The following is a 57,671-nucleotide window of genomic DNA, read 5'->3' on the forward strand; positions in this document are numbered from 1 at the left end:
CGAACTCGTACATCGCAGGCGGCGGCGACTTCTACCGTTCGATGGCGGCAGCCAAAGAAGACGGACGTTTCTATGAACTGAACCTGGTTGACTACGAAGTATTCCGCGAATACCTCGATAGCGTAGGCACGGTGAAGCAAGCGACAGAAGGACGGATCACCGACGCTCCGGGAACGGCTTCCGAAACTCCGTCGGGCGAGACTCCGGCATCCGTATTCTCCGACATCGCAAGCGACGCGAACGCGGCTTCGATCGAAGCCCTGCACTCCGCTGGCTTCGTTAACGGTTATGCAGACGGTACATTCCGTCCGGCAGCAAGCGTAACGCGTGCCGAATTCGCAGCGATCCTGGCTCGTACCGTTGGCGCTGAAGGCGATGCTTCGAAACATACGTACACAGATAACGTTCCTGCATGGGCAGCCGCTTATGTAGCCGGTCTGGAAGCAAAAGGACTGCTGGGTAGCCTCGAAGGCCCAACTTTCGGTGCAAAACAAGCGGTAACGAATGCGGAAGCCGCAGAACTGATCGCACTGGCTGCCAATGTGGAGCCGTCGGCGATTGAAGTCGGCGCTGCTGATGCAAAAGTCACGCGGGGTCAACTGGTAGGCCTGATCGCCAAGTACCTCGTAAAAAGCTAAAGCTTGTAAACGGCTAGCCAAAAAGCGGATCGTCTCCATTCAGGAGTGCGGTCCGCTTTTTTTATTGAACAAAGACATCTTTTTAAAGTGCTGGCTAAGTGACTTGGGATAAAGTGGAGTTTTCGCTCTGTTTTGCATCAAAAGCGGATTTTTTGTAAGGTAGTAGTACCTTATCAACGTTGAAAGTAAGGTTATGTCCGGCTGAATCGTACCTAAAGCGTGTGCGTTTCAGCCGGACGTAAACCTCTGATTAAGAGTTGACAAGGTAGTAGAAGGAATGATGGTTTTTAAGGAGGAGAAATGAATCATGCACAAGTCAACAACTCGCAACTCTTGTAAAAAAATTCTGATTTTGGCTGCGGCCTCTCTGCTTGCGGCACCGTCGTTTACTTTGCCTGCGGCACACGCGGAGCAAACGTCTGTCTCTGCAAGCAGCAGCGCTGCCGAGGCGTCGACCGCTACGCCTGAAGCAACGGACGGAGTATCGGCTGCTTCCGAACCCGCAGTGGAATCGGTAGCCGAACCAGCAACTGACACGGCTCCGGCTACGGGAGGTACGGATGCGGCCGCAGCGGGTCAGACCGCGACACCAGCGACTTCGACAACGAAGCCTGCTACCCCGTCTACGACGAAGCCTGCAACGGGTACGCCAACAACCCCGACAGCGCCGGAGCCTTTTTACGACATCGCCAAAGATCCGAACCGTGACGCGATTATGACCCTTTATAATGAAGGAGTCGTCAAAGCGGCAAAAGATCGCAAATTCCGTCCCAAAGCCGAGATCGGCCGTTCCGACTTCTCGGTCATTCTGGGACGCGCCATGAAAGCAAACGGCAGCATCTTCGACGTTTATTTCACGGACCCGATTCCGGACTGGGCGATTCGTTACGTAGGCGGATTGAGCGCTGCGGGCGTGTATGAAGGGTATCTGGAAAAAGGCGATAAATTCGGTCCCAAGCTTCCGGTGACTCGCGCAGAAGCGGCCGCTATGGTTGCGCGCGCCGCTCATCTGGAATCGCAGCCGCTGCCGGAAGGACTCGGCGGAGTCGGCAATATTCCGGTCTGGGCTTTGGATGACGTCGGAGCGGCTTACGCGGCAGGGCTGATCGAAGTGACCAGCGCAGGTACATTGAATCCGAACAAAAAGGTTACCCGTAGCGAGATGGCTGCGATGATCGCTCCGTTGCTTGAGGCAGACGCGTTTATGACACCGATCAAGATCGAAGAGGATATCACGTTGCCTTAACGCTTTTTCGTCAAATAGCCTATAGCCAAAAAGCCTGTCGTTCCTTTTTTGGTAAGGAGTGAACAGGCTGATGAGAAAGTCTTCTCGATTCCCTCGCCCACATGACTTTCTCGACAGTCTGAGAAACCCGGTTGCAACAGCCGGGTTTCTTTTTTTTATGCGGATTAAAGGTTAACCCAGTACGCCAGCCAACCGTTCTTCCAATGCCGCAAGCGTGGTCGAACCACCGCCGAGCTGGTATAGCGAATCGCCTTTGCGAAGCAGCAGAGTCGGATAGCCTTGTATGCCAAGCCGCGATACGCGAATAAATTCGTTGCGCACAGACGTTACCGTTTCCGGCGCGTTCATAAAGGTTACAGCGGCTTCCGCGTCCAAACCGGACTGCTCGGCAATTTCGCGGTAAGTGTCCGGATCGCTCAAGCTTTTTCCATCCTGATAAAAAGCACGCTGCATAGCCGAAGCCAACTCTGCCGAACGCTCCGGTGCCTGACTGCGCAAAGCGGCAAATCCGGCGGCGGCCGCTTCCGAATCCATCACGAGGTCGCCTTGTTCCAATAATTGATCGTACGCCGCTCCGAATTCCGCGCCCGTCATTTCCTCGATCCGTACATTGGCCGATGCGATATGCGGGAAATTGCCGATTGGCTGCGCATGGTCGCCCGTGAACAAACCGCCGGACCAGACGGACAGCGGCAGCTCGGAATGATTGGCATGCAGCTTACCTAGCGTAGAGGAGAAGCCGTAACACCAGCCGCAATAGGCGTCCCATATATAAATGAGTTCGTTGTTTTCTTGTGTCATGAATAACGCTCCTTTGGAGTTTGGGATAGGGAATGAATCGTTCGGGATCAATTGTAACTTATATGATTACAATTATCAAGCCGTATAGAGTAGCTTTCTCCGAAAAGGTTTTATATAATGAATTTGTCGAAATAAAGCGGTTACATAAATAAGGTTTTCGTGCCATACATCCAAAGGGGGCTATCCAATATGACCTACAAAGACGCAGCTCGACCGACGCAAGAACGCGTAAACGATCTGCTAAAAGAGATGACACTGGAAGAAAAAGTCGCTCAGCTGACCTCGGCGCGCACCGGCAGCATGATCTCCGACGTGCAAAATTTCGTGTTTTCGGCAGAGCTTACGAGCGAAAAAGTACCGCACGGCTGCGGGTACATCAGCCGGATCGGCGGCGCGACGGATTTGCTCCCGGCGGAAATGGCGCGCGCGATGAACACGATCCAACGGCATTTCGTGGAAAAAACGCGGCTCGGCATCCCGGTGCTGTTCATGACCGAAGCGACGTCCGGCGTGCTGAGTCGGAACCATACCCTTTTCCCGCAAAATATCGGCGCGGGTGCCATGTTCGACGAGGAACCGGTACGCCGGATGGCCGACGCCATGCGCCGCGAGATGCTCGCGACCGGAGAACGCTGGGCACTCGGCCCGGTCGTCGACGTGATCCGCGATCACCGCTACGGCCGTTACGAAGAATCGTTCGGCGAAGACGCGTATCTGGTCAGCCAGTACGGCACGGCCTACGTTCAAGGGCTGCAATCCGACGATCTGACGCAAGGCATTATCGCGACGCTCAAGCATTTCGTGGCGCAGGGCATCAGCGACGGCGGGCGCAACTGCGGACCGGTACATGTGACGGATCGCGAGCTGCTCGACGAATACGCCGTGCCGTTCGAAGCGGCGATCCGGGACGCGGGCGCGCTGTCGGTCATGGCGGCGTATCACGAGATCGACCAGGTGCCGGTGCACGCGTCTGCGTATGTTTTGCGGGATCTGCTGCAAGAGCGCCTCGGTTTCAAAGGGCTGACCGTCTCCGACGGCAACGGCATCCAGTTGATCCAGTCGTTCCAGGAATATTGCGAGACACAGGAAGAGGCCGTGAAGCTGGCGCTGGAAGCGGGCATCGAATGCGAGCTGGACTTCATGTTCGAGAAATATTTGCAGGGCTTGGTGGAAAAAGGCGATGTCGCGCTTGAACTCGTCGATTCCGCTGTGCGCAAAGTGCTGGATCTCAAATTCCGCCTCGGCCTGTTCGACAACCCGTACGTAGACGAAGCCGCTACCGAGTCTTCGGTCTGCACGCCGGATATGGTGGAGCTGTCGAAAGAAATGGCGCTGCGCACGATGACCTTGCTCAAGAACGAAGATGACCTCCTGCCGCTTGATCCTTCCGTGAAAAAAGTCGCCGTGATCGGCCCGCTGGCCCATGTGAAAGAATTCGGCTACAGCGATTATTCCTACCCGGCGCATATCGAAGATATGTACTACCATTCCGAAGGGCTGACCGAGGAAGAAGTATTGGCGCGGACGCTCTTTTTCAAAAAGAAAGATACCCGCTACGAGGATTTGTACCATCAGGATATGCCAACCGTCTATGAGGCTTTGAAAAGCGCGCTGCCGAATGCCGAAGTGGTGTATGAAGCTGGTATCAAAGACACGACCGACTACAACGGCGAAGCCGACTTTTACCGGATCGAAGAAGCGGTATCGGCGGCGAAAGATGCCGACGTCATCATCGCGGTGTGCGGCGACACGAGCGGCATGGGACGGGAGAACGACAGCGGCGAATCGACGGACCGCGTGGAGATCTGTTTGTCGCACGAGCAGAAAAAGCTGCTGCGCGCGTTAAAAGAAACCGGCCGCCCCGTCGTGCTTGTATTGTGCAACGCCCGTCCGCTGGAGCTGCTTGAGGAAAGCCGGTCGATGAACGCGATCCTCGAAGCATGGAAGCCGGGGATGCGCGGAGCCGACGCGATCGCGGAAACGTTGACGGGCGCGTACAATCCGGGCGGCAAACTGTCCGTCACGCTGCCGAAAGCGCTCGGCCAACTCCCGGTACATTACTCGCAGCTTGCGACCGGACACAAGCAATTTTGGCGCGGCAAATATCTGGAGATGGATCTGGCGCCGCTGTATCCGTTCGGCTACGGGTTGAGCTACACGACGTTCGAAGCGGAAAACGTTAGCTTTGAGCAGACGGAGAGCGGAATCCGGGTGAAGGCGGACGTGGTGAACATGGGCGAACGCGCAGGCGATCAGGTCGTGCAGGTCTATGTCCGGAAAAAGTACGCCAGCGTGCTGCAACCGGAGCGCGAGCTGAAAGGGTACAAACGCATAAGCATTCCGTCCGGCGGCCGGGTAACGCTGGCGTTCGAGATCTCGTTCGACTCGATCGGCTACCACGACCGCGATCTGAAGCTGGTGCTGGAAAACGTCCAGCTTGACGTCATGCTCGGCTTCTCGTCGCAGGATATCCAAGCGGAGAAGTCGTTCCGATTGGCGTTCGAGGGCGGGAAACGGGAAATCGGGCGGCGGGTGTTCGGAAATAAGGTTTGGGTGAAATAGCGAAACTCGGCGCAGGCGAAAAAGCCGCTTATCTTTGACGATAAGCGGCTTCGTGCGGTTTAAATAGATGCGGATATGCACTTATTTTTGCTCGAATCCGTCTTTTTAGAGAAATAAGTGCGAATATGCAATTAAAGGCTCTATATTTCTTCCTATTGCTCTTGATTTGGGCGAATAATTGCATCTGGGCACTTATTTTCTAAAATGCTTCGTTCAAGCGAGAAATAGTTGCACAATAGCACTTATTTTGAAAAAAGGAGTATCGATCATTCTCATTGCTTATTATCTGTGATTAGTATCTTGTCTCGAATTTGTGACTAGTATCTTGTCTCGAATTAATGTAGGGTTACGCTTTCCTGAAACATACTAGAACCATGCACGTTTCAGGAAAGCGCAAACCCCGGATTAAAGCAAGACAAGCTACTAGTTACCTGTGATTCGGTGCTTGTCTATCGTCTCTATCATCTGTCCGTCGTCATCCTACGAACAACGACTCCGCCCCGTCGATATGCACGACCGCGCCGCTCACGTGATCCGCTTCGTCCGACAGCAAGAACAGCACCAGATTCGCGACTTGCTCCGGCGTGCCGCTGCCTTCGGGCAAGGGGACGGTGCCTTCCGGGAATTCGACGGGTTTCGTGTTCATATTCTCCACTTCGGGTTCCTGCTCGCCGGTATCCGAGATATTCGTTTCGATCGTGCCCGGCGCGACGATATTGACCCGGATATTGGACGGCGCCAGCTCGAACGCGGCCATTTGGCCGAGTGCGGCGATCGACGCTTTGGACGTGCTATATGCCGAGAAGCCTTTTTGCGAAAAAACGCGCGTGCCGCTGAGGGAACTGGTGAGCACGATGCTGCCTTTGCCGTTTTTTTTCAGGTAAGGGATTGCGTATTTGACACTGGTGAACGTGCCTTTGACGTTGTTCGTCAGCGTTTTGTCCCAATCGTCGTCCGCGATGGATTCGATCGGGCCGACGACGCCGAGGATGCCCGCGTTGGCGAACAGCGTATCGATCTTGCCGTATTCGGACGCTACTTGCTCCAGCGCGTCGCGGTACTGCGCAGGCTCGGAAATATCGACCGTTAACGCCAACGCTTGCCCGCCTGCCGCTTGGATCTCGCTTCGCACTTGGTCTACCGTGTCTCCGTACAGGTCGATCAGGGCGACTTTCGATCCTTCTTCGGCCAGCCGAAGCGCGGCGGCGCGCCCGATACCGGAACCTGCTCCGGTGACGACCGAGACTTTACCGTTCATTCTGAGGGAACTGGGCATGATGGAGTGCTCCTTTTCAGGGAATGGTTGACAATCCTTCTCGGCTACTTTTACCCTGCACGCAAAGCTTCAATCAGCCGACACCGCCGCTGCACGGAAATATTCAACCGTTGCCGCGCGCCCGGTTGCGGAGCACCGCGTAAGCCGCGGCAGTCAAAGCGATATTGACCGTCCCGACGATCCAATACGGCAATTGCAGCGCGGAGACCCGGCTCAGTCCCAGCGACTCCTGGCCGAGCGAGACGATCAGGCCGCCGAGCAGCGCGCCGACCGTGCCTATCCCGAGCGACAAAAAGCGGAACACGCCGCCGACCCGCCCGAGCAGACGATCCGGCACGGTACGCTGAAGAATCGAGGAGCGCACGACATTGTAGGTCACGATAAAAAAGGCGGCGGAGAAATAGCAAATCCCTACGATGTAAGGACTTTGCGTCAAGCCGGCGATGCCGTAAAAAATACCCAGCGCGAGCAGCGACAACAGCATGATCGTGGACGCTTCCGCGCGTTTGCGCCAGCGCGCCACGGCCTGGCTGCCGATTACGCTGCCCACGGTCGCGATCGCGAGCAGAACGCCGAAGCCGATCGAGTCCAAGCCCAAAACGTCCTGCACGAAAAACACCTGCGTCGTTACCATGCCCGAAAAAGTCAGCGTCACGAGCACCGACATGACGGCGAGCAGCCGCAGCAGGGAGTCGCCGCGAATATGCGCGAAGCCGATCGACATTTCGCGGAACCAGCTTGCGCGGGCGGGCGCTGCGGGCTCCGGCGTCGACGCGTCCGTGTTCGGCGCTGCGGCGTCCGGCGCCGTTCCCGTTTCGGCTTCCGGCCGGAAAGCGCCGCGCAGCGTCAACAGAATCAACAGCGCGATCACGGCCGTCGCCGAATCGAGCGCGAACGGAATGACCAGGCCGACGGTCACGATCAGGCCGCCGAACGAAGCGCCGAGAATATCGCTCGTAATCAACTGGCCCGCCGTGAACTGGCCGTTCGCTTTTTCCAGCCGGTCGGGGTGCACGATGCGCGGGATCAACGTTTGCACGGTGCTGTCGAACGCGACGCGGCTGACGCCGATCACGAACATGAACAGCATCAGCAAGGGGATGCTAACGGCTTCCAGCGCGACGCAAGCCGTCAGCGCGATCAAAGCGACGGCGCGCAGCAAGCTGGACAGCACGACGATGCTTTTGCGCGAATGCCGGTCGATCAGCACGCCGATCGGCAAGCTGAACAACAGCCAGGGCAGACGCATGGCGGTCGTGACGAGCGAAGCCTGAAACGCGTCGCGGGTAATGTCGGAGAGCAACCACGGCACAGCCGTAAGCGTCAAGCCGTCGCCGAGAAACGTCAGCGTCACGGCGGTGAACAGCTTTTTGTAATTAGCATTGTTTCCCAAACGGGTGTGGTCAGGAAGCGTTTCTTTCGTCAAAGCGTTTCGACTCATATGCGAATCTTCTCCTTTATGTAAAAGACTTGGTTGTATGTTAGGGCGTGTCTTCAAACCTACCAACGTGCATCTTTTGCCGAGGTTTGAAGACATGCCCTAACGCAGTCCCTTCAAAATTTCGGTTTTCCGAACATCAGATCGTTAGATCGAAGTCGTGAAGGGTAAATAAGTTTTAACATATCCTTTATATGGACGCACAGCTTTGTAAAAAGGTTAACGTTTGTCAGGTCGGCGTAAACCATTTTTCGCTATAATGGAAAAGTCGATTTGTTTCGCTCGGATGTCGGTTCGTCGGTTTGTTTATTTGCCACTACTGTCGTAGGGTTCGGAGGAATGATTATGTCGCTTGTCTTTTCCTTTTTAAAGAAGTACCGTACCGCATCCTTGCTCGCTCTTTTGATGATGGTGATCGAGCTGACGGTGGAACTGGCGCAGCCGTACTTGATCTCGAAAATCATCGACGACGGGATTGCGAATTCGGATCTAAACGTCGTATGGATGTGGGGAGGCTTGCTGCTTGTCGGTACCCTGTTCGCATTCGGTGCCGGTATCGCAAGTTCGTTCTTCGCTTCTTATGCCAGCCAGGGCTTTGCCAGCGATTTGCGCGAGACGCTGTACGATAAAGTGCAATCGTTTTCGTATTCGGTGTTCAGCAAATTCGCCACATCTTCGTTGATTACGCGCATGACCGGCGATATCACGATGCTGCAAGACACCATTTTCATGAGCTTGCGCTTTATGACCCGCGTCCCGCTCGTGGTGATCGGAAGCGTCGTGATGGCGATGGTCGTCAATATCAAGCTCGGCGTGCTGCTGGCGTTGACTGTGCCGCTGTTGCTTGTGTTCGTACTGTGGATCATGCGCCGCGCGGGCGCGATGTTCAAAAACGTGCAAAGACGTCTGGACAAAGTCAACGGCGTGATTCAGGAAAACCTGACGGGTATCCGCCTGATTCGCGTATTCGTCCGCATGAAGCACGAAAATGGCCGCTTCGCCGCTTCCAGCGGCAAATTGATGAAAAACACGGTCGCGGCGCTCCGGCTGACGGAGACGACCATGCCGTTCATCATGCTTGTCATGAACGCTTCGATCATCGCCGTATTGTGGTTCGGCCGCGCGGATATCGCGTCCGGCAGCGCCACCGTCGGCGAAGTGGTCGCGGTCGCCAATTATGCGCTGCGCACGATCGGCGCGTTGTCCGCCTTTTCCTGGATCGCCGTGACCTTCTCCCGCGCCGGAGCTTCCGCGCAGCGGGTGAAGGAAGTGCTCGATACGGAGAACGGGGAATTCGCGCAAACGAACGTTTACGGACATCAAAGCGGCGTTTCCGCCGCCGCGTTCGCCGAGTCGCAGGATTCCGGTGCGGAGCCGGTCGAAGGCACGGTGCGGTTCGAGAACGTGTCGTTCAAATATCCAACCAGCGATATCAAAGTTCTGGAAGAGATTTCGTTCGAGATCGGCGCGGGCAAGCGGGTGGCGATCATGGGTGCGACAGGATCGGGCAAATCTTCGCTCGTCCAGTTGATTCCGCATCTCTATGACTGGGACAAAGGCGAAATCACGATCGATGGACGCAGCATCGACCAGTGGGACACCGAGCATCTGCGCCGCAGTATCGGTTACGTGCCGCAGGAAGTGCTGCTGTTTACCGGATCGATTCGCGAAAATATCGCTTGGGGACGCGAGGATGCCACGTTCGAAGAGATCGAGGAAGCCGCGAAGATCGCCCAGATTCACGAAACGGTGGAAAAGCTGCCGAACGGTTACGATACACAGCTAGGCCAGCGCGGCGTCAATCTGTCGGGCGGTCAAAAGCAGCGTTTGTCGATTGCCCGCGCATTGGTCCGTCGCCCGGCGATCCTGATTCTCGACGACAGCACGAGCGCGCTCGATCTAGCGACGGAAAGCCGTCTGCTGGGCGCGCTGGAAGATATCTCGTGCACCACGTTCCTGATTACGCAAAAGATCAGCTCCACCCAGGCGGCCGATCTGATCCTGCTGCTGGACGAAGGCCGACTGATCGCGGGCGGCACGCACCAGGAATTGATGCGGACGTCGGAGCTGTACCGCCATATTTACGAATCCCAATTCGAACAGGGGGAAGCGCTGCATGCCTAATGGATGGACCGAAGCTTTCCGCCAGCCGAGGCCCCCGGTCATCGCTGATCCGTCGAAAGCCAGCGGAGAATATAAGAAGAAAAAACGGGCCAAAAACGTCTCGGGTACGCTGGGACGAATCTGGAAGTATCTGGCGCAGCGCAAGCTGAAGCTCGGACTCGTGTTGTTCATGGTGTTAATCAGTTCTGCGCTGTCGCTGCTCGGCCCTTATATGATCGGGGTCGCGGTCGACGATTACTTAAGCGGCGGCGGGGCGTTCTGGGGACTGGGCTGGGTGTGGTTTCTGGTCGTGCTCGGCGTCGTGTATCTGCTCGGGCCGATCACGATGTTTTTGCAAAGTATATGGATGATCGAAATCGCGCAAGAAACCGTCTACCGGATGAGAGTCGATCTGTTTTCCCATCTGCACAAGCTTCCGATCCCGTTTTTCGGCAAACGCCAGCAAGGCGAGCTGATGAGCCGGGTGACGAACGATATCGAGAATGTCAGCGCTACGCTTAACAGCTCGGCGATTCAGATTTTTTCCAGCGTATTGATCCTGTTCGGGACGCTCGGCGTCATGCTCAGTCTCAGCCCGCTGCTGACACTGCTCACGTTTATCGTGGTGCCGCTGATGGCGGTCGGGATGCGCTGGATCACCCGCCGTACCGGCCCGCTGTTCAAAGAACGCCAAAGCAATCTGGGCGATCTGAACGGTTATATCGAAGAAACGCTGTCGGGACAACGCATCATCAAAGCTTTTTCCCAAGAAGATCGGGTTAAAAAGGAATTCGGTGTTCGCAACGAACGTATCCGCTTGTCCGGCTTCTGGGCGCAGACCATTTCCGGCATGATCCCGAAACTGATGAACAGCCTGAACAACCTCAGCTTCGCGCTCGTGGCGGGGATCGGCGGCATTTTGGCAATCAACGGCCAAGTGACGATCGGCGTCATTATCGTGTTCGTCGAATACGCGCGCCAATTCACCCGTCCGCTCAATGATCTGGCGAACCAGTGGAATACGCTGCTGTCGGCGATCGCCGGCGCGGAGCGGGTATTCGAGATCATGGACGAAGAAGTGGAAAACAAAGACGAAGGCAAAGCGGCGAAGCTGGACAAGATCGAAGGCTCAGTCAAATTCGACAGCGTTTCGTTCGGCTACGACGAAGGGCGCAATACGCTGTCGGACATCTCGTTTGAAGCCAAACCGGGCGAAACGATCGCGCTCGTCGGTCCGACAGGAGCAGGCAAAACGACGCTGATCCAACTGCTGTCCCGTTTCTACGATGCCAGCGGCGGCAAGATCACGATCGACGGCCGCGAGATCGGCAGCATCCAACGCGAAAACCTGCGGTCGCATATGGCGTTCGTGCTGCAAGAAACGTTTCTGTTCGAAGGCACGATCCGCGAGAATATCCGTTACGGCCGGCTGGACGCCACCGACGAAGAGATCGAGGAAGCCGCGAAGCTTGCGAACGCGCACTCGTTTATCGCCCGTTTGCAAGACGGGTACGACAAAATGTTGAATAACGGCGGCAGCGGCATCAGCCAGGGGCAAAAGCAATTGCTCGCGATCGCGCGCGCCATGCTGGCCGACCCCGCGATTCTCGTGCTCGACGAAGCGACCAGCAGCATCGACACGGTGACGGAGATCAAGATTCAGCAAGGTCTTCAACGCCTGATGAAAGGCCGCACCAGTTTCGTGATCGCCCACCGTCTCAACACGATCCGGCAAGCCGATCAGATTCTGGTTTTGAAAGACGGCGGCTTGCTGGAACACGGTTCGCATGACGAACTGCTGAAGCAAGGCGGCTTTTACAGCGGGCTGTACCACGGGCAAGGGATCGAAGGCGAAGCGGGAGATTAAGCGGAGTCGCGGTAATCGTTCGTTTCGAAAAACAAAAAATCGCAACCATGCAGGCTTCGCTTTCAGGCGGGGCTTTTTTTATCGGGAAAAATCAGACTTGCTTATCAAAACTTTTTTGCGCCGTTTCCTAGATTCTATAATCCTGCATCGGCTTCCTCATGCTTATAATGGAACGAATAGCGTACAAGAGGAGATGAAGCGGCATGACGGCAGGAGAGATCGGAAGAGTCGGCGAAGCGCCGGAGACGGGGATCGAGGCAACGGAAGGATCGACAGAACGCGCCGCGAACGGATGGGATTGGGCGCAGGCCGAACAAAAAATATTGGAATTGACCGAACGGCTGGTCAATATCGACAGCGGGACTTTCGATAAAGCAGGCGCGGATAGGGTCGGCGGCGTACTGGCGGACGAATACCGGAAGCTGGGCTTTAAGGTGGATGTGCAGCCGCGCGAAGAACGGGGCGACAATCTGCTGATCACGCACCCGTACGGCAAAGAAGCGGATATTTTGATCGTCGCGCATATGGATACCGTTTTTCCGAAAGGCACGGTAGCGGCAAGGCCTTTTTCGCGGGACAAACAGCGGGCGTACGGTCCGGGCGTTATGGATATGAAAGGGAGTCAGGCGATTACGCTATATGCGCTAAAATATTTGATCTCGACGGGCAGCGAAGAATATCGGCGGGTACGCCTTGTGTTGAACACGGACGAAGAAGTCGGCTCGGTGCATTCCCGGGAACTGATCGAGCAACAGGCGCGTCTTAGCCGTTATGCGCTGATCGTGGAACCGAGCGACGATCAAGGCACGCTGGTCACGGGACGGCGCGGCGGCGGCAAATACGATCTGCATATCCGCGGCGTCGCGGCCCATTCGGGCGCGGAACCGGAAAAAGGGCGCAGCGCCATCGCCGATCTGGCGCACAAGATCGTCAAGCTGCATGCGCTGACGGACGCGTCTTCCGGCGTGCACGTGAACGTGGGCATTATCGAAGGCGGGACGTCGGGCAATACGATCGCGCCGGGCGCTTTCGCCAAGATTGATCTGCGGATGGAAACGGCGGATCAGGCGCAGCATTACGACCGCCTGATCCGGGAGATCGCGGCGACGCCGGACGTCGAAGGCACGAGCGCGGAACTGGTCGGCGGCATCACGCGTCCGCCGACGATTCCGAGCGAAGGTTCGGACCGGCTGCTTTCGATCGTGATCGAAGAAGCGGCCAAACTCGGCGAGACGATCGGCAGCAAACACGTCGGTTCCGGTTCGGACGGCAACCTCACGTCCGCGCTCGGCATCCCGACGATCGACGGTCTGGGTCCGCGCGGCGGCAACGCGCACAGCGCGGACGAATATTTGGTGATCGGCACGCTGGTGCCGAGAACGAAGCTGTTGGCGGCATTGATCAAGCGGCTGGGCAAAGAATAACATTCAACAAGCGAGCGACCAACAGCGAACGATCCAAAGCGAAAGACCCAAAGCGGCGACCGAAGAGCGGTTGCTACTTTTCGGCTGTTTGACCGGAAAACGATGCGTCCCGCGCCGGTTTGTCGCTCGTCTCCGTCAGATCGACTATAATGGAGACATTCGCAACAGACGGAGGAGGACAATCGACTTGCTCGTATGGATCATGTTGGCGTTGATGCTGATTTCCGCGGCAATCATCGCGTTTCGTTTCGTTCGCTTCGGAGCGGAATACCATCTGACCGAAAACGCGGCTATGGCGATCATCGTCAGCGTCGCGGCTTCGATCGTTGCCGAGCCGGAAACGTGGTTGAGTTGGGTGCGTTACGTCTACATCGCGTTAAGCGCGGCGTATATCGTGTACGGAGCGTACGGGAAATACAAAGGCGGTACGGACGGATACGGACAGTAAAAGTGGAATAGATCCGGGAAAAGAAAAACAGGGAACGCTCGTTTACGCGAGCGTTCCCTGTTTTTAAATGAAGTCTGAATTTTTTAAGTCTGCAATGTTCGGCTACGAATTTCTGCTTCTGCATCTTCCGAGATGCGTTCGGCAATCCAGGAATTGATACTTTTTCCGGCAATGCGAGCGGCAGTAGCTACGGAGCGATGCTGTTCAGGGGCTAATCGCAATAATAGCTTTCCGGAGAAAGGTTTGTTCGGCTCTTCGCCTTCTTCCTCGCAAAACTCCAAATAATCGTCCACGGAATCACGAAAAGCTTTTTCCAGTTCATCCGCGGAAGAAGCTTGAAAGGTTACGGTATCCCGAATATTAACGATTTCGCCGTGCAAGATTCGAGCCTCATTATCAAATTCCGCATGACCCAAATATCCTTTATACTCCATCATGGCGCAAAACCTGCCTCTCTCAAAAACATTCTTACCGACTTTACGGCACCTTTATCGGTCTCCTTTTCCGGATGAGGCCGATGAAAAACCGCTTTTGAATCATTTAGCTTCACGCGGACGCACGAACCTCTTCCTTCGGAAATTTGTCCGCCTAGAGCTTTGAATAACGCTTCAATGTCATTCCACTCAATATTGGATTGCACAGGATCTTTGAAAATGGCTTGTAGAGTCTTAAAATGTTTGTTGCTTAGCTCCAGTAGTATCACTTCTTGATATCATTATAAAGCATAGATTCCAATTACCTCTATACGCTCGTCTTTTTCTACGTATCCTACCGGCAATTGCCCATTCTGCGAATTGTCGGCATATCCGCATTTCTTCCAAAGGATCGGTTGCGGCTGTCGGCTCGTCAAGACTAATGAATTTTTGGGTTCGGCATATTCGAGGATGAGTTTTTTACATGGTTATCGGTCATAGTAAAGTTCATTCGACGTAAGTAAAAGCAGGATTGGGAGCTTGAATCGAGAGGCAACGTACAGGGGGTTAAATAATCTATACACGCATATGTACGGAATTCAAATTTCACAAAGGATGCTCCTTCGGACAGAATGCAAGCTGGCTGATCCGAAGGAGTGTAACATGAGAATATCGGAACTTAAGTAAATCCTTTTATAACCTTTTAATTTTCAACGTCCGTATTCGCTACGCAAGATCGCATACGCCGCCAGGTCCACATAGCGGCCTTTCTCGAACTCGTGCTGGCGCAGCAGTCCTTCGCGGACGAAGCCGAGCTTGTCCATCAGGCGGATCGAAGCGGCGTTGTCCGGGTCGACGCGAGCTTCGATCTTGTTGGCGGCCAGCGGGCCGAAGCCGAAGTGCAGCACGGCGCGAATCGCTTCCGGCATCAAGCCTTTGCCCCAATGTTCGCGCGCCAGATCGTAGCCGATCTCCATCCGGTTATGCTCGCGTTCGAGACCGAGAAAACCGCATGTGCCGACGAAAGCGCCGGTGTCGCGTTCTTCAATCATCCAGCGAATCCCTGTTTGTTCGCGGAAAATGCGGGCGTGCCAGCCCATTTCGTCGTCCGCTTCTTCGACGGATTCGAACGGGTCGAGCGGCAGATAACGCATGACTTCTTCGTCGGCATACAGCGCGAACAGCCCGTCCCGGTCTTCGGCTTTGGCTTCGCGCAAAATCAGGCGAGGCGTGTCCAGCCGCGGAAATACGGAAAAATCGAACAGTTCGTTCGCGGAAAGTCCGGAGTCCGGGGAATGAATGTCCTCCGCGTTTGTCGTTGTAGCCGCGTTGTCCGCAAGCAAATTAGGATCGGTCGATTTCATCTTTTCAATTCCTCCAATGTTTCTTCCCACCGGGCCACAACGGCCTGCGGATCGTTCAATTCAATCGAAATTCCGCTCGTGATCGTCGCGTATTTGGCGGTATCGGCACGGGTTTCGAGCACTTGCGCGACAAATCGGGCGCGGGGATGCTTGGCGTGTTCAAGCTCGGGCAACGCTTCGGCTTGCAGCCGCACGGTGTAGGAGACGCCGCCGTATACGACGCCGAGCAGCGCTTTGCCGTCGCGGAGCAGATTGCCGCTTGTATTCGTGCCGAGCCACAGCGCGATGCGCAGCTTGTCGCGGGATTCCGCGATCACTTCGCCCGCGCTGACCATCGCCTGATGCGGATAGCCGGCTTCGTCGACGGTGTGCAGCGTCATGGCGATCTGCGTTTTGTCGCGCAGGTGCGTACCGTCGAGCAGCGCATACAACTCGTCGTCCAGCACGGAATATAGATGATCTGTCATAGGAATCACGTCCTTCTGTCAAAAATCGAAAACGGGGAATAGCCGAGCATGTAATTTCCGGATTCGGGCAAAAAGTCAAACACAAGCCATAAGCGATAAAAGATAAGCCACAAAGGATAAACGCAAACCATAAGCAAAAAGTAATGAACGTACATAATAAGCAGTACGCCATTGCGTCGAGAGCTGCATGCTTGGTTTGCGGAGTACGTGATTGTGTCTGGAGTCTTACCGAGTACCGAGTGCCGAGTGCCGAGTATCGAGTATCGAGTACCGAGTACCGAGTACCGAGTGCCGAGTACCGAGTGCCGAGTATCGAGCGACGAGTCGCGCGGTTCGATGCGTGTCTGCATTTAGTTGCGTATAAGCACTTAATTTGCTCGGATTTCCGCTTTTCGATCCAATAAGTGCGGATATGCACTTAATTCGCTCTCAATACGCCAAATAATCCGTTTTCCGTCGGAATAATTGCATTTGAGCACTTAATTCGAAAAATGAAGCGAAATGATACGAAATAATTGCATATTTGCACTTATTTATTTGTCTTGAAGCGTTCACGTATAGTTGCGGATTTAACGCTATCTCTAACGCTATCTCTCCGGCATACTTTTATGCTTCCAAGCAGCCCAATCAGATGTCTTTTTCGGAGAACTCGCTTCTTATCACGCTTCATTGACTTCACCGCGACATTCCGCTTCGCACCCCGCCTCGGCCCGCTCTGTCTGAGGCTTCGATCCCGCTCTGCTTAACGCTCCGATCTGCTTCGCTTCACGCCGGATCGACCTGCACCGTCACCTGTTTGCCGCTGACTTGAATCCCCGTTTTTTTCGTGCCGCTTGCTTTCAGATCCCGCAGCAGTTCCTCCAGCAATTCCTTGCCTTTGGCGCCTTCTTTGCCGGACACCTTGACCACGAATTGAACGGAGTCGCCGCCATCGAGAATGCGCTGCGCCTGGTTCTTTTTCGTGTCGTAGTCATGCTCTTCGATATTCGCAGTCAGCCGGATTTCTTTGATCTTCGCCGGGCGTGCCGCTTTTTTCTCCTGCTGCTTCGCTTCTTTGGCTTTGCCGGAAGAAATCAGCGTGCAGGGAGGCGGGCTCGAGTAGAGTGAGGTGCAAACGAGGTCCACGCCCAGTTCTTTTGCCAGTTTCAGCGCCTCGCTTGTCGGCATGACGCCGAGCACTTCGCCGTTCACGCCGGTCACATCGACTTCGGCGGCTTTGATTTTTTCGTTTTTAATCATGAAGATACGCTCCTTTTTCGTAAAAAGATTGCTTAAGCCTGACGCCCCATCCGGCCGCCCTGCGTCGATTCGCGCGCGATCGGCTTCGTGTACACATGCGTCACCTGATACGGCTGCCGCGGATTGCGGATTCGCGACAACAGCATGTCTCCGGCTTTGACGCCCATATCGCTGCTGTAAATATGCACCGTCGTCAGATGCGGCTCCACGATGCGCGATTCGGACGAGTCGTCGAAGCCGCAGACGCGGATATCGCCGGGAATCGACAGCCCGATATTTTTGAGCGCCCGCATCAGGCGGACGGCGATAAAGTCGTTGGCGCACACGAACGCTTGCGGCAAGCGTTCGATACTGCCCAGTCTGCGCTCCATCCAATCGGTCTCGAAAATAAAAAAGCGGTCTTCGTCGAGAACGGATTGTTCGCGCGAAAGGCTCAGACCGGCGTCGGTCAACGCGCGCCCGCAACCGATCCAGCGTTCGCGGAAACTTTTGCAATGGTTATAGTCGCCTACGAATCCGATTTCGTTCAAGCCGTCGGCGAGCAGGTCGCGCGTCATCGCGTAGGTGCTGTGTTCGTTTTCCATCAATAAAATATCGGCGCCGAAATCCGGATAGAACGCGTCGGCCGCGCAGTCGATAAAAATGACCGGGATGCCGAGTTCCGTCAGCAAGCGGCTGTAAGCGGGATCGAATAGCTCGATGCAGACGATGCCGTCCACGCCCGCAGCGTCGAAATTGACCGGAAGCGCCTGTTCGCCCCGTTCGTCGTCGCGCACGATATGGATCGAGAGATTATAGCCTTCCGTGCTGATCCGCCGTTCGAGCCCGCTGATCAACTGGGAACCGAAATGCGACGTGTTCGGCATATTGGTCGTCAGCAGCGCGATATTGCCCGTTTTTTTGGGGAGCAGGCCGTCGGTTTCCAGATAGGCGAATTGTTTGTATTTCAGCTCGATCGCTTTTTTGATGACGCGGGCGCGCGTTTCCTCGGGAATGCCTTCCGTATCGTTCAACGCTTTGGAAGCGGTATTGCGGGAAATGCCGAGCGCGTCCGCGATCTGTTGAATCGTTACTTTTTCTTTGGCCATAGGATGCGGTCCACCTTTTTCGGTTCGGTTGAGTGTAGACCTGTTCGGCCGAAAAGCGGCGCGAAGATAAGGCTTACATCACACTCTTAAAATGTATCGCAAGCGGAAGCAAATAGCAATCTCGTTTTTACATTTGTAAAGTAATACAAAAGTTAATTGGTTGCATAAACTAAACAAATGTAAAATTTATTTTGACAAAATTAGTTGACATATGAATCTGTTCTCTGTTAAATTGTAAACGCGGAATAGGTCAAATGTGAAAATGTAAGCCCTTACCCATGACGCGGATTTATTATTTCATTTATCGGGAAACGGAGGAAGGGGAATGCAAAATTCGGCGGACACGGGAAAAAGCGGCCGACTCCTCAAACACAAACACACGGCGAGCCGCGGGCTGGGAACGTTCAAAAAAAACGGCTTTTTGTATCTGCTGCTTGCGCCGGCGCTTTTATTGACCCTGGTATTCAAGTACGTCCCTATGTACGGCGCGATCATCGCGTTCAAAGAGTTCAGCCCGATCCGGGGAATCCTGAACAGCGAATGGGCGGGCTTCAAGTATTTCGAAAAGTTTTTGCTCTCGCCCAATTTCGAAGTCATTTTCATGAATACGCTTAAATTGAGCTTTTACGGGCTGCTGTTCGGGTTTCCGATTCCGATCTTGCTTGCGCTGATGCTCAATCAGGTGCGCAAAGCCGGAGCGAAAAAGAATATCCAACTGTTCCTCTACGCGCCCAATTTCGTATCGGTCGTCGTGATCGCGGGTATGCTGTTCATTTTCTTGTCGCCGACCGGGCCGATCAACGCGATCGTCACCTGGATTTCGGGCCGGCCGCTGATGTTCATGACCGATCCCGCATACTTCCGCTGGGTCTACATCTTATCGGACATCTGGGCGACGGCGGGCTGGGCTTCGATCATCTACGTGGCGGCGCTCGCGGGCGTCGATCCCGAGCTGCACAACGCGGCCAGTCTCGACGGGGCGAGCCTGATGAGGCGGATCTGGCATATCGACCTGCCGACGATCAAGCCGATCATGGCGATCGTGTTCATTTTGGCGGCGGGCGGCATCATGTCGATCGGTTTCGAAAAAGCGTACTTGCTGCAAACGTCGATGAACCTTCCGTCTTCGGAAATCATCGCGACGTACGTGTACAAAGTCGGTCTGCAATCGGGCGATTATTCGTACTCCGCTGCGGTGGGATTGTTCAACTCGGTCATCAACGTCATTTTGCTGCTTACCGTGAATTTCGTGGTCAAAAAGCTCAACGACAATCAGGGGCTTTATTAAAAGAAGCGGAAAGGAGTGTTACCGATGACTGTCAAAAATACGCCGTTCGACCGTTTCCTGCTGGTATTGAACGGATTGTTCCTGACGTTGGCCGTGCTGGTCGTCGTGGTCCCGTTCGTGTATATCATCGTCGCTTCGTTTATGGACCCGACCGTGCTGCTCAACCGGGGGTTATCGTTCAGCCCGTCGGATTGGAGCCTGGAAGGGTACCGGAAAATACTGGGCAACGACGCGATGATCCGGGGCTTTTTCAACTCGCTGCTGTACGCCGGGGCGTTCGCGATCTTTACCGTACTGGTGTCCGTCTGCGCGGGGTACGCGCTCGCCGACGATACGCTGGCCGGACGCAAACTAGTCATGACGCTGTTTATCATCACGATGTTTTTCGGCGGCGGATTGATTCCGACCTACCTGCTGATCCGCCAGCTCGGCATGCTCGACACGCCGTGGGCGCTGATCATTCCGGGAGCGGTCAACGTGTGGAATATCATTTTGGCCCGGACTTTTTTCAAAGGGATTCCCAAAGAACTCAAAGAAGCCGCGAACGTCGACGGGGCGTCGGAATTCAAAATCTTTATGCGTATCGTGATTCCGTTGTCCAAGCCGATCATGTTCGTGCTGGCGCTGTACGCGTTCGTCGGGCAATGGAATTCGTACTTCGACGCCATGATCTATCTCGAAAACTCCAAGTTGTTCCCGCTTCAACTCGTGCTGCGTTCGATCCTGATCCAAAATCAGGCAGCGCCCGGCATGATCGGCGATCAGCAAGCGATGGCGGAACTCAAACGGCTGTCGGAAATGATCAAATACTCGTCGATCGTGATTTCCAGTTTGCCGCTGATCGTGATGTATCCGTTTTTCCAAAAGTATTTCGAAAAAGGCGTCATGGTCGGTTCGCTGAAATAACGACCGTGCGCATCCTTTATCCGACAGGAGGAATTTGGTTATGAAAAAACTTCGCTTGCCCCGCTGGAAAAAAGCGCTCGCCGTATCCGCTTTGTCGACCGTGCTCGTCGTGACCGCTTGCGGAGGCGGTTCGTCCGAACCGCAGCAGACGGCCGACGGCAAACCGATCCTGCGCATACTGACGTCCAGTTCGCCGCTCGCTCCGGCCGATCCGAACGAAAAGCTCATCGTGAAGCGGCTCGAAGAAAAGACCGGCGTACATATCGACTGGACCAGCTACACCAGCGACGTGTTCGCGGAAAAACGCAATCTGGCCATGGCGAGCGGCGATCTGCCGGATGCCGTGTTCGCCGCGGAATACAGCGATTACGATCTGCTGAAGCTGGCGAAAGACGGGGCGATCGTGCCGCTGGAAGACCTGATCGACGCGCAGATGCCCAATTTGAAAAAAGTGCTCGACGAACACCCCGAATACCGGGCCATGATTACCGCGCCGGACGGTCATATCTATGCGTTCCCGTGGATCGAGGAGCTGGGCTCGGGCAAAGAACGTATCCAGTCGGTCGACGATATGCCGTGGATCAACGTCGAATGGCTGGACAAGCTGGGCCTTGAGATGCCGACGACGACCGACGAACTCAAGCAAACGCTGATCGCGTTCAAAACGCAGGACCCGAACGGCAACGGCGAAGCCGACGAGATCCCGTTGTCGTTTATCGACAAACCGGGCGGCGAAAACCTCACGTTCTTGTTCGCGGCATTCGGCCTGGGCGAAAATCCGGACCATCTGGTCGTGAGCGATGACGGCAAAGTGATCTTTACCGGCACGGAGCCGGGCTACAAAGACGCGGTCAATTACGTGTACGACCTGTACGACAACGGGCTGATCGATATCGAATCGTTCCAGCAAGATTGGAATACGTACGTGGCCAAAGGCAAAGACGATCGGTACGGGCTGTATTTCACCTGGGACAAAGCCAATATCACGGGCATGAACGATAAATACGATCTCATGCCGCCCGTGGCCGGACCGGACGGGGAAGTGAACGTGACGCGCAATAACGGCATGGGCTTTTTCCGCGGCTCGATGGTCGTGACCAGCACCAACCAACAGCTCGAAACGACGGCCAAATGGGTGGATGCGTTGTACGATCCGCTGCAATCGGTTCAAGATAACTGGGGCACGTACGGCGACGACAAGCAGCAAAACATTTTCGAGTTCGACGAAAGCAAGCAAATGCTCAAGCATCTGCCGCTGGAAGGTTCCGCTCCGGTCGAAATTCGCCAAAAAACGAGTATCGGCGGCCCGCTGGCGATACTCGACGATTATTTTGGCACCTACACGACGATGCCGGACGACGCCAAATGGCGTATGGATCTGATGGAAAAAGTGCTCGTGCCGCATATGACCGCCGAGAACACGTATCCGAACGTCTTTTTCAGCATCGACGAACTGGACCGTCTGTCCACGATCGAAGCCGACCTGTTCCCGTACATGCTGCGCAAACGCACGGAATGGTACCAGAACGGCAAAGCCGACAGCGAGTGGAACGATTATCTGAAAGAACTGGATCGGCTGGGCTTGCAGGAATGGCTCAAAATCCGGCAGGACGGCTACGACCGTAGCGTCTCGCAATCTTGACCGGCGGCCGGGCACGACAAAACGAAACACGGGAGGCAGACCATAGATGACCATACAAAAGATGACGATACAAACCGCGAAGCCCGATTACCGGGGCGCTTATCATTTTTCGCCGCAGCAAAATTGGATGAACGATCCGAACGGCATGGTGTTTTTCGACGGGGAGTACCATTTATTTTTCCAGCATCATCCGTTCGGCGATACGTGGGGACCGATGCACTGGGGACACGCCGTTAGCCGCAATCTGATCGACTGGGAAGAACTGCCGATCGCGCTAGAACCGGACGGGCAAGGCACTATCTTTTCCGGCAGCGCGGTGGTGGATTGGCATAATACGACCGGCTTTTTCCCGGACGGCCCGGGGTTGGTCGCAATCTTTACGCATCATCTCGAAGCGCCGGGCATTCCGGTAACGCAAACGCAAAGCCTCGCTTACAGCGCCGATCGCGGGCGGACCTGGACGAAATACGCGGGCAACCCGGTGCTGGCTCGCGAAGGCTGGCCGGATTTCCGCGATCCCAAAGTGTTTTGGCATGAAACAAGCGGTCGATGGATCATGGTGCTGGCGTGCGGGCAGACCGTTTCTTTTTACCATTCGCTGGATCTGAAAAGTTGGAGGCACGGCAGCGATTTCGGCGAAGGGATCGGTTCGCACGAAGGCGTCTGGGAATGCCCGGATCTGTTCGAGATGGCGACGGACGGAAATCCGGGCCGTACCCGCTGGGTGCTGCTGGTCAGTATCGGCGACGGCGGTAAAGACCCGGAAGGCTCGCGGACGCAGTATTTCGTCGGCGGCTTCGACGGGGAGACGTTCGTGCCGGACGAGGCTTCGAACGAGGTGCGTTGGCTCGACCACGGACGCGACAACTATGCGGGCGTGAGCTGGTCGGATATTCCGGCGGAGGACGGCAGACGTCTATATATCGGCTGGATGAACAATTGGCGCTACGCGATCCTGACGCCGACCGACGGTTGGCGCGGCGCGATGACGCTGCCGAGAGAACTGACGCTGGAAACGGTGCGGGGCGTCGATACGCTGAAGCAGCGGCCGGCTCGGGAGATCCAAGCGGCGCGGGTGCCGGTATTGGAATTGGAAAACGCGACACTCGGCGAAGTGCGCGAAGCGCTGAAGCCGCTGCGGCTGGAAAGTTTCGAACTGGAGGCGCAAGCGGCGGGAGGACAATCGTTCGGATTCCGGCTGCGCGAAGGGGAGCGCTGCGGCACGTCGGTCGGTTTCGACGCGGATAGCGGCGAGTTGTATCTCGACCGCAGCGAGTCCGGGGATAGCGGATTCCACGATCATTTCGCGGGGCGGCATGCGGTGGAGATCGAGGCGGAAACGGTTGCGTCCGGTACGGCTGATCCGGCTGATGGGGCTGGAGGATACGGCGACGCGACAACGGGTCTTGCGAAAACAAGCGGAAGAAGCGCCGGGGCGGAAAAAACGGCGACAGTGCGCGAAAAGATCGGTGTGGACGATAGGAGAGAAGAGGGGGAAGCCGGACAAGCGTTGCTCGATACGCGGCTGCGGATTTTCGTCGACCGTTCGTCGGTCGAAGTATTCGAAAACGGCGGTCTTGCGATCACGGACCTGATCTTCCCGGACAGCGAAGCGGATCGGCTGTCGGTATTCGCCGCCGATGAAAGCCTGACGTTCGCTTCGGTGCGGATCTGGCGGATCGAGCCGTGCGGGGCTGTGGGTTCGGCGGAAAGCGGGGGGATTGCAGCCGCTTCCGCGAAGCCGAAGTCTTCGGAGGAGGCCTAGACCATGCAGGATGATTTGTCGAGAACTGATTTAGGAAAAGGAGGTCGTACGCCGACAATCGGCGCGATCGAAGCGGGCGGCACGAAGTTCGTATGCGGGATCGGATATGCCGACGGAACGATCGTCGACCGGATCAGTTTTCCGACCGGAGCGCCGGAAACGACACTGCGCCGGGCCGCGGATTATTTCGCGGACCGCAACGTACAGGCGATCGGCGTCGGTTCGTTCGGGCCGATCGATCTGCGTCCCGGCAGCGAAACGTACGGGTTCGTGACCACGACGCCGAAGCCGGGTTGGAGCGGCTTCGATTTTCTGGGCGCGCTGCGCCGACGGTTCGACGTGCCGTACGGCTGGGATACCGACGTGAACGCCGCCGCGTACGGCGAAGCGATCTGGGGCGCTGCGGCCGGATTGGACGACTGCGTATACTACACGATCGGCACGGGAGTAGGCATCGGCGTGTATGCCGGAGGACGCTTGCTGCACGGGCTGCTGCATCCCGAAGGCGGACATATGCCGGTTCGCCGACATCCCGGCGACGGATTTGCGGGGCGCTGCCCGTATCACGGCGACTGCCTGGAAGGCATGGCTTCGGGACCGGCGATCGAAGATCGCTGGGGCGTCAAAGCCCATGAACTTGCGCCGGATCATCCCGCCTGGGAGATCGAAGCGCATTACCTCGCCCAATCGGTGGCGACGGCGATCTTGCTGCTTTCGCCGCGCAAAGTGATATTGGGCGGCGGCGTGATGCAGCAGAAGCATCTGCTGCCGCTGATCCGAAGCGGCGTCGCGAAGCTGCTGAACGGCTACGTCGCCGCGCCCGAACTGGGCGCCGGGCTGGACGATTACATCGTCGAGCCGGGACTCGGCACGGAGTCCGGCTTGAAAGGCGCGCTGGCGCTCGGGGTTCGCGCGCTGGAGAGCGCGAAGAAGCAAGCGGCGGAAGCGGGAATCCGTTAACGGCGAGCGAGGCATCGGGATATCGATTCGCGGTGATGTCGGTTTGTTCTGATATCAGTTCGTCATAGTGTCGATTCGTCGTAATGTCGGTTTGCAGTGAAATCGGTTCGTCGTGATGTCGATTCGTCGCAATGCCGGTTTGCGGTGATTTCGGTTTGTTGTAACATCGCTTCTCTGTAATTTTGATTTACGGTGGCATCTTGCTGTTGTAGTATCCATTCTCCGTGACATCGGTTCGCCGTAGTGCGGTGCCTACGCAATATCGCCGCCGTATCGTTTAGCCGCGACAAAAGGCGAGTCCCTGCATGTCTGAAGGCGACAAAAGCAATCGTGAAAAGCACAAATTCGGGAACACCTCAATCGCAATCCAAATTCTAAAATTAAGTGCATATATGCACCTATTTACTCCGATTTTTGCGATCTAAGAAGATTAAGTGTGGATATACACTTAATCTCTCCGTATCAGGCGTTTTTACTCGTCTTTTCTCCAAATAAGTGCAGATACGCACCTATTTGAAGATTCGGAAAAAATCGAACAAAATAAGTGCACAACAGCACTTATTTTAACAGGTCTTGCTAAGCTTGCTGAGCAGCAAGTCGATCCGACCAGGCAACGTCTCGAATGTTGCCGCTTGTCCGTTTGCCAGAGCAACGCCCCTTTTCCATATCCGTTTTGAGCCGGCGCAGCGTCATTTGCGCCCGAACACCGGCCTGCCGACTTGTATAAGAAATTCGGCAGGCTTTACCGGTTTTTCCGGTCGCGCGGATAGCGACCGAATACGAAGGAGGTAGACGCGATGAGAACGCGTAAAAAAATCGTGCCGTTGATGTGCGCGGCGCTGTTGCTGGGCATCTGGCCGGCAGGCAAGCCGCAGGCTGCCGAAGCAGGCGGCGGAACGGTCTTCGGCGCAGGCGGAACGCAGCAAACGGACGCCAAGCCCGGCGCGGCTTCGGTGACATTGGCGGCGGAACAGCCGGTTTGGAATTCCAATCTTGAGAGCGTTATCACGACGAGCGGAGCCTGGTCGTCGGACGAACAAGGTGTCCGGGGAACCGCGGACGGCGACGCTCCGGCGTTGCGCATGCACGGCGCTTCGCAAACGGAAGGCTTTGTGTGGACCGGCGATATTTCGCCGGGTACGGCGGACGCGTCCGCCGGACTTGCGTTTCTCGGCGCCGCGGACGGAAGCGGCGGCTACGCCGTTCTGCTGGAGCGGGAGCAAGGCCGCGTAACGGCGCGGCTGCTCGGGCCGGACGGCGCGCAGATCGCGCAATCGTCGGCGACGTATATTAGCGAAAACGGCGTCAAGCACCGTTTGCAAATCGTTAAGGACGCGAACGGCAGCGTGCGCGTGTTCGTCGACGGCTATGCGGATGCCGCGATTCAAGCGGACGGGCTGCCGCCGGGCGGAGCCTCGGCGGGCTTGATCGTCCGGCGCGGCACCGCCGTGTTCCAGGATACGTACCTGACGCCGGAAGCCGATTATTACGGCGAAGCGTACCGTCCGGCTTATCATTATTCGCCGCCGCGCGGTTCGGCCAGCGATCCGAACGGCATGATCTTTTATCAAGGGGAGTACCATCTGTTCCATCAGGACGGAGGTCGCTGGGCGCACGCGGTCAGCACGGATATGCTGCATTGGAAAAGCTTGCCGCTGGCGCTCGAATGGAATTCGCTCGGCCATATCTGGTCCGGCTCGGCGGTCGCCGATCCCGACAACGTTTCCGGGCTGTTCGACGCGTCGCCCGACGGCGGGGGCATGATCGCTTATTACACGTCGTACGATCCGGACGCGGTCAACGGCAATCAGCGGATCGGCATCGCGTACAGCTCCGACCGGGGCCGCACCTGGCATTATCCGCAAGATCGGCCGATCGTGATCGAGAATCCCGGCCGCAGCGGCGACAATCCCGGCGGTTGGGATTTCCGCGATCCGAAAGTGGTGCGCGACGAAGCCCGGGACCGTTGGGTGATGGTCGTGTCGGGCGGCGATCATATTCGCTTTTTCGTATCGACGAATCTGACCGATTGGACGCTGACCGACAATTTCGGATACGGCGATTACGTGCGCGGCGGCGTCTGGGAATGCCCCGATCTGTTGCCGCTGACGGTCGACGGCACGGGAGAACGCAAATGGGTGCTGATGCTCAGCACCGGCGCCAATCCGGCGACCGAAGGTTCGGACGCGGAATATTTCGTCGGCGAATTGACGGACGACGGCAAATTTATAAACGACAACGCCGCCGGAGACGTGCTCAAGACCGACTGGGGCAAAGAATTTTACGCGTCTTCTTCGTTCACCGACGCGCCGGACGGCCGACGCATCGTGATGGCGTGGATGACCAACTGGGATTATCCGTTCGCGTTCCCGACGGAAGGATGGAAAGGCGTGCTCAGTCTGCCGCGCGAATTGTCGCTGACGCAAACGCCCAACGGCTTGCGCCTGGCGCAGCAGCCGATCGCCGAGCTGGACGGATTGCGCAGCGAACTGTTTCGGACGGAAAACGCGGTCGTGACCGAACAAACGCCTAATCTGCTGTCCGGACTGTCGGCGGGCGCGTACGAGATCGAAGCGGAGTTGGAATTGCCTTCGAGCGGCGCGGCGGAGACGTTCGGGTTCCGCGTACGCGAAAGCGGAGGCAAGCACACGGACATCGGGTACTCGGTCGCCGAACAAAAACTCGCGCTCGACCGTTCGGTTTCGGGCATCACCGATTTTTCGCCGCTGTTCGGACCGCGTCAGGAAACAACTCTTCAACCGGACAACGGCGTCGTCAAACTGCGTATTTTCGTGGACGAATCGTCGGTCGAAGTGTTCGCGAATAACGGACGCACGGTCTTTTCCGACGTCATTTTCCCGAATCCTTCGCAGCGCGGCCTAAGCTTTTACGCGACAGGCGGCGAAGTGAAGGTACGTTCGCTCCAAGTACACGCCCTGGAGTCGGTATGGAAAAGCCAAACGGATTCCGAGTTCATAGTAAGCGAATCGAAGATCGAACTCGGTCCGAACGATTCCCGCACGCTGTCGGCCGCGCCGCGTACGTCTTCGTTGCCCGCGGCTTCCGTAAACTGGACCAGCTCCGATCCGGGGATCGTGTCGGTCGAAGCGGTCGCGAACGGCCAAGCGCGGCTCACGGCCGTTGCGCCCGGCGAAGCGACGGTGACGGCCGCAGGCGCGAACGGGATGTCCGCCGCCGCCCGGGTAACGGTGCACGGAGGCTCGTTCCGCTCCGATCTCGGCAAGCTGGATACCGCGCCTTCTTCGGCTTCGTGGATCGTGACCGAACACGGCCTGCGCGGCAGCGCGTCCGGCGACACGACGGCCATGTCCGGGCGCTCCGCAGGCGATTTCGTGTACGAAGCGACCGTGAAGCTCGGCGAATCCGGCGGGGCGGCTTCCTTGCTGTTTCGCGCCGATCCGACGGGAAGCAGCGGATATTACCTGAACCTAGACCCCAATATGGACCATATCCGGCTGTTTTATAAAATGAACGGAAACTTCGCGGAACGCCAGCTCATCGCTTCGTCGCCCGCGTCGATCGTGTCCGGCGGTACGTCCGTTTTGCGGGTGCAAGCGAACGGGCCGCATATCCGCGCATGGCTGAACGGGAAAAAAGTCATCGACGTGCGGGACGGAACGTTCGCGGAAGGCCGCTTCGGCCTGCATGCTTTCGGCGGCCAAGCTTCTTTTCAGCAGGTGCGCGTCAAGCGCGATGCTCCCGCGAAGCTGGACGCGTACGCGATGGTCAGCCGCGAATCCGGCTTGACGCTCGCGGCTGCCGGAAGCGCTCGCGGTTCGGCGGTAGGACTGAAGTCTCTCGATGCGCCCGAACGTCCGCGCTGGACGCTTGTTCCGACGGGAAGCGGCGACGGCTCGTTCTCGCTGCGCACGGAGCAAGGACAAGCGCTCGATCTGGATACCGGACGCGGCACGCTTCAGCTTTACGATTATCTCGGCTACGACAACCAGCGTTGGCTGCTGCGCAAGCAGGGCAGCCGCACGTTCGTACTGAACGCCGCCAACGGTTTGGCTTTGACGTCGGCTAGCGGCGGCGCGCTGACGCTGACGACGTACGACCCGGCAAACGCGGCGCAGTCCTGGAAGCTCGACCGATAACCGGATAACCGGCAGGCCGAGGTGATCGGTAAGCTTTTGACGCAAAATAGAATCCGCCGGACACCGAACGCGTGAAACGGAGATCGCGCGGCGGATAGGAACAGCAGACAAGCCGCCCGGTCCGTTGAACGCGTTCGTCATAAGGTAGGCGTTCCGATCGAATCCGCTTCGCAAGATCAACTCGCAAGTTCAAAAAGATCCACATACCGAGGTTCTTTCTCTCGTCGTTCGCGGCGGCGGGAAAGAACCTTTTTGACTTGGCCCATGTTTTGAAAGCTTTTTTATATACAGGAAAAATTGTCCTAAAAATTCTTGAATTATGCTACATTAGAAGCAGACGAACAAGCAAAAAGGGTCTAACGTCCCGAATCGCTGTTCCTGATCAAAACGAATCGCCTATTTTCGGGAGGGGTCACAGATGTATTGCAACAAATGCGGAGCGAAGCAACCGGAAAACGCAGCTTTTTGTTTTTCGTGCGGCAATAGATTGAATACGGGCGTTCCGGGGCGTTCCGTGATCGATTTGCGCAAAAAAACGAAGCAGGCCGAGTCGCCAACAACGTCGGTTCCTCCCGTTCTGCCTTCCATTTTGCTGTCCGGCGACAACGCTTCGGCCGAAGCTTACCGCTACCCGGAAACGAAGCCGTCTTTTTTTGCGCGCCACGGTTCCTGGTTCGCGCTCGCCGTGCTGGTGTTGTTGATTGTCGGAGGGGTGTACGGCTGGAACGCGTATACAGGCAGCATCGATGCACAGACGGCGAAGTTGCGGTCGGATGCCGAAGCTTTTGCGCGCGATGGCGATTATCCGGCCGCGAGCGACAGTTTGCGCCAAGCTTCCGAACTGATCCGAAGCGACGCTTCGCTGGATGCGGAATTGGCCTTGATCGATACGGCGGCAAGTGTTCAAGGCCAATTGCGGCAGGCAAGCGAACATATTTCGAGCGGAAAGCTGGATGAAGCGGAGCGGGTGTTGGCATCGGTCGAAACGGAGCTTGGCGAACGTGCGAGCGCGCTGCTGGAGCGGGAAAAAACGTCGTTTTTGCGGCAAAAAGACCAGTTGGCCGTGTTGCGTATCGGAGAGGAGGCGGGCAAGCTCGATAACGTGACCGCGCTTGTTCCTTTGCTCGACAAACTTGAACGCGTCGATACCGACGAGTCGGAAGCGGTTCGTGCCGCGATCGTCGCGCAAATCGTCGGACTCAGCTCGGATCAGGCCGCGGCGCTGTTGCAATCGGGCAGCTTCGCTTCGGCGGCCCAAGCCGTCGAGCAGGGGCTAAAATACGCGCCTGCCGATTCCGGTCTGCTGAAGCTGAACGGCGAGATCGAATCGGCCAAGACGGCAGCGGCGGACCGCGAGAAAGCCGAAGCGGCCCAGGCCGCCGAAGCGAAGCGTCTGGCCGAAGCCGAAGCGAACAAGCGTATCGAGCAAGCCGCGGCGCGGGAAGAAGCGGAGCTTGCCGTCCAATCTTTTTACGGGAATATCGCGACGCAAAATTACGGCGGCGCGTACGCTTTGCTCGGCGCAAATTGGCAAAAAGGAACCGGATATTCGGCTTTCGTGAGCGGCTACGACAATACGTACGACGTTTGGCTGGATTCGATCGACTCGGCGCAAAACGGCGAAAACGTGCAAGTCACCATCGTGCTCACGGCATGGGAAAGCAGCGAATTCGGCATGGTATATTCCACGTACCGATCGGTGTACCAAGTCGGTTACGAGAACGGCACGATGAAAATATTGAGCGGCAAAGGCGAAAAATTGTCCTGATTGCGCCGACTTCGTCGAGCTTGAAGACTGTGCCGAGCGTGCTGAATGCACTAACCGTGCCACTGCGCTAACCATGCCCACTGTGCTGGCCACGCTAACCCTACGGCTGCCCGGACAAGCGCGATCCGTTTTCCGGACAGCCGCTTTTTTCCGTATCGACCTATCGAAATCTGCCTATCAAATCCTGCCTATCCATATCCTCATATCCCAAAAACGCGAAATAAGTGCGGATATGCAACTATTTTTCGCGCATCGCCGTCGTTTTTGAAATTAAGTGCGCAAATACACTTATTCCTACAACAAGAGCCCAAATCGGCGGCAAAAGCAGGATTTAATTGCATTCGAGCACCTACTTGCGGAAAAGCGTCGAATTCGGGAAAAATAATCGCCTATCCGCACTTATTTTAAAATTCGGCCCGCCGCGATTCCGTGAATATTTGCGTAATAAGCTGTTTTCCTCTCCCTCTTTACAAGCCCGAACCGACAGGAGTAGAATAAAAAGCAAAGTTGTATACAGGTATACATCGCGATGTTTTTTGGTCATTCAATCTTTCTACAAACATAATGTTATTCAAATTCAATAAAAAAAGGAGAGAGCAGCATGAACATCGGCATGATCGGACTTGGCAAAATGGGCTACAACCTCGTATTGAACCTTTTGGAAAACGGACACGGCGTAACGGTGAACGACGTCAATCCCGCACCTGGGCGCGAGTTGGCGAACAAAGGCGCGGTGGCGGCCGAATCCGTGGCGGAACTCGTCGCGCAATTGCCGAAACCGCGCGTCGTCTGGGTGATGGTGCCTGCCGGACCGATCGTTGACGGCGTGCTGGACGGCCTTTCTTCGCTGCTCGAAGAAGGCGACATCGTGATCGACGGCGGCAATTCGCAGTACAAAGACTCGATCCGCCGTTCGGAAACGCTGGGCCGCAAAGGCATTTTCTTTTTCGACGCGGGCACGAGCGGCGGCATGTCGGGTGCGCAGAACGGCGGTTGTTTCATGATCGGCGGCGACAAAGAGGCGTTTGCTATCATCGAACCGTTGTTCAAAGACCTTGCGGTCGAGAACGGCTATCTGTACACCGGACCGAGCGGCAGCGGGCATTATCTGAAAATGGTGCACAACGGGATCGAATACGGCATGATGCAGGCGATCGGCGAAGGCTTTGAAGTGTTGGAAAAAAGCGCGTTCGACTACGACCACGAAGCGGTGGCCCGCGTGTGGTCGAACGGTTCGGTCATCCGCAGTTGGCTGATGGAGCTGACGCAGAACGCTTTTTCCAAAGACCCCAACCTGGACGAAATCCGCGGCGTGATGCAAAGCTCCGGCGAAGGCAAATGGACCGTGCAGGAAGCGCTCGACCTTGAAGTCAGCACGCCGGTTATCGCTTTGTCGCTGCTCATGCGTTACCGCTCGCTGGAAAACGATACGTTCCACGGCAAAGTCGTTGCGGCGCTGCGAAACGAATTCGGCGGCCACGCCGTGGTCAAAGAAGATTAAGGAGACGTTTAACCATGCAATATCCTTCGGCTTGGCTTCAGGGTGCTTCGTTGGGCGAGTCGGTCGCAAGCCGGCTGCGGCTGCAAATCATCAACGAAGAGATCCGGCCTGGAGAGATTATTTCGGAAAATAAGGTGGCGGAGCTGTTCGGCGCCAGCCGCTCGCCTGTTCGGGAAGCGCTCAAAATGCTGGCGGGCGAGGGTCTGATTCGACTGGAACGCATGGGCGCGGTCGTGATCGGCTTGGATCTTGCGGCGGTCAAGGAGCTTTACGATGTGCGTTACCTGATCGAAAGCTTTGCACAGCAGCGGTTAGCCGGGCAAAACAATGAAGCTTTGATTCTGCGTCTGGAGCAAGCCATTGACCGAATGAAACTGGCGATCAAGCACGGTGACGGCGTGGAATTCGCTTATCAGGACTTTTCGTTTCATGAGCGTATCGTGCAGGAGGCGGGCCATACCCGTATTTTGCATCTGTGGAACAATATTCGTCCGATCGTTATGACGGTTATTTTATTGACGACGGAGAACAGTTTCAAGCAGGGAAACGAACGAATGGAATGGATCGCGGATAAGCATCGCACCGTGATCGAAGGACTGCGTTCAGGAGACGAAGAGCGAATCAGAGAGATTGTACGCGCGTATTTTGACGACTCGGATGAAACATTGGGTCGCAGTCTGGCTTGAGCAAGCGACAGAAAGGAAGAAAATAAAGCATGAGCGAACCTTTGATGATAGGCGTAGACATCGGAACGACAAGCACGAAAGCCGTACTTTTCAAGGAAAACGGAGAGGTCGTCGCGCAGGAAACGATCGGCTACCCGCTGCACACGCCGTCTCCCTCGGTAGCCGAGCAAGACCCGGACGAAATTTATCGCGCGGTCGTGCAAGCGGTTGCGGGAGCGGTTCGCGTTGCGAAAGCCAAGCCCGATCAGATTCTGCTCGTCGCGTTCAGTTCGGCGATGCACAGTCTGATCGGCGTGGACGAGACCGGCAAACCGCTGACCGCGTGCATCACTTGGGCGGACAACCGGAGCGCGGCATGGACGAAAAAGCTCAAAAACGAGCTGGACGGACATGAGATTTATTTGCGTACAGGCACGCCGATTCACCCGATGTCTCCGCTGGCGAAACTGCTCTGGCTGCGCCATGACCGTACGGAACTGTTCGAACAGTGCCGTAAGTTTATTTCGATCAAAGAGTATGTCTTTTTCCGTTTGTTCGGCGAGTATGTGGTCGATCATTCGATCGCTTCGGCGACCGGGCTGTTCAATCTGGAAAAGCTGGACTGGGACGAGGAAGCGCTTGCGCTTGCAGGCGTGACGCCGGAGCGGTTGTCGAAACCCGTACCGACAACGCATGTGGCCAGCGGCTTGCAGCCGGCAACCGCGAGCGAGTTGGGCCTGGGCGTGGAGACACCGTTCGTCGTGGGCGCGAGCGACGGCGTGTTGTCCAATCTCGGCGTGGGCGCGATTCGCCCCGGCGTCGTCGCGGCCACGATCGGTACAAGCGGCGCGATCCGCACGGTAGTCGACCGTCCGGTCACCGATCCCAAAGGACGCTTTTTCTGCTACGCGTTGGCTCCGGGACTATGGGTCATCGGGGGTCCGGTCAACAACGGCGGTATGCTGTTCCGTTGGGTCCGGGACGAGTTCGCGGCTTCGGAAGTGGAAACGGCCAAGCGGCTCGGCATCGATCCGTATGACGTTCTGACGCGTATCGCCGAGCAGGTGCGTCCGGGTTCCGAAGGGCTGCTGTTCCATCCGTATCTGACCGGCGAACGCGCGCCGCTGTGGAATCCGGATGCGAGAGGATCGTTTTTCGGACTGACCATGAACCATAAGAAAGAGCATATGATCCGTTCCGTGCTCGAAGGCGTCATTTTCAATCTGTATACGGTCATGTTGGCTATGGAAGAGCAGATCGGGCGCCCGAAAAAGATTCACGCGACCGGAGGGTTTGCCCGATCGCCGCTGTGGCGTCAGATGATGGCAGACATTTTCGATCAGGAAGTCGTGGTGCCGGAAAGTTTCGAAAGCTCGTGCTTGGGCGCAGCGGTGCTGGGTCTGTATGCGCTGGGCCGGGTTCCTTCGTTGGATGTCGTGGAGTCCATGATCGGCGGTACGCATCGCCACGAGCCGATCGACGGGAATGCCCGGGTCTACAAGCATTTGCTGCCGATCTTCATCTCCGTTTCCCGAAGCTTGGAGAACGAATACGAAGCGATCGCCAAGTTCCAGCGGGAGATGGCGGGAGAAGGTTGATTTGACCGCGTAAGCAACGGAAAAAGGCCTGCCTTGAAATCGAGCCGGGAAAGCTCGTATTCGGGGCAGGCCTCTATTCCGAAAGCACCGACGGTCCGGATGATTGCATTTGAGGATGGAATCAGACGTTTTTTGCAGCCGGGATCGGAGCGACCGATCCGGGTGCCCGTCGGTGAAGGGACGGAGTGACCTTTCAGCGAGCCGGACATGCTTTTGCATCGGCGTAAGCATGTCCGGCAAGGAAAAGTCTGCGGCAGGGACCGCGGACTTTTCCGTATATAAGAACCGGCAAAGCCGGGCTTACGCGGATCGGAGAGGCTTTGATTCCTAAAAAAGGACATCAAAAAGCCTCTTCTTATCATCAAGAAGAGGCTCGAATGGGCGAAGGTCTCTTCTTATCTCTCCGTTCATTCGTCTGCGCAAAAAATAAGCAGGATTCGAATGAACGAGCAAGAATTAGCACCGTGCCCCCATAAGGGGTCGGTTGCCGGGCTTCATCGGGCTGGTCCCTCCGCCTGCTCTTGATAAGATGTTCTATTCATCACATATTAAGTAAAGCATATGCTTGAATTATGCCATGCTGGACCTGTGGCTGTCAACGGCTCGGTTAATGTTAGAATAAGCCCAATCGGCCGATCCGACGCACGGCTTCAAGCAGTCGATCGTCTTCGGTAAGCAGCCCGACGCGCACATAACCTTCTCCATGTGCGCCGAAGCCGACGCCTGGCGCAACCGCAATATGGGCCTGCCGGAGCAGTAGCGAAGCGAAAGAAGTGGAGTTATGTCCGGCCGGAACCGGCAGCCAGGCGAAAAACGAACCGGTCGGCGCCGGAACGTCCCAGCCGATCCCGCGCAGACCTTCGACTAAGAGGTTTCTGCGTGATTCGTAACGGGCGACCAGTTCGGCGACGCCATACTGCGGTCCCGTCAAGGCTTCGGCGGCAGCGGCTTGGACGGCTCCGAACAAACTGACATGCAGATGGTCTTGCAGCAGATTGAGCATCGCGATCACGCTCGGATTGCCTGCCGCGAAAGCGACCCGCCATCCGGCCATGTTATACGTTTTGGACAGGGTGTAGATTTCGATTCCGGTTTCTTTCGCTCCGGGCGCTTGCAGGAAGCTCGGCGGCTTTACGCCGTCGAATCCGATTGCGCCATAGGCGAAGTCGTGGACCACGCAGAGATCGTGACGCTGGGCAAAAGAAGCCGTCTCGGCCATGAATGCGGAAGAGGCTGTAGCCCCGGTCGGGTTATTGGGGTAATTGAGAAACATCAGCTTCGCAAGCTGAAGGGCTTCCGGCGGAATCGCTTCATAGTCGGGAAGAAAACCGTTCTCGGCCAAAAGCGGCATCGGCTGTATCCGTCCGCCCGCCAGCTCGATACCCGACTCATAATCCGGGTAGCCGGGATCGGGGACGAGCGCGACATCGCCGGGATTCAACAAACATTGCGCGACTTCGATCAAGCCCGATTTGCCGCCGAACAAGATCGCGATTTCTTTTTCGGGATGCAGCTCAACTTGGTATTCCCGTCGATAGAACTCGGCAGCGGCTTCTTTTAAATAATCGAACCCTCGAAACGGCGGATACCGGTGGTTCAGCGGATCGCGGCCTGCCCGTTCCAACGCTTCGACGATATGTTCCGGCGTGGGACGGTCAGGATTGCCTTGTCCCAGGTTGATGATATCGTGTCCTTGCGCGGCGACGCGCGAGACGTCGGCCACAAGCGATGCGAAGAACTGCCGGGGCAGACGATCCAAAGCAGCGGAAGACGTAAATGTTTTCATGAAAACACCTTCTTTGCGAGTAATAGCTTGATCAAGCCAAACGTGTATACAGCCCCAGATGATATAGGCTACAGCTGTAAAAGTAAAGTCTGACGCGAAGCGGAGGAACGATCATGAATAAATGGAAAGTCACCTGTATTCAACATGATGTCGTATTCGGGAATGCAGAAGCCAATTATGCCAAAATGGAAAAGCTTCTGGAGCGCGCCATGCAGAGCAACCCCGATGTGATCGTGCTTCCCGAACTATGGACGATCGGCTACGATCTGACGCGGCTGGACGAGATCGCGGAGGAAGACGCCGAACGTACCCGGGCGTTTTTGTCGGAGGCAGCTCGTCGCCACGGCGTATATCTGGTCGGAGGTTCCACAGCCAAACGGACCAAGGACGGCGTGTATAACACACTGCTTGTTTACGACCGCGAAGGACAGCAAATCAGCGAATATGACAAGGCTCATTTGTTCAAGCTTATGGATGAGCATCTCTTTTTGCAATCGGGCAGCGAAAAAGGATTGTTTGAGCTTGGAAGTATCCGCGGCGCGGGTATGATCTGCTACGATATCCGTTTTCCCGAATGGATACGGACCCATATGTCGTCGGGAGCGGAAGTCTTGTTCGTGGTTGCGCAGTGGCCGCTGATGCGCGTGGAACACTGGCGTTCGCTGCTGGTTGCCCGAGCGATCGAGAACCAGTGTTGGGTGATCGCCTGCAATCGGAGCGGCAGCGATCCGGCGAATATTTTCGCGGGACATTCCATGGTGATCGGGCCTTGGGGCGAAGTCGTCGCGGAAGCCGGCGAAAGCGACGACTTCCTGACAGCCGATATCGACATGGCGGAAGTGATTCAGGCACGCGGGAGGATTCCGGTGTTTGAAGATCGCAGGCCGGAACTGTATGAGTGAGACTGGCAGCGTAATGAGTCCGTGAGTGTGGGATTGCGCCTATTTTTCGAAAAACAGTATTTTACGGCTTGAAAAAAGAGCCTGCTTCGCATCGGCGCGAAGCAGGCTCTTTTGTGTTCATAAGATCAGATTGCTTAATCCTTCCGTGAGTATGGCAGCCTTCTGTCAATGATCCAGCGAAGCGGCCATGATATCGCCGTACGCCCAGGTCGATACGGGAACGTCGCTCCATGTCATCGGAAGTTCGGGAGCGGAAGGACGCTCGGTCAAACGGTTGATCAGCGTGACCGTCTCGGCACGGGAGATCGGTTGGTCCGGGCGGAACGTGCCGTCCGAGTAGCCGTTGAGCAAGCCTTGGGCGGCCGCTGTTCGGATCGCTTCCGAAGCCCAGTTGTTTTGGATATCGCTGAAAGAAGTCCCGCCCGTTTCGGGCGTCCAACCGTACACGTTCATCAAGATTTGCGCCAGCTCGGCCCGGGTAACGGAACGGTTCGGTTGGAACAGCGTCGCGCTCGTGCCTTGCATCCAGCCTTGTTCGACAACGAAGCGGATATCTTCATGGGCCCAGTTGCTTGCCGGGACGTCCGCGAAATTCGTAGCGGCGTTCGAGGCCGTACCCGAGGCCTGCATCGTGCGGTTGAGAATCGCCGCGACTTCGGAACGTTTTACCCCTTGTTGCGGCTCGAATTTGCCGTTCGGATATCCGCGCATATAGGCGATGTACTGCCGGACGTTCGATTGCATCGTGAAGTTGTATTCGACGATCGTTTGTCCGACGTGGATATTGCCCGCGCGGATATAGCTGTCCGTGCCGAAGGTTGCGGATACGTTCGAGTTCCGGCTGTCGAAGTTGGCGTAGCCGTCTTTTTCCGCAATGATGTAATAATCGCTTTCCGGGAAAACCATCCAGCCGTATTCGCCTTGAGCGTTGCTGATTTGCGGATCGGCATTTTGGTTCGGAGCAAAATCGGGCAGTGCAGGCAGTTGAACGACGGTTCCCGGAACGCGTCCGTTCGCCCGGTTATTGGCGGTATCGGCCCAATACAGCGTCGTTTTCACGCCCGGGATAGGTTGCCCCGTAGAAGAATCGGTAATAATGCCGTAAGGATCGATCAGCTCGGCATTGAGCGTCGCGTTGCCTGCCGAGTCGACGGTGAGCGTGGCCGGAGGACCGGCCAGCCTTTCGCCGCTCGGAGCGACGACGTTCAGCGCGAGGCGATAGGTGCCGCTCGGCAGCGAAGACGGAATATTCAGCGTACCGTTCGACGACAAGGTCAGTTCGGACACCCCGGCGACAGGCTGGCCGTTTGCGTTATAGAGCGCGCCGCGAAGCGACAGATTGTTGCCGATCAGATCCGTGATCGGAACGGAAGCGGTCTGGCCGCCATTCGGATTGGTCACGATCACTTGCACGCTGCGCGTGCTCGGCGCGGTGGTCGTAGGCGTCGGTACGGTCGTCACGGGCGTCGGGTTCGGGTTGGGCGTAGGCGTAACGTTAAGATCTGTGACGGTCACGACCGCTTTGGCCGTCAAGTTTTGCGGATTGTTGAATCCGCAGCCGCCGATCGGAGCGCGGACCGATATCGGCGTATCGGTACCGCGCGCGAATGTCGGCATTTGGTACAGGCATTGCGGCGTTCCGGTAAACGTGTAAGTTCCCGGCGTCGCGCCGTCGTATACCGGCGTCGCGTCATCCCATTCGATCGGCGTCGCGGCCGTTTTGTTATTGCTGTACGACAGGGTCAGCGTCGCGGGAAGTTGCCCGGCGACGTTTTCGACGGCGGTTCCTTTCGGAACGCTGAAGCCCGGAACGGACGGAATGCCGGTCAGGTCGGGATAATCCATGCGGAAATAAAGCACGGCATCGTCCGCGGACCAATATCCGTTCGGATCGAAAATGGTTTTCCCGTCATTCGGGAGGGTAACGACGCCTTTGAAGTTTTTGAATCCGCCGGCATCGCTGAACGTCCAACCGGACGGAAGGTCGATATACAAGGGAGCGCTTTCGTAATCGGAATAATCCCACGTTACGGGCAGCTCGATCGTAGTGCTATCGCTAAGAGTCGCTGTTACAGTAGTCGGCCATTGAATGGAAGAGGCTTTAGTGCCGTTGGGAACCTGGCTCAAAACGGCCTCGCTCAGATAGGAAACATAAAGATAGGTTGTAAAAGAAAAAGGCTGGCTTTCTTGAGGCTGGTTGCTGGAGTTGGTGTTGTCCGCAATGTAATAAGCCGTGTAATCGTAGGCTTTGCCGGGCTGCAAACCCGTGACGTCGAGCTTGAAGCTCGTAGTGGAGATGCCCGGAAATACTTGATTCGTCGGGACCTTGAGTGCGTTCAAAGGCTTGCCGTTCGGACTTTCGTCGTGTAGCCAGTAATAAAAGCCGAACTCGGCATTCGAACCGGGAATGAACGAAACTTCGGCATTCAATGTGACGGATTGGTCCTTCAGGTCGGTCGGATCGTAAACCGTGACCGGCGAAACCGCGTACCCGGAAGCCGGCGCGATATTGAATCCGATTGTGAACAACAGCAAAGCGGCCATCAACAACGCAAACGTTCTTTTGACAGGCTTCTGATTGGAAATAGGAATCCCCTCCATTTCATGATCGGCCAAAATCGGGTCGTGCGGCCTGACGCAACAGGCGCAACCGTCCAATGCCGGATACGGATAGATTACCCTTTCGCAAAGAGATTGACCTTTTTATGGAACTAAAAACATAAAAATTACATAAATAGATGTAGTATGGATGCTCGAGTGTTTAGCTGCCCAACAAAAAAACGCCGAAAAAATCGGCGTTTGAATGGTCGAGAAAGTCCTGTTTGACAGCAAGCGCAAAAATCAGGCTGAAAATTTCAATCGGTTTTCCGTTTGCGGATTTCGCTACGCGAAGCGGAACAACCTGAGCTTTCGATTCCCAAAAAAAAGTACAAATATACACTTATTTTCTTCGAATTTTACCATTTTGAGAAAATAGATGCGGATATGCACCTATTTTCTCCGTTTTAAGCTCTTTTTCGCGTTTTTTATTCGAATAGATGTATATCTGCACCTATTCGAAAAGCGGGAATTAAATCGATCGAAATCAGTGTATTCGAGCACTTATTTCAACTGCTTTTGCCTTTTCCTCCAGCATCGCTTCATATTTTGTTCTAACATGGTTCCAGAGTGCTGGAGTTCTGCAAATCCGAACCCAGCCAAGCTGCTTCGGGAAAATTTCTTTTCGGCGCTATCCGTATCGCTCGGAGCATCGGCGCCTTTAAGCGGGATCGAGCAGTTTCTCGTCGAATTGCGGTACCAAGCCTTCGCGCGCGGCGCGCGTCAACAATGAGCGTATGGCGGCATAACCGTCTTCGCCGAGATTGGCCGTGAATTCGTTGACATACAGTGCAATATGCGAATCGGCAACGGCAGAATCCATCTCCTGCGCATGTTCGAGCACATAATCGCGCGAAGCTTCCGGATTTGTCCAAGCATATTCGACGGAAGCACGAACCCATTCCGTGATCCGTTGCGGATCGACCGCGCCGCGTTTGGCGATAATGGCACCGAGCGGGATCGGAAGGCCCGTGTCCGATTCCCACCAGTCTCCCATATCGGCAAGCTTATGCAGGCCATAATTTTGGTACGTGAAACGGGCTTCGTGGATCACGAGACCCGCGTCGATATCGCCGTTTTGCACAGCCGGCATAATCTTGTCAAACGGCATAACGACAACTTCGCCGATGCCGCCAGGGATCGTTTGCGCTGCCCATAGACGGAATAACAGATAAGCGGTCGAACGTTCGCTGGGTACCGCGATGCGTTTGCCGGACAGATCGCTTGGAGCTGCGGCGTCCTTTGTCAGCACCAGCGGACCGCAGCCGCGACCCAGCGCGCCGCCGCAAGGAATGAGCGCGTAGTCGTTCAGCACCCAAGGCAGAGCGGCATAAGAGATTTTCATGACCTCCGGCCCTTCGCCGTTAGCTGCCCAGTTATTGGTGATGTCGATATCGGCGTATGTGACTTCAAGCTCAGGCGCGCCGTCGATCAAGCCATGCGTCACGGCGTGAAAAACGAATGTATCGTTGGGACAAGGGGAAAATGCGATCTTCAAGCGAAAAACACCTCCGGTAAAATTGAGCTTGCGCGGCGAAGCGCGCTTAGCGCGTCGCCGATCTTCCAGGCACCGCGGTCGCGGGGACCGACCGCGTTCGAGATCGCCCGCAGTTCCAATGCGGGCAACCCGAACTGCCGGGCGGCTTCCGCCACGCCGAAGCCTTCCATGCCTTCCGCCGCCGCGCCGGGCACCCGCGCGGCCAAAGCCCGCGCGCCCGCAAGCGTGCCGGTGGTCGTGGACACCGTCACGATCGGCGCCAGTCGCGCCGCAAGACCGGCGCCTTGCAGCGCGCCCGCGAGAGCGGCCGAGACTTCGTCCTCGGCCGGAATGACCGACGAGCCGAAGCCCAGCTCGTCTACGGAAATAAAGCCTTCGGGGCTATCCGAGCCCAGGTCGGCTGCAACCATGCGGCTCGCCACGACCAGCGAGCCGATATCGGCGAGGCCCGCGAAGCCGCCCGCGATACCCGCGCTGACGACGCGCGAATACGCGCCGCCTGCAAGCGCGCGCGCCGTGCCTGCGGCTACCGCCGCCGGACCCACGCCTCCGGCAATCACGACGAAGCGCTCGTCGCCGCCGAGGCCGCCCATTACGGCTTCGCGCTCCGCTTCCACGGCGGTCACGATCAGAATGCGCGAGGATGCCGGATTCGCGGAAGATCCGGCTTCGTTAAATTGCTGCTGTAGCTGGTACATTCGACCGACTCCTTGTATGATGAGATAAGCGATTTAGTAATAAACATTGGAAGCAACCGAATTGCGTCGTTTTGCGTTTTTGGTTCGAAACGAGCCTCGAACCTTATTCTTTTACGGTAACTCTAAAAAAAGCGCTTGTAAAGCAAACGAAAAGTTCGAGCGCCGATCTCTGCGAACGCGCGCGGGCGTGAATCGCGAACGGGTTTCGAAGTTTGGCTCTTGCTTTGCTTCGTTCATGAAAGGAGCGTGACGACGAGCATGCCGGAAATCGAAGATCATTTGGACCACGGGTTGTCCGTTCTGTTCATCGGATTCAATCCCAGTTTGCGTTCGGGCGAAACGGGGCATCATTACGCCAATCCGCGCAACAACTTCTGGCGTATTCTGGAAGAATCCGGATTGACAGACCGGCGCTATGCCCCTACGGAAGACGGGGACCTGTTGAAACTCGGGTTCGGCTTTACCAATATCGTGGCGCGCCCGACGCGCGGCGTTGAAGATATCGCCCGCGAAGAATACCGGGAAGGCCGCACGATTTTGCGCGGCAAACTGGCCGAATACCTGCCGAAAGTCGCCTGTTATGTCGGAAAAGGCGTCTACACCGAATTCACGGGCCGCAAACAGGCGAATTGGGGCTTTCAACCGGAATCGGCGGTCGACGGCGTGATCGACTTCGTGGCTCCGTCGTCCAGCGGGCTTGTCCGCATGCCGATGCGGGACATCGTCGCGATCTACAAAGAACTGCGGTTTTATCTGGAAGACGAGTTGGACGATTGAAGCGCGAAGCCTTTTTACAAATCCCGTGCTGTAGAAAAAAGCGGGAGCGACCGATAAAGAAGATAGATCGCATTGTTCAAAATCGAAATTTGCAAAATGAAAGTTAGGAAAGGAGCAGAACATGGAAACCGTACAAGGCACATACAATATCGGCCTGGTCATCGTCTCCTGCATGATCTCTATACTTGCTTCATACTCCGCGCTCAATCTGGCAGGCCGAATCCATCTGGCGAGCGGCAGGTTGCGGGTATTCTGGCTGGCCGGCGGTGCGGTTTCGATGGGAATCGGCATTTGGTCGATGCACTTCGTCGGCATGCTGGCGCTCCAACTGCCTATGCAGATGACTTATAATATTCCGCTCGTGATTCTTTCCATGGTGGTTCCGATCTTCGTTTCGTTTATCGCGCTATGGACGGTTACGCAAAAAAAGCTGACGTGGCGCGCGCTTTTGATCGGCGGGCTGTTGCTGGCTTCGGGCGTGATCGATATGCACTACACGGGCATGGCCGCGATGGCGATGAAAATCAGTTACAATCCTTGGCTTGTTACGCTGTCGGTCGTGATCGCGATTACGGCGTCGATGGCTGCCCTCGCTTTGATGCGCGAACTGCGTCAGGAAGGCAGCCGCACATTATACAAATGGGCCAGCGCGATCCTGATGGGCGCGGCGATCGCGGGCATGCACTACACCGGCATGGCGGCGGCGAGTTTTCACGTGCATGAGCATCATGACGGCATGATTGGCGGCAGCGAGGTCGATATGAACAGCCTGGCGCTCATCATCGCGCTCAGCAGCCTGCTGTTGATCAGCTTTACCATTTACGGCGCTTTTATCAACGGGCGTCTGAACCAGAAAGACAAGATGATTCGGCAGCAGGAAAAATGGTACCGGGCTCTGTACGAAAACAACGTGGACGGCATTTTGTCGATCAATACCGAAGGCCGAATCATCGACATGAACCCGGCGATCCTGAACATGACCGAATCGATACGCGAAGACTTCGTCGGCAAACCGGTTACGGCGCTGCATCGGTTTTTCGAGCCCGAGATTTACCGCGCCGCGCGCGAGCAGCATGAAGAATCGTTTTCGCTGAACAGCCGGGCGTACGAAACGCAGATCGTGCATCCGAACGGCGAACATATCCATCTGAGCGTGATCAGCGTGCCGATCAGCGTCGACGGAGAAGCGACCGGGACGCATATCATCGTGCGCGATATCACCCAGCAGAAAAAAACGCGGGCGAAAGTCGAGCATTTGGCTTATCACGACGAGCTGACCAGCTTGCCGAACCGCCGGCAGTTCAACACCCTGGTCGAAGACCGGATCGAACAAGCACGGGGCGCGAAACGAATGGCCGTCATGGTGCTGGATATCGACCGGTTCAAAATGATCAACGATTCGCTCGGCCACGCTTACGGCGACGCTTTCTTGCAAAAGGTCGGGCAGCGGATCTGCGAAGTGATCGATCCGGAAAAAGTGACGCTGTCGCGTATGGGCGGCGACGAATTCGCGCTGATTTGTCATTCGTTCGCTTCGGACGACGAAGTCGCGCGTTTGGCGCAGCGCATCGTGTCCGTGATTCAGGTACCGTACACGCTCAAAGACAACGACTTTTACGTGACGGCCAGTATCGGCGTCGCCATGTACCCGGAACACGGCGAAGACCGCGAAGAATTGATCAAAAACGCGGACTCCGCCATGTACGAGGTCAAGCGCGGAGGGAAAAACGGCTATCGTTTCTACTCGCCGGAACTGGACGAGGAATTGCTGTTCAAGATCGAGATCGAAGCGGATTTGCGCAAAGCGATCGAGCGCGGCGAACTGGAAGTTTATTACCAACCTCAATACCGGATGCCGGACCGCCAACTGATCGGGATCGAAGCTTTGCTGCGCTGGAAACATCCGGTCCGCGGCATGATCCCGCCGGATCGGTTTATCCCGATCGCGGAAGAAACGGGGATCATTATGGAGATCGGACGCTGGGTTTTGAGAGAAGCTTGCCTTCAGACGAAAATCTGGCACGACGCGGGGCAAACGAAAGTTCCGGTCTCCGTCAACTTGTCGACCCAGCAATTCCACCAGCCGGACCTCGAATTCGAGATCGAACGCATTCTCGTCGAAACGGGGCTTGATCCGCAATACCTGGAGTTGGAGATTACCGAAAGCATGATGATGGACGCCGCTTTGTCGATCGCGATCATGAACCGCCTGAAACGGCTGGGCATTCGTCTGAGCCTCGACGACTTCGGCACCGGCTACAGCTCGCTGAGCTATCTGAGCATGCTGCCGATCAGCCGCTTGAAAATCGACCGTTCCTTCGTCATGCGACTCGAAGAAAGCGGCAACGAACGCGCTATCGTGACCACCATCATCGCGATGGCTTACAGCCTCGGCATGGACGTCATCGCCGAAGGCATCGAAACGGAAGGCCAACTCGAAATCCTGACCGAACAGCGCTGCCTGGAGTTCCAGGGCTACTATTTCAGCCGTCCCGTTCCTCCGGGCGATCTGTTTGCGGGCGACGCGGATCTTTCGCTGGGCATGACGGCCGAGCCGCCGACAGCTTCTTCGGCGGATGCCGATTCTTCGAACGCGAATGCGATAGACGAAGCGGCCGGGCGGGGCGCTTAAGCCGTTCCTGCCAAAAGCGTGACGCTTTTTAACGTTTATAATAAACGGGTTGCCTTGAGCTGAAATATCGGCTCAAGGCAACTTTTTTAATTTACAACAAATACCTGAAAGCCGAGCGGAGGGAGAAATTCAGTGAAAAACGCCTTTGAACTTACGAAGCCGAAGGCTTTGTAAGTGAGACAGCGTTCTGAACGAATTTCTTCCGCAGCGCCACGCTTTCTCCCGCAGCGCCGCTCTTTCCGCCTAATCGGATTTTACGTCGGCCGTTTGGGTTTATACATATAAGTAGCGCAAGAACAACAGAAAGGCGGAGATTCATCTATGGGCACTTACTCAGTCGAACAAATTCACGAAGCCCTTCGGCGGCGCACGGTGCGGCTCGTCGACGGCACCGAACTGCCCGCGATCGGTCAAGGCACTTGGTATATGGGCGAAGTCGCTTCCGAAGCGGCGCGCGAGGCCGATGCGCTTCGCTTGGGACTGGATCTCGGAATGAGCGTGATCGACACGGCGGAAATGTACGGGAACGGAGGATCGGAAGAAGTCGTGGCGCGCGCGATCAAAGGCCGGCGCGACGACGCTTTTCTTGTGAGCAAAGCGTTGCCGAATCATGCAGGGCGTACCGCCATCGTCAAAGCCTGCGAGGATAGCCTGCGCCGTCTGGAGACGGACGTGCTTGACCTGTACTTGCTGCATTGGCGGGGCCGCGTTCCGCTTTCCGAAACGGCTGAAGCGATGGAAAAGCTGAAGCGAGACGGGAAAATCAAGCGGTGGGGCGTATCGAATCTGGACCGGGGAGATATGGAGGAGCTGCTGGCAACGCCGAACGGCCGGGGCTGCGAGACCAATCAGGTGCTGTATCATCTGGGCTCGCGGGGAATCGAATACGATCTGTTGCCGTGGCAAAAACAGGCGCGCATGCCGATCATGGCGTATTGTCCGTTGGCGCAGGGAGGTTCGTTGCGGCGGGAACTCATGAACGACTCCGCAGTGCGCGATATTGCGGAACGATTGTCGGCGACGCCTGCGCAGGTGTTGTTGGCCTGGGCGATACGTGGCGGCGACGTCATGGCTATACCGAAAGCGGCCAGCCCGGAACACGTCACCGAAAACGCCGCGGCTATTTTGCTTCAACTAACCGAAGAAGACGAAGCTTTGCTGAACAAAGCTTTTCCCGCACCAAAGCGTAAAGTCCCGTTAGAAATGGTGTAGAGTCGAAAAAACGAAGTTGCGAAAATCTTAAATTTTTGACATCTAAAAAATTCGCAAAACCAAAAAGACCCGTCTTCCAAGATTCCTTGGAGGTCAGGTCTTTTTGTTTGGCAAACGTCTGGGGTCAGTAGTCATGGGCAAATTAACCTTTAATGCCGTCTTTGTAGTTTTTGCTCCAGTTCTTGTCGCCGGTGTGAAGGGCATCCTGAACCGTTTTTTCCAATGTTGCCAGCAGATCGGCTTTGATTTGGGAGATCGTATCGAAGTAAACACGCTCTTCGTTTCCGTTGATTCGTTCACCGTAAATGGCGAGAGCAGCGTTATCGCAGCGGTGTTTTTCGACGAGCTCATCAATCGATTGCAGAGCATGCTCAACATAGGACGAAATACCCTTGTGTTCGCTTGGGAGCAGATCTCTGAGTTCTTGTACACGGTTTTGCATTGGCATGTGAAGTCACCTCTTCGTTGAATGTAAATTTACAATATCACACTTTCACAAAAAGTTCATTAATTTTTCCTTAAATCTATATTTACATATGAAATTTAAAAAAGAAATCAATGAAATCAAGGAAAACGTGACTTTTAAAAATCTTTTTTCGACTCGGCAGCTATCATTTTTGTTGTTTTGAAAGTGTCTAACTTGTGTCTAATAGATATTTCGGTTGTTCGTTTTCATTTGTGTATAGCATTTGTCATGCAGTTGTAAATATTTTTTAGGGACTATTGAACTAAAAGGTCTTTTGCGCGAAACAAAGCGAATTTCCGAACAATTTGTAACTTTTTTTAACCGGAGTGTAAAGACATTGCGTGGCTGCGTTCTCTATACTTGGACACAGGAGTTGGAGCCGGGCATAAGCAATGCAGCACCCGCACGAAAATTCCGTAGCATCCGGGCAGACGGTATCCGAAGCAACGGAGTGGACCGGTCCCCTGGAAAACAACGGAGGTAGCGAAATGAAAAGGATCGATTGGCAACGTACGTGGAAAAGAAGCGGTCTGCTGATGTTGATGGCGATTTTGCTATGGGCCGCAGTACCGCAAATGACGAAAGCAGCAACTATTCGCGAGCTGCCGCTAGGCTACAACGACGAGCTGACAGGAATCAAGGCGGAAATGAACGCAGGCGCTCTATACGTGCCGCTTCGCGAAACTTCGCAGCAGCTTCATCTCAAAGTTAGCGGAACGACCGATAAAATCGTAATTGCCGGAAGCAAACATAGCGTAGTGGTCATTCCATCCAAGCAAACGGCGTTAAACGGAAAAAAATCAACTCCGCTTAAGACTTACGTTAGCGCGGGCCGTACCATGATCCCCGCTTCGTTGCTCAAAGGGACATTTAACTTTGGCATTGCCTACGATGCCAGTGTTCCTGTCGTGCGGATCACGAGCGGCAAGCAAAAATTGAGCCTGCAAAGTTTCGTAGACCAGAACCGTACGGCGTTGAACCCTGATCGCGGGAAAACGGAAGAGAAGCCGCAGACGGAAAAGCCAGTCTCGTCCAAGCCGATCTATCTGACCTTTGACGACGGCCCAACCGCGCATACGAATGAGCTATTGGACATTTTGGATCAATATAACGCGAAAGCAACTTTCTTCATGCTGGGTCCTGGCATTTCATCCTATCCGAAAGCCGTTCAACGTCTGGTCGAGTCCGGTAACGCGGCAGGCCTGCACGGCATGACGCATGTGAAAAACAAATTTTACGCTTCTCCGGCGTCGGCACTGGAAGAGATGACGCAGGACAACGAAGCGCTGTACAAGGCTGCGGGCGTCAAAACGACGTTGATTCGCACGCCTTACGGCAGCAAGCCTTATTTTACCCAAAGCTATCGCGATAAAGTGTTGTCGGCAGGCTTCCGTCTGTGGGACTGGAACGTGGACTCGGAGGACTGGAAGTATAAGACCGACCATGAGAAAGTGATCCGTAGCATTCTGGATCAGATCGATACGATCGAGAAACAAGGAACGGTTCCGGTGGTGTTGATGCACGATCAAAAAGCGACGCTTAAGGTATTGCCCGAGGTATTAAAAACGCTGAGTGCAGAAGGATTTACATTCGAAGTGATTGAACAAGGCACGTCTCCAGTTAATTTTTGGCATGATAAACGCTGATCGAATAGGTATTTAGGGGGCTTTCCGGAAGGAAGTCCCTTTTTTCTTTTGCCAAAGGGGTTCAAACTACCCTCCTGTTGTGGGATAATCGTCTCAGGTTATAGAAAAAAGTTTTTTTAAGCAAATTGAGGCACGCAAGGGGCGTGTATAAAAGGAGGAGTATTTAAAAAGAAAGAATTTTACCTTTTTATTCATTGAAGCGGTTACAAAATCGATAAAAAGAAAATAGGGAAACGTTTCGCGTGCTGAAAACAGCCGTTCCGGGGGGATCGGCGGAATTGGCGTGCCACGCATTGTTGCGACAGCTGCAGACGGCAGACCTGGAATCGAAGAGTTGGGGGAAAAGCGCAGATGAAACTGAATTTAGGAACAAAAATGGTTGCCGGGTTCGTTCTGATCTCGGGAATCACGTATGCAACAAGCGCCTTTTTTATTTTCTTTTTAAAAGACTATCTTGCGGGTTCTATGGCGGAATGGCTATACACCGTCATCATTTTGCTGCTCGGCGTTTTTTGGAGCGGTGTGCTGGGATGGTTCGTGTCCAAACTGCTGACCAAACCGATCGTGCAGCTTGCCAAAACGGCGCAGGAAGTATCGGCGGGCAATCTGTGCGTCGACGTGCCGAAACGCAGCGCGCAAGATGAAATCACGGTGCTGAACGACGCTTTTCGTCAAATGGTCGGCAGCTTGCGCGACATGGTGGAAGATATCGCTTCCGGGGCCGGCGTCACATCCGAAAACGTGCAGATGATGAGCGATGCCATTTCCGAAGCGGCGCAGCAGATCGAAGAGATCTCGGGCGGCGTGGACCGTATCTACGAAGGCGTGGAGCACCAGCAGCAGTCGACCGAAAATTCCAGACGCAATGCCGACGAAATGCTGGGCGCGTTCAATGGAATGAAAAGCAGTTCGCAAGAAATGATCGAGCTGTCCGGCGGCATGGAAGAATCCGTGCGAACGACGCGCGGTATTTTCGTGGCGCTGCGCGAAGGGATGGGCGAACTGTCGCAATCCAGCTTGCGCTCGCAGGAGATGGTCGGACGTTTGGAGCGCGAAGCGGCGGATATCGAAGTCATTAACCGTTCGATCCGCGACATTGCCGAGCAGACGCATCTGCTGGCTTTGAACGCTTCGATCGAAGCGGCACGGGCGGGCGAACATGGTTCGGGTTTCGCCGTCGTGGCTCACGAGATTCGCAAACTGTCCGAGCAAAGCGCCGAATCGGTCGGTCAGATCGGCGATCTGATCCGTCGTATTCAAGATCAGGTGCGCGATACGGTACTGCTGATCGGGCAGCAAAGCGAACGCGTGAAACGCGAAGAACAGCATACCGGAGAAGTCGAAGCGAAGCTTGAGCATCTTGATGCGGCGGTCGGTGGCATGGTGAATTCGGTGCACAGCATCGAGACGATGATCTCGCAGCAGACGGGCCGGGTAGATCTTGCGCACCGCCATGCCGGCGAAATCAGCGAACGCGCTGTCCTTTTTGCCGAAGAGGCCAAGCGGATCGCCAGCTCTATCCATGAGGAATCTGCGATTATGGAGGAGCTGTCCACTTCTTCCGAAGAATTGAACCGTATGACCGGGCGGCTGCTCGATAAAACGACGGCATTCCGGATGTAAGTCAAGAGCGTTAGATGCGTTGGTGCACATATGCGCATACGAAAAATAAAAAAGCCGCAGCGAATGACCCAATCATTCGCTGCGGCTTTTTTCGGTTCGTAGCGGACTTTCTTATTGTAGTATTCCGAAGAAAAGAAAGTCTGTGAGCGATGTCTCAATCTTCTTTTTTACAAATGTCCGGCGATCGTGATCAGCACCGTTACGGTGACAATGTTCAGGATCGTGGACACCAGCACCGTTTGCGCGGCGAAATCCGGCTCGTTGCGGTATTCTTCGGCCAAAATCGCGGAATTGACCCCGGTCGGCATACCGGAGGCGATTAAAAGCGCTTGTGCAGGAATCCCTTTTAGACCGAGTACGAGAATAAGCAGATATCCAATGGCCGGAGCCGCGATCAGCCGCAGGATCATACTGAAGTAGATCGCCGGACGTCCAAGCCGCAGCGGATACTTTACGATTTGTGCACCCAGTGTCAACAGCGCCACCGCGACCATCGAATTTTGGATATAGCCAAGCGGCTGCGTGACGAAATTCGGCAGCGGCATCGCGAAGGCGTGAAGCAGAAATCCAAGCACCAGCGCATAAGGAACCGGTATTTTTAAAAAGCCGATGATCACACTGCGATAATTGCCGCTAAGCCTTGCCCCTTGAATCGAGATGACGCCGTAGGTGAAGGTCAGCAGACTTTGAAAAGACATCAGCAAAGCCTGGATAGATGCCGCAAGCGGCGAACCTACGAATACCAACTGATTGATCGGAAGCCCGTAATTGCCCGAGTTGTCCAGTAGCACACTGTTGGTGAAAGCCGCCTTCATACTGCTTGGATAGTTGAGCGAGCGGGTGAGGATGAAGCAGAAGATATACAGCACCCCGATATACAGTCCGTAGAAAAGCGCGACGCTGCCCAGCAGTTCAAGCGAGATATTGGACTGGTACAAGCTCATAAACACGACCGCAGGCGTTATGTAGTAAAAGTTGATCTTGGATAGCGTATACAGATCCAGTTGGAACAATCGCTGCATTAACGAACCGGCAACGATTAAGACAAATACGGGAAGAACGACGTTAAGCAGGATCTCGACGATCATCAGGGCTTCAGCCTCTTTCGGTCGGGTTTTCGCAGGGTCACGAATTGGGTTCCATTATACCACCAAAAATGAAGGCGACGAGCAATAATCGGTTTGAAACGAGGCCATAAGTTGGCAAGCCTTGCTCTGTACAAGCAGGATCGACTTGCTGTAAAGTGGAAACAGCAACGTGCTGCGAAGCAACAAAGGTTCCTGATGCTTGAGCTTAATTCCGTGTAAGACGATGGGCGGAATATGAATTAAGCGTTTGAGAGGGACATAGGCGGCATGCCGATGAGAGGAGATCGAAAATGAGCGAAATTAAGCAAACGACCGAACGGGTCAGACTGTCCCAATGGGATGCGATCGTATTGGAGAGCGTCCGCGCGCTAGGGTTGGATAGCGAAGAACTGCTGCGCCGCGCGGCAGAAGGAGAGCTGCCTTCTGCCGACAATTCGATCATCGCGGACTTCACTCCGCTGCTCATTTTGCACCGCGAGCAACCGGAAGTGCTTGAGCAAGCGGTCAAACAGGGCTACCGGATCAAATACAATACGTTGGGCGGCATCAATACCTGGATCAAGATCGTATTCGGACGCGACTCCGAAGTCGAACGCGGCGAAGGTATCGAAGGCGTCGCGGTCGAGTTGACCGCAGCCGAACGGGAACGGCTTGCTCCTGTGCTGTCGATCGGCTGGACGATCGAGCGACAGGGCGAAGGCAAGCCTGCCGAAGTCAGCCAGAATGCCGGCAACGAAAGCTTCGTCGGCGAAAACAACGTTGGCGTCGGCGAGCCGACCTTTTCGTACCGCGTCGTTCCGGTTCGGGCATGAAGGGACGGACCGGAACGAAAGGGATCGGAAGCCCGAATAAGCGTATCGAAGTCTCCGTCAGTAATGTGCGCGAGCCGGTTACGGCGTAACAAGCTAACAAGCTAATAAGTACGGCATGACAAGCGCAGTGCGATAAGCACAGAACGACAAGCATAACGTAACGAGCAAAGCAACGAATAAAAAATAAGTGCAGATGTGCAACTAATTTCCGCCAAACCTTTGCAAATTCGAAAATAAATGCGAATAGGCAATTATTTCGGCGGAAAAGCATCTTCTGGTCCGGAAAAAGGGGAATTAAGTGCATATTAGCCCTTATTTTCCCCGAAAGACAGAATCGGAAGCAAATAGATGCCTATTTGCATTTATTTATAGATCGGCACAGAAAACTCGGTTTCTCGTTTGGAAAATTGGGAAACGCCGGCTATTTTGCTTCTACACTTCCTCGCCGTTCCACCTCCTCATCGCCCCGCGCAACCGCGGCTCCTGTCTACCTTTTCGCCACCTCGTTTCCTATGACGCGTTTGTCCTCCGCTTGCTGTTCCGCCGTCTGCCAGCGCGCCGCGTGTTCGCGGACGATGCGCAAAAATTCTTCCAAAGCGGCCGAACGCCATTTTTTGGCATGGTACGCGACCTGGGTCGCGACGCGCTGATCGGAATCGTCCCACGGAAGCCGGGCCAGACGTCCGTCTTCGCATTCTTTGCGTACCGTGATCCACGGCAGAAAAGCGACGCCCAGTTCCGCCGCGACGCATTGCTTGATCGCTTCGAGACTCCAAAACTCCAGCGTCGGATCGGGAAACACGCCGCGCCGATTGAGATGCTGCTCGAACAACGTGCGATACGAACAGCCGCTTTCGGTAAACAGGATCGTTTCGCTGCGCAGCGCTTCGGCGTCGAGAAGCTGCGGCGATGCCGCGAGCGGATGGTCCGGTTGCGCGATCAATGCCATTTCTTCACAGATCAACGTCTCGATATTCATATCTTTGTCCGACGTTTCCGGTTGAAGCAAAAAAGCCACGTCCAGCTCGCCGGAACGCGCGGAAGACAGCAACTCCCAGCACATGCCGGGGCGCAGCACGATCTTCACGTGGGGAAACCACTTTTTGTATTCCCGGATAATCGGCGGCAAACGGAACGCGGCCAGCGACTCCGGCGCGCCGATCGTCAGCGTGCCGCCGATCTCGCTGCCGGAATGGAGCGCGTCGGAAGCGAGCAGGTGCATTTTTTGGATCTCCTGCGCGAAAGGCAGCAGCCGTTCGCCCGCGTCGGTCAGTTTGATCCCGCGGCCGATCCGGTCGAACAGCGGCTTGCCGACTTCGGCTTCGAGCGTCTGAATCTGCGCCGTCACGCTGGACTGCGCGTAATCCATTTTCAGCGCGGCTTTGGTAAAACTCCCGGTTTCGACGACGGTCAAAAACGTGAATAAATGTCTCGATTCCATCTTCGTCCTCCGATCCATCGTTTTTTTGAATAGGTCACATCTAAAACATTCGTTTTTCAGATGGGATCATTGTCTGCTAAGCTGAACGAAAAAGCAAGAGAGGCGGAGAAGAAATGGAAGTACAAAATCGTTCCAAGCTGTCATCCCAAACGGAGTTCGCGGTTTCCGAATCCGCTTCGGCGCCCGAGCCGAAAGAACCGTCGGGAAGATTGGCCCGCACGATCGGCTTGCCGCAAGCGGTGGCGTTATATATCGGCGCGGTGCTGGGATCGGGCATATTGATCGTGCCCGGCCTGGCCGCGCAGGAAGCCGGTCCGGCATCGCTGCTGGCCTGGGGACTGATGGCGCTGCTGATTTTGCCGATGGCGCTCAGCATGGGGCTGTTGTCCGCCGCTTATCCGAACGCGGGCGGCGTTTCGCATTTCGTGACGTTGGCGTTCGGCAAAAAGATCGGGACGTTGACGGGATGGTTTTTTCTGCTGTCGGTGCCGATCGGCGCGCCGGTCGCCGCGCTGACCGGCGCGGGCTACATGGCCGAAGCCGCCGGATGGAGCGAATCGGTCCGAATCGCGATGACGATCGGCATATTGGCGGCCGGGCTGCTCATTAACGCGGTCGGCATGAAAACGGCGGGCCGTATCCAGGTCGCCGTCGTGATCGCGATCGTAGCCGTGCTGTTGCTGGCAGCGGCGGCCGCCATGCCTCAGATGCGGCTGGACAATCTGCGTCCGTTCGTGCCGCACGGCTGGATCAGCGTCGGCAGCGCGGCGTCCATGTTGTTCTGGTGCTTTATCGGCTGGGAAGCGGTGGCGCATCTGTCCGAAGAATTCAAAGACCCACGCCGCGCCGCGATCCGGGGCGTGACCGTCGCCGCCGTGATCGTGGGTCTGCTGTACGCGGTGACCGCTTTTGCCGTCGTCGCGTCGGGCGCGTATATCGGAGCGGACGCCGATACGGCGCTGGTTCGCATGATGAGCGATTCGCTTGGCCCCGCAGGCGGATTGCTGCTCGGTTTGACCGGGCTGTTTATTTGCACCGCCACGATCGTCGCTTACGTCGGAGCTTCGTCGCGGGTCGCGTACGCCTTGTCCCGGCAAAGCGAAGCGCCGCGCTGGATGGGGCTGCGCTCGAAGCGCTACGGCACGCCGATCGGCGCGATCGCTTTTCTCGCCGGCTGCTTCGCGGTCGTGCTGCTGCTGTACGCGACCGGAGCCGCGTCGCTCAACGATCTGATCCGGCTGCCGAACGCCACGTTTATCCTTACGTATCTGGGCGGCTGCGCCGCGGGCTTGAAACTGCTGCGCGGCAGCCGAAGCGGCTTTGCGTTCAGCCTGATTTCGTTCGTCGTCATGCTGCTGATCTTCCCGTTCACGGGTTGGGCGGTGCTGTATCCGGCGGCGATTGTGCTGTTGTTCATTGCGCTTCGCGCAATAGGGCACAGCCGCAGAAAAGCCGACCGGAAAAGCTGAAAAACGGCAATCGGCAGCCGAATCTTTCGATCCTGCCGATCCCCGAACAAGTCCGAACCGCGTCCTGCGGCATTCGACTTTTGGTCATTCGCCTGCATGATTCGCCGATTTTCGACTTCTTTTTCCCGGTTATCAAAACGTTTCGTGAGTCTCTGGAAGGAGTTATGCCGATATAGGCTAAATTTTTTCGCGCTTGGGGTAATTACATACTCAACGGTGTACATAATATCCCAACGAAAAAAGGAGACCTGGCAATGGAATTGTTTGAACGTCCGGGAGAGGAGCGAGTGCGCAGAAAGCGCCAAAACCGTCCGGTTCAAGCGGGAGATTCGCTGCTCGGGTTCGTGCTGTTGCGCGAGCCGGAATGCGATTTCCCGCGTTTTATCCGTAATCTGAAAAATGATTGGGACATCGGAACCTATGCTTTGCCGGAATTGGGAAGCATGTTGTTCGAAGTCGACGGCTTGACCGTAACCTGCTCGCTGGTGCGGGCGCCGCTGCCCGGCAACGAAGTACGAAGCTGCTGCGGCATCAATCCGTTATGGCCGGAAGCCGAACAATCGATCGAAGGCTATCGCGCGCACGTTATCGTCTCGGTATCGGGGGTCGAAGATCCGCTGGTCGGCCATGTGTTGTTCACGCAGGTGCTGTGCAGCATGTTAAAACAGGAGTTCGCGCTGGCGCTGTACATGTCCCCGATGGTCGTATCCGCCGAAGCGTACGTCCAAAACGCCATGCTGCTCAAAGAAGGCGAGCTTCCCGTGCAATTATGGGTGTTCGTCGGGCTGTATGAAGAGGAAGAAGGCGTTTCGTCATATACGATCGGGCTGCGCGATTTCGGTCATGCCGAGATCGAGGTGCTGCGATCCCGGCGCGAGCTGACCGACGTGTTCGAGCTGACGTTCCATATCGCGGGATACATCGTGGACTGCGGCGCGACGCTGCAAGACGGCGAAACGATCGGCTTTTCCCCGGAGCAGCGTTTCCCTCTTCGGCTGTCGCCGGGCATTGCGGTGGAAGGAAGTTCGATCAAGATCGGCTATTAGGCGAAAAAGACGGGATTCGAACGGAGGCGCACGGTGCGACATTCGGATATGGAGGCGAATCGGCCCCGCGTTTCCTTGACGGGAAACGCGGGGCTTTTAAGCGCGGATGTGCGCGGAGCCAAATCAATATTCGCACGGATTCAACAACCGCGAGGTCAAATCTTCCGGAGCGATCAAGCAGGATAATGCCGTTTTGCCGGAGAATAGTTGTTTGGTTCGGAATTTGAAACGTTTTCGAAGAGGAGAGAAGGACTAGATGAACGAAGCGGCAAAACAGCATCAAAAAGGAAAAACGATCTTGTTTCAAGGGGATTCCATTACCGACGGCAACCGGGGGCGCGATACGGACCCGAATCATATTTTGGGACACGGCTATGCGTTCTGGATCGCGGCGAAGCTGGGGCTGGAACTGGCGGGGAAGCAGCCGGAGTTCGTTAACCGCGGCATCAGCGGCAACCGGGTGAGCGATCTGGAAAGTCGTTGGCAAGAAGACGCGATCGCGCTTGCGCCGGACGTGCTCAGTATTTTGGTCGGCGTCAACGATATCCTAATGTCGATCGCGGAGCCGGGCGGCTTCGATCCGATCGGGTACGAAGACGGGTACCGCCGTTTGCTGGAGCGCACGCGACAAGAAATGCCCGATGCCCGACTCGTGCTGTGCGAACCGTTTATCCTGCCCGGCGGCCATACCGATTACGATTGGAACGCTTGGCGGGCGGCCGCCGACGCGTGTTCGGAAGCCGTTCAACGCCTGGCCGCCGAGTACGCTGCCGTCTTCGTTCCGCTGCAAGACGCGTTCGACGACGCTTGCCGTATCGCCCCGGCGTCTTACTGGGTCTGGGACGGCGTGCATCCGACGACGGCTGGCCACGGATTGTTGGCAAAAAGGTGGCTGGACGTGGTACAAAGCAGCGCCGCGGTCATCGACTGACTGGACTGATCCGTTACGCGAACAATCGCTCCGCCATAAACAGCGTTTCGCGCGTCACCTGTTCAAGATTTTCGCTTTCGGCCAGAGCCGTCGATCCTTCGAGCAGCAGACAAAGCCGTAGCGTTTCTTCCGGGGAACGCGAAGGCTCCGCCGATTGCACAAATTCCCGCAGCCGGTGCTTGTGCTCGTCGACTTGAAGGACGATCGGATGCTCCGGCTCGGCGCCGTATTCTTCTTTGGCCCGCAAAAAAAGGCAGCCTTTCGCGGCATAATCGTTCAGCCAACGGCAATGGGCGGCGGCGATCCGAAGAAAAGGGCTGCCCGGACCGCTGTCGGACTCGGCATATTCGCCGTTATATTTGAAAAAGTCGATAAAAAAACGCAAATGATCCATATACCGTTCTTCCCTGCGTTTCAGCACTTCGATAACGAGATGGTCTTTGGACGGAAAATGGTTGTAT

The 57,671-nt window shown here is 55.9% G+C and carries 44 protein-coding genes and 1 riboswitch (2 of these 45 cut by a window edge); of the genes, 27 read left to right on the forward strand and 17 right to left on the reverse strand.

The window, feature by feature from the left end; genetic code table 11:
- Positions 1 to 638, forward strand: the 3' portion of a protein-coding gene (locus WKI47_RS20705; protein ID WP_340229086.1) for a 5'-nucleotidase C-terminal domain-containing protein. It extends 1,507 nt beyond the left edge of the window; the window shows 638 of its 2,145 coding nt (coding positions 1,508-2,145); the start codon falls outside the window, past its left edge; its stop codon occupies positions 636 to 638.
- A 307-nt stretch (positions 639 to 945) separates the two neighbouring features.
- Complete coding sequence (locus WKI47_RS20710) at positions 946 to 1,884, forward strand: S-layer homology domain-containing protein (protein ID WP_340229087.1); 939 nt, start codon at positions 946 to 948, stop codon at positions 1,882 to 1,884.
- A gap of 171 nt (positions 1,885 to 2,055) precedes the next feature.
- On the opposite strand, the gene WKI47_RS20715 is transcribed toward WKI47_RS20710, so the two are convergent.
- Positions 2,056 to 2,685 carry a DsbA family protein gene (locus WKI47_RS20715; protein ID WP_340229088.1) on the reverse strand — a complete coding sequence of 210 codons (630 nt, stop codon included), beginning with the start codon at positions 2,683 to 2,685 and terminating at the stop codon, positions 2,056 to 2,058.
- 189 nt (positions 2,686 to 2,874) lie between these two features.
- Between WKI47_RS20715 and WKI47_RS20720 the strand changes: the two genes are divergently transcribed.
- On the forward strand, positions 2,875 to 5,247 hold the full coding sequence (locus WKI47_RS20720) for a glycoside hydrolase family 3 N-terminal domain-containing protein (RefSeq protein ID WP_340229089.1): 2,373 nt from the start codon (positions 2,875 to 2,877) through the stop codon (positions 5,245 to 5,247).
- Between the two features lie 475 nt (positions 5,248 to 5,722).
- Here the strand turns inward: WKI47_RS20720 and WKI47_RS20725 are convergent, their stop codons facing one another.
- Positions 5,723 to 6,523 (reverse strand): SDR family NAD(P)-dependent oxidoreductase, encoded by an 801-nt coding sequence (locus WKI47_RS20725; protein ID WP_340229090.1) that lies wholly within the window; start codon positions 6,521 to 6,523, stop codon positions 5,723 to 5,725.
- Between the two features lie 103 nt (positions 6,524 to 6,626).
- Entirely contained in the window at positions 6,627 to 7,964 is a 1,338-nt protein-coding gene (locus WKI47_RS20730) for an MFS transporter (protein WP_340229091.1), read from the reverse strand.
- Between the two features lie 342 nt (positions 7,965 to 8,306).
- Between WKI47_RS20730 and WKI47_RS20735 the strand changes: the two genes are divergently transcribed.
- The 4 genes from WKI47_RS20735 (at position 8,307) to WKI47_RS20750 (ending at position 13,803) form a co-directional block, all read left to right on the forward strand.
- Positions 8,307 to 10,085, forward strand: coding sequence for an ABC transporter ATP-binding protein (locus WKI47_RS20735; protein WP_340229092.1), 1,779 nt, complete (start codon positions 8,307 to 8,309; stop codon positions 10,083 to 10,085).
- Positions 10,078 to 11,931 carry an ABC transporter ATP-binding protein gene (locus WKI47_RS20740; protein WP_340229093.1) on the forward strand — a complete coding sequence of 618 codons (1,854 nt, stop codon included), beginning with the start codon at positions 10,078 to 10,080 and terminating at the stop codon, positions 11,929 to 11,931. The genes WKI47_RS20735 and WKI47_RS20740 overlap by 8 nt, the downstream gene beginning before the upstream one ends.
- 203 nt (positions 11,932 to 12,134) lie before the next feature.
- A complete protein-coding gene (locus WKI47_RS20745) occupies positions 12,135 to 13,355 on the forward strand; it encodes a M20 family metallopeptidase (RefSeq protein ID WP_340229094.1) in 1,221 nt (406 codons plus the stop codon).
- Between the two features lie 187 nt (positions 13,356 to 13,542).
- Positions 13,543 to 13,803 carry a hypothetical protein gene (locus WKI47_RS20750; protein WP_340229095.1) on the forward strand — a complete coding sequence of 87 codons (261 nt, stop codon included), beginning with the start codon at positions 13,543 to 13,545 and terminating at the stop codon, positions 13,801 to 13,803.
- Between the two features lie 83 nt (positions 13,804 to 13,886).
- On the opposite strand, the gene WKI47_RS20755 is transcribed toward WKI47_RS20750, so the two are convergent.
- The 6 genes from WKI47_RS20755 to WKI47_RS20780 all read right to left on the reverse strand — a co-directional run bounded on the left by WKI47_RS20755 (position 13,887) and on the right by WKI47_RS20780 (position 18,374).
- Positions 13,887 to 14,219, reverse strand: coding sequence for a type II toxin-antitoxin system HicB family antitoxin (locus tag WKI47_RS20755; protein ID WP_340229096.1), 333 nt, complete (start codon positions 14,217 to 14,219; stop codon positions 13,887 to 13,889).
- Between the two features lie 17 nt (positions 14,220 to 14,236).
- Complete coding sequence (locus tag WKI47_RS20760; RefSeq protein ID WP_340229097.1) at positions 14,237 to 14,506, reverse strand: type II toxin-antitoxin system HicA family toxin; 270 nt, start codon at positions 14,504 to 14,506, stop codon at positions 14,237 to 14,239.
- Between the two features lie 420 nt (positions 14,507 to 14,926).
- Complete coding sequence (locus tag WKI47_RS20765) at positions 14,927 to 15,580, reverse strand: GNAT family protein (RefSeq protein ID WP_340229098.1); 654 nt, start codon at positions 15,578 to 15,580, stop codon at positions 14,927 to 14,929.
- Positions 15,577 to 16,047, reverse strand: coding sequence for a pyridoxamine 5'-phosphate oxidase family protein (locus tag WKI47_RS20770; protein ID WP_340229099.1), 471 nt, complete (start codon positions 16,045 to 16,047; stop codon positions 15,577 to 15,579). Before WKI47_RS20770 ends, WKI47_RS20765 begins: the two co-directional genes overlap by 4 nt.
- Positions 16,048 to 16,812: 765 nt before the next feature.
- The gene (infC, locus tag WKI47_RS20775) at positions 16,813 to 17,286 is read right to left on the reverse strand and encodes a translation initiation factor IF-3 (RefSeq protein WP_340229100.1); all 474 of its coding nucleotides are present in this window, start codon (positions 17,284 to 17,286) and stop codon (positions 16,813 to 16,815) included.
- 32 nt (positions 17,287 to 17,318) lie between these two features.
- On the reverse strand, positions 17,319 to 18,374 hold the full coding sequence (locus WKI47_RS20780) for a LacI family DNA-binding transcriptional regulator (RefSeq protein ID WP_340229101.1): 1,056 nt from the start codon (positions 18,372 to 18,374) through the stop codon (positions 17,319 to 17,321).
- A gap of 325 nt (positions 18,375 to 18,699) precedes the next feature.
- Between WKI47_RS20780 and WKI47_RS20785 the strand changes: the two genes are divergently transcribed.
- The 10 genes from WKI47_RS20785 to gntK all read left to right on the forward strand — a co-directional run bounded on the left by WKI47_RS20785 (position 18,700) and on the right by gntK (position 34,585).
- Positions 18,700 to 19,662: an ABC transporter permease gene (locus tag WKI47_RS20785; RefSeq protein WP_340229102.1), complete on the forward strand. Its 963-nt coding sequence runs from the start codon at positions 18,700 to 18,702 to the stop codon at positions 19,660 to 19,662.
- A gap of 24 nt (positions 19,663 to 19,686) precedes the next feature.
- Positions 19,687 to 20,568: a carbohydrate ABC transporter permease gene (locus WKI47_RS20790; RefSeq protein ID WP_340229103.1), complete on the forward strand. Its 882-nt coding sequence runs from the start codon at positions 19,687 to 19,689 to the stop codon at positions 20,566 to 20,568.
- A 40-nt stretch (positions 20,569 to 20,608) separates the two neighbouring features.
- Positions 20,609 to 22,210 (forward strand): ABC transporter substrate-binding protein, encoded by a 1,602-nt coding sequence (locus WKI47_RS20795; RefSeq protein WP_340229104.1) that lies wholly within the window; start codon positions 20,609 to 20,611, stop codon positions 22,208 to 22,210.
- A 46-nt stretch (positions 22,211 to 22,256) separates the two neighbouring features.
- The gene (locus WKI47_RS20800) at positions 22,257 to 23,975 is read left to right on the forward strand and encodes a glycoside hydrolase family 32 protein (protein ID WP_340229105.1); all 1,719 of its coding nucleotides are present in this window, start codon (positions 22,257 to 22,259) and stop codon (positions 23,973 to 23,975) included.
- Between the two features lie 3 nt (positions 23,976 to 23,978).
- Positions 23,979 to 24,935: an ROK family protein gene (locus WKI47_RS20805; RefSeq protein WP_340229106.1), complete on the forward strand. Its 957-nt coding sequence runs from the start codon at positions 23,979 to 23,981 to the stop codon at positions 24,933 to 24,935.
- 797 nt (positions 24,936 to 25,732) lie between these two features.
- On the forward strand, positions 25,733 to 29,053 hold the full coding sequence (locus WKI47_RS20810; protein ID WP_340229107.1) for a GH32 C-terminal domain-containing protein: 3,321 nt from the start codon (positions 25,733 to 25,735) through the stop codon (positions 29,051 to 29,053).
- 418 nt (positions 29,054 to 29,471) lie between these two features.
- Positions 29,472 to 30,821, forward strand: a complete 1,350-nt coding sequence (locus WKI47_RS20815; RefSeq protein WP_340229108.1) for a zinc ribbon domain-containing protein — start codon at positions 29,472 to 29,474, stop codon at positions 30,819 to 30,821.
- 601 nt (positions 30,822 to 31,422) lie between these two features.
- The gene (gnd, locus tag WKI47_RS20820) at positions 31,423 to 32,322 is read left to right on the forward strand and encodes a phosphogluconate dehydrogenase (NAD(+)-dependent, decarboxylating) (protein WP_340229109.1); all 900 of its coding nucleotides are present in this window, start codon (positions 31,423 to 31,425) and stop codon (positions 32,320 to 32,322) included.
- A gap of 14 nt (positions 32,323 to 32,336) precedes the next feature.
- Positions 32,337 to 33,008, forward strand: coding sequence for a GntR family transcriptional regulator (locus WKI47_RS20825; RefSeq protein ID WP_340229110.1), 672 nt, complete (start codon positions 32,337 to 32,339; stop codon positions 33,006 to 33,008).
- Positions 33,009 to 33,037: 29 nt separating this feature from the next.
- Positions 33,038 to 34,585 (forward strand): gluconokinase, encoded by a 1,548-nt coding sequence (gene gntK, locus WKI47_RS20830; RefSeq protein WP_340229111.1) that lies wholly within the window; start codon positions 33,038 to 33,040, stop codon positions 34,583 to 34,585.
- A 392-nt stretch (positions 34,586 to 34,977) separates the two neighbouring features.
- Positions 34,978 to 35,116: riboswitch (SAM riboswitch) on the reverse strand.
- Between the two features lie 82 nt (positions 35,117 to 35,198).
- Here gntK and WKI47_RS20835 read toward each other — a convergent pair.
- The gene (locus WKI47_RS20835) at positions 35,199 to 36,371 is read right to left on the reverse strand and encodes a pyridoxal phosphate-dependent aminotransferase (protein WP_340229112.1); all 1,173 of its coding nucleotides are present in this window, start codon (positions 36,369 to 36,371) and stop codon (positions 35,199 to 35,201) included.
- A gap of 113 nt (positions 36,372 to 36,484) precedes the next feature.
- On the opposite strand from WKI47_RS20835, the gene WKI47_RS20840 reads away from it, so the two are divergent.
- Positions 36,485 to 37,273, forward strand: coding sequence for a carbon-nitrogen family hydrolase (locus tag WKI47_RS20840; protein ID WP_340229113.1), 789 nt, complete (start codon positions 36,485 to 36,487; stop codon positions 37,271 to 37,273).
- Between the two features lie 165 nt (positions 37,274 to 37,438).
- On the opposite strand, the gene WKI47_RS20845 is transcribed toward WKI47_RS20840, so the two are convergent.
- The 3 genes from WKI47_RS20845 to WKI47_RS20855 form a co-directional block, all read right to left on the reverse strand.
- Positions 37,439 to 39,874 carry an S-layer homology domain-containing protein gene (locus WKI47_RS20845; protein ID WP_340229114.1) on the reverse strand — a complete coding sequence of 812 codons (2,436 nt, stop codon included), beginning with the start codon at positions 39,872 to 39,874 and terminating at the stop codon, positions 37,439 to 37,441.
- A 658-nt stretch (positions 39,875 to 40,532) separates the two neighbouring features.
- Positions 40,533 to 41,369, reverse strand: a complete 837-nt coding sequence (locus WKI47_RS20850) for a 1,4-dihydroxy-6-naphthoate synthase (protein ID WP_340229115.1) — start codon at positions 41,367 to 41,369, stop codon at positions 40,533 to 40,535.
- Positions 41,366 to 42,067, reverse strand: a complete 702-nt coding sequence (locus WKI47_RS20855; RefSeq protein WP_340229116.1) for a futalosine hydrolase — start codon at positions 42,065 to 42,067, stop codon at positions 41,366 to 41,368. Before WKI47_RS20855 ends, WKI47_RS20850 begins: the two co-directional genes overlap by 4 nt.
- 258 nt (positions 42,068 to 42,325) lie before the next feature.
- On the opposite strand from WKI47_RS20855, the gene WKI47_RS20860 reads away from it, so the two are divergent.
- The 3 genes from WKI47_RS20860 (at position 42,326) to WKI47_RS20870 (ending at position 46,688) form a co-directional block, all read left to right on the forward strand.
- Positions 42,326 to 42,844: a mismatch-specific DNA-glycosylase gene (locus WKI47_RS20860; RefSeq protein ID WP_340229117.1), complete on the forward strand. Its 519-nt coding sequence runs from the start codon at positions 42,326 to 42,328 to the stop codon at positions 42,842 to 42,844.
- Between the two features lie 121 nt (positions 42,845 to 42,965).
- Positions 42,966 to 45,476, forward strand: a complete 2,511-nt coding sequence (locus tag WKI47_RS20865; protein ID WP_340229118.1) for an EAL domain-containing protein — start codon at positions 42,966 to 42,968, stop codon at positions 45,474 to 45,476.
- A 321-nt stretch (positions 45,477 to 45,797) separates the two neighbouring features.
- Entirely contained in the window at positions 45,798 to 46,688 is an 891-nt protein-coding gene (locus tag WKI47_RS20870) for an aldo/keto reductase (RefSeq protein ID WP_340229119.1), read from the forward strand.
- Between the two features lie 142 nt (positions 46,689 to 46,830).
- Here WKI47_RS20870 and WKI47_RS20875 read toward each other — a convergent pair whose 3' ends face one another.
- The gene (locus tag WKI47_RS20875; protein ID WP_340229120.1) at positions 46,831 to 47,136 is read right to left on the reverse strand and encodes a hypothetical protein; all 306 of its coding nucleotides are present in this window, start codon (positions 47,134 to 47,136) and stop codon (positions 46,831 to 46,833) included.
- Positions 47,137 to 47,642: 506 nt separating this feature from the next.
- On the opposite strand from WKI47_RS20875, the gene WKI47_RS20880 reads away from it, so the two are divergent.
- Both WKI47_RS20880 and WKI47_RS20885 read left to right on the forward strand, forming a co-directional pair.
- A complete protein-coding gene (locus tag WKI47_RS20880) occupies positions 47,643 to 48,800 on the forward strand; it encodes a polysaccharide deacetylase (protein ID WP_340229121.1) in 1,158 nt (385 codons plus the stop codon).
- A gap of 351 nt (positions 48,801 to 49,151) precedes the next feature.
- Positions 49,152 to 50,423 carry a methyl-accepting chemotaxis protein gene (locus tag WKI47_RS20885; RefSeq protein ID WP_340229122.1) on the forward strand — a complete coding sequence of 424 codons (1,272 nt, stop codon included), beginning with the start codon at positions 49,152 to 49,154 and terminating at the stop codon, positions 50,421 to 50,423.
- 167 nt (positions 50,424 to 50,590) lie between these two features.
- On the opposite strand, the gene WKI47_RS20890 is transcribed toward WKI47_RS20885, so the two are convergent.
- A complete protein-coding gene (locus WKI47_RS20890) occupies positions 50,591 to 51,511 on the reverse strand; it encodes an AEC family transporter (RefSeq protein WP_340229123.1) in 921 nt (306 codons plus the stop codon).
- A gap of 290 nt (positions 51,512 to 51,801) precedes the next feature.
- Here WKI47_RS20890 and WKI47_RS20895 point away from each other — a divergent pair, with 290 nt between their 5' ends.
- Positions 51,802 to 52,323, forward strand: coding sequence for a hypothetical protein (locus WKI47_RS20895; protein WP_340229124.1), 522 nt, complete (start codon positions 51,802 to 51,804; stop codon positions 52,321 to 52,323).
- Between the two features lie 487 nt (positions 52,324 to 52,810).
- On the opposite strand, the gene WKI47_RS20900 is transcribed toward WKI47_RS20895, so the two are convergent.
- Positions 52,811 to 53,764, reverse strand: coding sequence for a LysR family transcriptional regulator (locus WKI47_RS20900; protein ID WP_340229125.1), 954 nt, complete (start codon positions 53,762 to 53,764; stop codon positions 52,811 to 52,813).
- Positions 53,765 to 53,877: 113 nt separating this feature from the next.
- On the opposite strand from WKI47_RS20900, the gene WKI47_RS20905 reads away from it, so the two are divergent.
- From WKI47_RS20905 to WKI47_RS20915, 3 genes are all read left to right on the forward strand, one after another.
- Positions 53,878 to 55,233: an APC family permease gene (locus tag WKI47_RS20905; RefSeq protein ID WP_340229126.1), complete on the forward strand. Its 1,356-nt coding sequence runs from the start codon at positions 53,878 to 53,880 to the stop codon at positions 55,231 to 55,233.
- A gap of 254 nt (positions 55,234 to 55,487) precedes the next feature.
- Positions 55,488 to 56,279, forward strand: coding sequence for a DUF4261 domain-containing protein (locus tag WKI47_RS20910; protein ID WP_340229127.1), 792 nt, complete (start codon positions 55,488 to 55,490; stop codon positions 56,277 to 56,279).
- A 256-nt stretch (positions 56,280 to 56,535) separates the two neighbouring features.
- On the forward strand, positions 56,536 to 57,210 hold the full coding sequence (locus WKI47_RS20915) for an SGNH/GDSL hydrolase family protein (protein ID WP_340229128.1): 675 nt from the start codon (positions 56,536 to 56,538) through the stop codon (positions 57,208 to 57,210).
- Between the two features lie 13 nt (positions 57,211 to 57,223).
- Here the strand turns inward: WKI47_RS20915 and WKI47_RS20920 are convergent, their stop codons facing one another.
- A protein-coding gene (locus WKI47_RS20920) for a TetR/AcrR family transcriptional regulator (protein ID WP_340229129.1) crosses the window boundary here: on the reverse strand, positions 57,224 to 57,671 show its 3' portion. The gene runs 119 nt beyond the window's last position; only the last 448 of its 567 coding nucleotides appear in the window; the start codon falls outside the window, past its right edge — the gene reads right to left on this strand; the stop codon is at positions 57,224 to 57,226.

Origin of the sequence: Saccharibacillus sacchari (assembly GCF_037722395.1) — a bacterium.
In the GTDB taxonomy this organism is placed as follows: Bacteria; Bacillota; Bacilli; order Paenibacillales; family Paenibacillaceae; genus Saccharibacillus; species Saccharibacillus sacchari_A.

Coding starts and splice junctions, on each gene's coding strand:
- WKI47_RS20710 (WP_340229087.1), top strand. CDS start 946: ATGCACAAGTCAACAACTCGCAACTCTTGTAAAAAAATTCTGATTTTG.
- WKI47_RS20715 (WP_340229088.1), bottom strand. CDS start 2,685: ATGACACAAGAAAACAACGAACTCATTTATATATGGGACGCCTATTGC.
- WKI47_RS20720 (WP_340229089.1), top strand. CDS start 2,875: ATGACCTACAAAGACGCAGCTCGACCGACGCAAGAACGCGTAAACGAT.
- WKI47_RS20725 (WP_340229090.1), bottom strand. CDS start 6,523: ATGCCCAGTTCCCTCAGAATGAACGGTAAAGTCTCGGTCGTCACCGGA.
- WKI47_RS20730 (WP_340229091.1), bottom strand. CDS start 7,964: ATGAGTCGAAACGCTTTGACGAAAGAAACGCTTCCTGACCACACCCGT.
- WKI47_RS20735 (WP_340229092.1), top strand. CDS start 8,307: ATGTCGCTTGTCTTTTCCTTTTTAAAGAAGTACCGTACCGCATCCTTG.
- WKI47_RS20740 (WP_340229093.1), top strand. CDS start 10,078: ATGCCTAATGGATGGACCGAAGCTTTCCGCCAGCCGAGGCCCCCGGTC.
- WKI47_RS20745 (WP_340229094.1), top strand. CDS start 12,135: ATGACGGCAGGAGAGATCGGAAGAGTCGGCGAAGCGCCGGAGACGGGG.
- WKI47_RS20765 (WP_340229098.1), bottom strand. CDS start 15,580: ATGAAATCGACCGATCCTAATTTGCTTGCGGACAACGCGGCTACAACG.
- WKI47_RS20770 (WP_340229099.1), bottom strand. CDS start 16,047: ATGACAGATCATCTATATTCCGTGCTGGACGACGAGTTGTATGCGCTG.
- infC (WP_340229100.1), bottom strand. CDS start 17,286: ATGATTAAAAACGAAAAAATCAAAGCCGCCGAAGTCGATGTGACCGGC.
- WKI47_RS20780 (WP_340229101.1), bottom strand. CDS start 18,374: ATGGCCAAAGAAAAAGTAACGATTCAACAGATCGCGGACGCGCTCGGC.
- WKI47_RS20785 (WP_340229102.1), top strand. CDS start 18,700: ATGCAAAATTCGGCGGACACGGGAAAAAGCGGCCGACTCCTCAAACAC.
- WKI47_RS20790 (WP_340229103.1), top strand. CDS start 19,687: ATGACTGTCAAAAATACGCCGTTCGACCGTTTCCTGCTGGTATTGAAC.
- WKI47_RS20795 (WP_340229104.1), top strand. CDS start 20,609: ATGAAAAAACTTCGCTTGCCCCGCTGGAAAAAAGCGCTCGCCGTATCC.
- WKI47_RS20800 (WP_340229105.1), top strand. CDS start 22,257: ATGACCATACAAAAGATGACGATACAAACCGCGAAGCCCGATTACCGG.
- WKI47_RS20805 (WP_340229106.1), top strand. CDS start 23,979: ATGCAGGATGATTTGTCGAGAACTGATTTAGGAAAAGGAGGTCGTACG.
- WKI47_RS20810 (WP_340229107.1), top strand. CDS start 25,733: ATGAGAACGCGTAAAAAAATCGTGCCGTTGATGTGCGCGGCGCTGTTG.
- WKI47_RS20815 (WP_340229108.1), top strand. CDS start 29,472: ATGTATTGCAACAAATGCGGAGCGAAGCAACCGGAAAACGCAGCTTTT.
- gnd (WP_340229109.1), top strand. CDS start 31,423: ATGAACATCGGCATGATCGGACTTGGCAAAATGGGCTACAACCTCGTA.
- WKI47_RS20825 (WP_340229110.1), top strand. CDS start 32,337: ATGCAATATCCTTCGGCTTGGCTTCAGGGTGCTTCGTTGGGCGAGTCG.
- gntK (WP_340229111.1), top strand. CDS start 33,038: ATGAGCGAACCTTTGATGATAGGCGTAGACATCGGAACGACAAGCACG.
- WKI47_RS20835 (WP_340229112.1), bottom strand. CDS start 36,371: ATGAAAACATTTACGTCTTCCGCTGCTTTGGATCGTCTGCCCCGGCAG.
- WKI47_RS20840 (WP_340229113.1), top strand. CDS start 36,485: ATGAATAAATGGAAAGTCACCTGTATTCAACATGATGTCGTATTCGGG.
- WKI47_RS20845 (WP_340229114.1), bottom strand. CDS start 39,874: ATGGAGGGGATTCCTATTTCCAATCAGAAGCCTGTCAAAAGAACGTTT.
- WKI47_RS20855 (WP_340229116.1), bottom strand. CDS start 42,067: ATGTACCAGCTACAGCAGCAATTTAACGAAGCCGGATCTTCCGCGAAT.
- WKI47_RS20860 (WP_340229117.1), top strand. CDS start 42,326: ATGCCGGAAATCGAAGATCATTTGGACCACGGGTTGTCCGTTCTGTTC.
- WKI47_RS20865 (WP_340229118.1), top strand. CDS start 42,966: ATGGAAACCGTACAAGGCACATACAATATCGGCCTGGTCATCGTCTCC.
- WKI47_RS20870 (WP_340229119.1), top strand. CDS start 45,798: ATGGGCACTTACTCAGTCGAACAAATTCACGAAGCCCTTCGGCGGCGC.
- WKI47_RS20875 (WP_340229120.1), bottom strand. CDS start 47,136: ATGCCAATGCAAAACCGTGTACAAGAACTCAGAGATCTGCTCCCAAGC.
- WKI47_RS20880 (WP_340229121.1), top strand. CDS start 47,643: ATGAAAAGGATCGATTGGCAACGTACGTGGAAAAGAAGCGGTCTGCTG.
- WKI47_RS20885 (WP_340229122.1), top strand. CDS start 49,152: ATGAAACTGAATTTAGGAACAAAAATGGTTGCCGGGTTCGTTCTGATC.
- WKI47_RS20890 (WP_340229123.1), bottom strand. CDS start 51,511: ATGATCGTCGAGATCCTGCTTAACGTCGTTCTTCCCGTATTTGTCTTA.
- WKI47_RS20895 (WP_340229124.1), top strand. CDS start 51,802: ATGAGCGAAATTAAGCAAACGACCGAACGGGTCAGACTGTCCCAATGG.
- WKI47_RS20900 (WP_340229125.1), bottom strand. CDS start 53,764: ATGGAATCGAGACATTTATTCACGTTTTTGACCGTCGTCGAAACCGGG.
- WKI47_RS20905 (WP_340229126.1), top strand. CDS start 53,878: ATGGAAGTACAAAATCGTTCCAAGCTGTCATCCCAAACGGAGTTCGCG.
- WKI47_RS20910 (WP_340229127.1), top strand. CDS start 55,488: ATGGAATTGTTTGAACGTCCGGGAGAGGAGCGAGTGCGCAGAAAGCGC.
- WKI47_RS20915 (WP_340229128.1), top strand. CDS start 56,536: ATGAACGAAGCGGCAAAACAGCATCAAAAAGGAAAAACGATCTTGTTT.